We start from the raw sequence: 57,477 nt of genomic DNA, 5'->3' as shown, positions 1-57,477 counted from the left end.
ATTCGGCGAAGGTGGCCGCCTTGACCTCCTCGTCCGTGAGTTCGCGCGAGGGGTCGGTGCCGGCCTGGCACTTGGCCACCTTGTCGACGGCAATGTCGAAGCCGATCGTGCGGCTCTGCTTGCCGAACTCGATCACCAGAGGCAAGCCCACATATCCCAAACCAACGACGGCAATCACGCTCACGATCAATCTCCAAAAAAGCAGTTCAAGGTTGGCCCGGCTCAGCCGCGGCCGTAGCTGTCTTCATATCGGACGATATCGTCCTCGCCCAGATAGGAGCCCGACTGGACCTCGATGATTTCCAGCGGTACTTTTCCCGGATTTGCCAGGCGATGCACCTGGCCCAGGGGAATGTAGGTGCTTTGATTCTCGCTCAGCAAGAGGACCTGCTCGCCGTTGGTGATCTCGGCCGTGCCGGATACCACGATCCAATGCTCGGCGCGATGGTGGTGCTTCTGCAGGCTCAGCGAGGCGCCCGGCTTGACCATGATGCGCTTGACCTGGAAGCGCGCACCCATGTCGATGCTGTCGTACCAGCCCCAGGGGCGGTGCACCTTGCGGTGCAGGGTCTGCTCGCCGCGCTTTTCCTTGTTGAGCCGGGCCACGATGTTCTTCACGTCCTGGCTCTTGCTGCGCTCGGCCACCAGCACCGCATCGGGGGTCTCGACGATGACGATGTTGTCCAGCCCCACCGCGGCCACCAGCCGGCTGGTGGCATGCACCAGGGTGTTGTGGCTGTCGGAGATGATGGTGTCGCCGCGGCTGGCATTGCCCTGGGTGTCCTTCTCGGCCACCTGCCACACCGCCTCCCAGGCGCCCAGGTCGTTCCAGCCGGCATCCAGCTCCACCATGCGCAGCACGAAGTCGCTGCCGGGGCAGCGCTCCATCACCGCATAGTCGACCGACTCGGCCGGCACCTGCGTGAACAGCGCCTTGTCGGGGCGCACGAACAGGCCGTCGAGCTGGCGTGCCGCGTACGCGGCACGGGTGGCCGCGGCGATGTCGGGGCGAAAGCCCTCCAGCGCCTTCATCCAGGCGCTGGCGCGCAGCACGAACATGCCGCTGTTCCAGTAGTAGCCGCCGGCGGCCAGATAGCCCGCCGCGGTGGCGGCGTCGGGCTTCTCGACAAAGGCCTCGACGTTGAGTCCGCACGCGTCGCTGCTGCTGCGGATGTAGCCGTAGCCGGTCTCGGGGCGGTCGGGGGTGATGCCCAGGATCACGATGGCGCCGTCGGCCGCGGCGCGCACGGCGGCCTGCAGCGCGGCGGTGAAGGCCGGGTCGTTGGTGACGGTCTGGTCGGCGGGCGTCACCACCAGCACCGGGTCCGCGCCGCCGTCCGCACCTTCTTCCAGCGCCTGCAGGGCCGCCAGGGTCAGCGCCGGTGCGGTGTTGCGGCCGGCCGGCTCAAGCAGCACGGCGCCCGGCGTGGCCGAGGTCTCGCGCAACTGGTCCAGCACCATGAAGCGGTGCTCCTCGTTGCCCACCACCAGGGTGGGCGCGACGGCGATGTCCGCCGCAGCCAGGCCCGCGAGGCGCTCGGCGGCCTGCTGGAACAGGCTGCTATTGCCGGCCAGCACCAGGAATTGCTTGGGATAGCCGGCGCGCGACAGCGGCCACAGCCGCGTGCCGCTGCCGCCGGCCATGATGACGGGCTGCACCTGGATGACGCTCATGCTTCAAATCCCTGCGGGTTCATGCGCTGCCAGCGCCAGCTGTCTTCGCACATGCGCTGCAGATCGTGCCGGGTCACCCAGCCCAGGCGCTCGCGCGCGAGGCTGGGGTCGGCGTAGTTGGCAGCGGCGTCGCCGGGGCGGCGCGCCACGATGGCATAGGGGATAGGCCTGCCGCTGGCCTGTTCGTAGGCGCGCACCAGTTCCAGCACGCTGTAGCCGCGCCCGGTGCCGAGGTTGACGGTGATGGATTCGCGCCCGCCCAGCAGGAAGCGCAGCGCCGCCACATGGCCCTCGGCCAGGTCGACCACATGGATGTAGTCGCGCACGCCGGTGCCGTCGGGGGTGGCGTAATCGCCGCCGAACACCTGCACGCGTTCGCGCCGGCCCACCGCCACCTGGGCCACATAAGGCATCAGGTTGTTGGGGATGCCGCGCGGGTCTTCGCCGATCAGGCCGCTTTCGTGCGCGCCCACCGGGTTGAAGTAGCGCAGGGCGGCGGTCTGCCACTGCGGATCGGCGGCGCCCAGGTCGCGCAGGATGGTCTCGCCCATCAGCTTGGTGGCGCCGTAGGGGTTGAGGGCCGAGAGCGGCGCGTCCTCGCGCAGCGGCAGGCGCTCGGGCATGCCGTAGACGGTGGCGCTGGAGCTGAACACGATGCGGCTGCAGCCATGGCGACGCATCGCCTCGAGGGTGCCGAGCAGGCCGCCGACGTTGTTGCGGTAATAGGCCAGCGGCTGCTCGGCGGACTCGCCCACCGCCTTGAAGGCGGCGAAATGCACCACCGCGTCGGGCCGGTGGCGGGCGAACACCGCCTCGAGCGCGGCGGCGTCGTTGACATCGGCGCGTTCGAACAGCGGCGCCTGGCCGCTCAGGCGCGCCAGGCGCTCCAACACCTTGGGCGAGCTGTTGCTGAAATTGTCGAGGCCGACCACGCGGTAGCCGGCGGCCAGCAGGGCCAGCCAGGTGTGCGAGGCGATGTAACCGGTGGCGCCGGTGAGCAGGACGGTGGCTGGCATGGCTGGCTTACCTGATCACGGCCTGGCCGTAGCAGCCGTAGGTGTTGGCGCTGTAGGCGTACTGGGCCACCGTGCTGCTGCGACCCGAGTGACTGATCTGGCAGCCAAGCTCCAGGCCGCGCGAGTAGAGCCAGCGTGCGCCCAGACTGAAGGCGCGGTCGTGGTCGTTGCTGCCAGTCTGGAATAGGCTGTCGGTCCGATCCGTTCTGTTAAAGCTCAGGCTGGCATCCAGGATCAGCTTGGCGCTGAGTTCGTAACCGCTGTTCAGCTGTAACGTCTCGGCGAGGCGACTGAAGTCCGAGTTCAAGTTGGCAAAGCCGAGGTAGTAATTGTCCAGCCCCGAGTCACGCAACAGCTTGGCGCTGAGGTTCCACTTGGCCGTGGGCTGCCAATCCCAGACCAATACGCCGGTCAAGCCGGAGAAGTCACGAAGGTTGGAGAAGCTGTGGGCGGCGTGGCTTGAACTCAGGCGTCCGTACAACTTGCTGGCGGCAGTGGCCTGCCAGTCGGCCGTGAGATCGACATCATTGCGCGTGAACTCGTCCGGCGTGACGACGTCGCCCTGCACCAGGTAGCGCGGGTTCTTGCCCTTGGTGTGGCGTGCCGCCAGGCCCAGCCGTACCGGGCTGCTCGGCCGCCACACCAGACCCAGCGACGCGGCATCTTCACGGTAATTCAGACGCGTGTACTCGATTGCACTGAACTCGCGCTGGCGGTGCGTCAGCACCGCCTCCAGCGTCAGCTTGGTCACCAGGCCCAGGCGCGCGATGCCCTGCAGCTGGCTGTTGTCTTCGGTGTTCTTCTTGAAGATGGGCGTGATGCCGCTGCCGATGTTGTAGTCGGCCAGCGAGCGTTTCTTGCTGGCGCTGAGGGTGCCCGAGAGCCGCTCGATGCTGGCCCAGTCCAGGCCCAGCTTGGCGGCGTAGGCAATGTTGTTGAGCTCGCTGTTGTGGCGGTAGCGGTTGGCCTGCACCGACACATCGCCGAACAGGCGCTGGCGGCCCAGGCGCTGGTCCAGCCCGGCCAGCAGGCTGGCATTGCCGACCTCGTCGCTGTTGGCGGCATTGCTCTGCCGGTAGATATTGGAGACGTGGTAAAGCCCCAGCGAACCGCCGAGGTAATAGGGGCTGGTCTCGGCCTGCGCCGCGCCGGCCATCGTCAGCAGCAGTGCAAGGCACGGGGTCAGGTTTTGCCGCAGCGCGATCTTGGTGGTCATGGCGGGGTCGTCAGTATGCATTTCGGTCGAACAGCATGAGCTTGGCGGTACGCACGATGATTTGCAGGTCCAGGCCCAGCGACCAGTTGCGCAGGTATTCCAGATCGTATTCGACGCGCGCCTTCATCTTGTCGATGGTGTCGGTCTCGCCGCGCAGGCCGTTCACCTGGGCCCAGCCGGTGATGCCGGGCTTGACCTTGTGGCGCACCATATAGGCCTTGATGAGCTTGCGGTATTCCTCGTTGTGCGCCACCGCATGCGGGCGCGGCCCGACGATGCTCATGCGCCCCTGCAGCACATTGATGAACTGCGGCAGCTCGTCCAGCGAGGTGCGGCGGATGAAGGCGCCGAAGCGGGTGATGCGCGGATCGTCCTTGGTGGCCTGCCGGACCACCGGGCCGTTGTCCTGGCTGCGCATGGAGCGGAACTTGTAGACGATGATCTCCTCGCCATCCAGGCCGTTGCGGCGCTGCTTGAAGATCACCGGCCCGGGCGAGCTGAGCTTCACGCCGATCGCGATGGCCAGCAGGATGGGCGAGATCAGCACCAGGATCAGGCCGGCCAGCACCACGTCGCTGGCGCGCTTGACGAGTTCGTTGATGCCGGTGAAGGGGGTTTCGCAAATGCCCACCACGGGCACGCCGTTCACGTCCTGCAGGCGGCCCTGGATGATGCTGATACCGAACACGTCGGGCACGAAGAACAGCGAGGCGGTGGTGCCCTGGATCTGCTCGAGCAGCTGCACGATGCGCGGCTGCGAGCCCAGCGGCAGGGTGATGTAGACCTCGCGCACATTGTTTTTGCGCACATAGTCGCTCAGCTCGCTGAGCATGCCCACCAGCTGCGGGCTGGCGTCGGGGTGCAGACGCTCGTCCTGGCGGTCATCGAAGAAGCCCAGCAGCTCGACGCCGCCATGCGGCCCCGCGGCCAGGGCCTTGGCCACCTTGGCGCCCAACGGCCCGGCACCCACGATCACCGCGCTGCGCCGCGAGCTCGGGTGCGAGGCCTGCCAGAGCAGCAGGCGGCGGCCGATCAGGATGGCCAGCAGCTGCGCCAGCGGCGTGATGGCGGCCCACCACATCAGCACCTTGTCCTCGAAGTAGTGCAGGCTGTTGGTGGCGTAGCCGAACATGCCGAGGATCAGCAGCAGGGTGATCCAGGAGCCCAGCACGTCCAGGGTGGCGCTGACCGGGTGCTCGGCGAAGCGGTTGCGGCCCGGGAAGGTGAGGGCGAACACCAGCAGGCACAGCGTGTAGGTGGAACGCAGCACCGGCTCGTCGAAATAGTCGTTCACCAGGAAGAAGCACAGCACGATCAGGCTGGGCTCCAGGAAGGCGGCGATCAATGACTGGACCGATTGCGGTGCGCTGTAGAAGGTTCTCTTGTAGCTGCGGTCCTCGAACATCTCGGCGTGGCCCCCGGTGCCTTTTGTTTGCTTCTGTCGTCGATGGTGGTGCTGCGCGACACGCAATGGGTGCCGTCAGTCCAGCCCCCTTGTCTGGACATGAGCGCGGATTCTCTCTCAATTAACCGGCGCTCCCGGGCGGGGTCCCCCCCTAAGTCGAGGCGGGGTGAGGCCCTGTCTACAATCCGCGCATGCTGAACGATTGGTCAAGACTCTGGGCACCGGCGGTGCAGGATCGCATCACCTTGTTGCTCAACCATGTCATTTCGCGGGAAAGCCACGCGATGGCGCGGCTGCAGCCGCAGGCCGGCAAGTCGGTGCTGGTGCATCTGCGCGGCTGGCCCGGGCTGTTGCCGGCCGCCCCCGACCTGGCCCTGCAGGTCACGCCCGCCGGCCTGTGGGAGCGGCTCGACGCCGCGCCGGCCGACGCGCTGCGCATCGAGATCGACGCCGCCAACCCTGCCGCGCTGGCCTTCGGTGCGCTCACCGGCGCCAAGCCCGACGTGCAAATCCAGGGGGACGCCGCCTTTGCCGCCGAGATGAATTGGCTGATGGAAAACCTGCGCTGGGACCTCGAGGATGAGCTCGCCCAGCTGGTCGGCCCGGCGCCCGCGCATCAGCTGGCGCGCTGGGGCGGGGCGATCGCCCAGGCCTTTGCCAAGTTCGCCAAGTTCGCCGATGGGGCCCGCAACGCGGCCATGTCAGGTGGCCGCGGGCCGGCATGAGGTACTTCGCCCGCCTGCTGGTCATCGGCTGGACCATCTTCCGTTTCGGTCTGGACGAAATGGCCCTCTCGGGCCTGAGCGGGCGGCGCTTCCGCTGGCTGCGCCGGCTGATCTCGGTGGGCCGCAGCTGGCAGCAGCCGCGCGGCGTGCGCCTGCGCCTGGCGCTGGAGCGGCTGGGGCCGATCTTCGTCAAGTTCGGCCAGGTGCTCTCCACCCGCCGCGACCTGGTGCCCGGCGACATCGTCGAGGAACTGGCCCGCTTGCAGGACGATGTGCCGCCGTTCCCGGCCGAGACCTCGCGCGCCCTGGTGGAAAAGGCCTTCGGGCGCAGGATTGAAGAGCTGTTCGGCAGCTTCGAGGCCGAGCCGGTGGCCAGCGCCTCGATCGCCCAGGTGCATTTCGCCACCCTGAAGGACGGCCGCGAGGTCGCGGTGAAGGTGCTGCGCCCCGGCATGCTGGACGTGATCGAGGACGACCTGGCCCTGCTGCGCACCATCGCCGGCTGGGTCGAGCGCCTCAGCGCCGATGGCCGGCGTCTCAAGCCGCGCGAGGTGGTGGCCGAGTTCGACACCTATCTGCACGACGAGCTCGACCTGGTGCGCGAGGCCGCCAACGCGGCCCAGCTGCGCCGCAATATGGATGGCCTGAATCTGGTGATGGTGCCCGTGATGATGTGGGACCTGTGCACCAGCGAGGTGATCGTGATGGAGCGCATGAGCGGCGTGCCCATCAGCCAGGTGCAGCGCCTCAGGGACGCCGGGGTGGACATCCCCAAGCTGGCGCGCGACGGCGTCACCATCTTCTTCACCCAGGTGTTCCGCGACGGCTTCTTCCACGCCGACATGCACCCCGGCAACATCCAGGTGAGCCTGGCGCCCGCCACCTTCGGCCGCTATATCGCGCTGGACTTCGGCATCATCGGCACGCTCACCGAGGTGGACAAGGAATACCTGGCGCAGAACTTCATCGCCTTTTTCCAGCGCGACTACAAGCGCGTGGCCGAGCTGCACATCGAGTCCGGCTGGGTGCCCGCCGGCACCCGCGTGGACGAGCTCGAGAGCGCGGTGCGCGCGGTCTGCGAGCCGCATTTCGACCGGCCGCTGAAGGACATCTCGCTGGGCCAGGTGCTGATGCGCCTGTTCCAGACCTCGCGCCGCTTCAATGTCGAGATCCAGCCGCAGCTGGTGCTGCTGCAGAAGACCCTGCTGAACGTGGAGGGCCTGGGCCGCCAGCTCGACCCCGAGCTGGACCTCTGGGCCACCGCCAAGCCCTTCCTGGAGCGCTGGATGAACGAGCAGGTGGGCTGGCGCGCCCTGGTGCACCAACTCAAGAAGGAGGCGCCGCGCTATGCCCAGCTCTTCCCTGAGCTGCCGCGCCTGCTGCACGACGCGCTCAAGCGCCAGGCCTCGCCGCACGATGGCCGCGCCATCCAGGCGCTGATCCAGGAGCAGCGCCGCACCAACCGGCTGCTGCAGGCGCTGCTCTATGGTGCGGTGGGCTTCACCCTGGGGCTGCTGGCGGCCAATGTGCTGATGCGCGTGCATTGGTTCTGATTGGAGAGGGCTCCCAGAGCGTGTTTGTGATCCCGTCATGGTGCCCGCAAGGCAACCCAGGGGCGCAATCTAGGCGCGCGCCGCAGGCCAGGCTCGCCGCCTGGCCAAGGTGGGCAACGACGAGTGCGCCCCTGGGCTGCCTTGCCCTTCGGGTTGCCCCGCAAAGACAGCGTCTGCGGCGTTGCAAATCCTCGCCGGGTGTCCAACCCGGCTGCGGTTTGCGCCTTGCATCCGCTGCCTTTGCGGGGCAACGGGCACTATGACGGGGTCGCAAACACGCTCTCAGACAAGCCCGCATGGCCCACGGCTTGCGTTGCGCTGATAATCCGGCGCGCTTTCCTTTGCCGGGCCCTGCCCGAGACGCTTGCCATGAACACCACGCTGATCGTCTTTGTCGTGCTCTACCTGCTGGGGACCCTGAGCCTGGGGGTCTGGGCCGGCACCCGCATCAAGAACACCAGTGACTTCGCCATCGCCGGCCGCAGCCTGCCGCTGATCATGGTGATCACCACCACCTTCGCCACCTGGTTCGGTGCCGAGACGGTGATGGGCATCCCGGCCAAGTTCGTGCAGGGCGGCCTGAATTCCATCGTCGAGGACCCCTTCGGCGCCGGCACCTGCCTGATCCTGGTCGGCGCCTTCTTCGCCACCAAGCTGTACCGCCAGAACCTGCTGACCATCGGCGACTTCTACCGCCAGCGCTTCGGCAAGGGCGTCGAGGTGTTCTGCTCCAGCGCCATCATCCTCAGCTATCTGGGCTGGGTGGCGGCGCAGATCACCGCCCTCGGCCTGGTGTTCTCGGTGCTGACCAATGGCGCGATGAGCGAGACCGCCGGCATGATCGTCGGTACCCTGGCGGTGCTGATCTATGTGGTGATCGGCGGCTTCCTGGCGGTGGCCTGGACCGACTTTATCCAGATGATCGTGCTGGTGATCGGCCTGTCGGTGATCGCGGTGTTCTCGGCCGACTTGGCCGGTGGTGCCGACAAGGTGTTCGCGATGGCGCAGAGCAAGGAGCTGTTCAGGTTCCTGCCCGAGCCCAGCTTCACCGAGATCGCCATGTTCGTCGGCGCCGGCGTCACCATGATGCTGGGCAGCATTCCGCAGCAGGACGTGTTCCAGCGCGTCATGTCGGCCAAGGATGAGAAGACCGCCCGCAACGGCGCCATGATCGGCGGCATCAGCTACATCCTGTTCGCCGCCGTGCCCATGTTCATCGTCGCCAGTGCGGTGGTGGTGATGGGCCAGCAGGCCCTGGACGTGGCGCGCGACGATTACCAGAAGCTGCTGCCCCTGTTCGTGCTGAGCAAGATGCCGCTGATCATGCAGATCCTGTTCTTCGGCGCGCTGCTCTCGGCCATCAAGAGCACCTCCTCGGCCACGCTGCTGGCGCCCTCGACCAGCTTCGTCGAGAACATTCTGAAGAATCTGCGCCCGCACATGGGCGACCGCCAGCAGCTGCTGGCGATGCGCCTGACCATCATCGTGTTCGCCGCCCTGGTGCTGGCCTATGCGATCGCGATGCAGGGCACCTCGATCTATGAGCTGGTGTCCTCGGCCTACCAGGTCACCCTGGTGGGGGCCTTCGTGCCGCTGGTGATGGGCTTGTACTGGCAGCGCGCCACCACCCAGGGCGCGATTTTCTCGCTGGTGGGCGGCATTGCGGTCTGGATCGCCTTCCTGCCCCAGGTCAGCAGCCTGGGCGAGGGCTTCCCGGGGCAGCTGGCCGGCCTGCTGGTGGCGATCGTCGCGATGGTGCTGGGCTCGCTGGCCCCGCAGTGGCTGAAGAACCGCCGCGAGCACAAGCACCATGTCGCGGGGCTGGCCAACGAGGCCTCGCCCCTATAATTCGCGTTTCCTATCAATAGCTTAGACCCCTCATGCCGATCTACGCCTACCGCTGCAGTACCTGCGGTCACGCCAAAGACGTGCTGCAAAAGCTGTCTGATGCCCCGCTGAGCACCTGCCCCGCCTGCGGGGCCGAGAGCTTCAGCAAGCAAGTCACCGCCGCCGGCTTCCAGCTCAAGGGCTCGGGCTGGTACGCCACCGATTTCAAGGGTGGCAGCGCCGGCACGGCCGCACCGGCCACCGCGGCAGGCGGCGCCGCTGCCGCCGCTGCGCCCGCGGCCGACGCCGCGCCGGCCGCGGCCTCGTCCACGCCTTGCGGGGGCTCCTGCGCCTGCCATTGACATGACCCGCCGCGGGCCGCGAGGCCGGGCCGCACAAGGAACCCAGTGAGAAAGTACATCATCGCCGGCCTGCTCGTCTGGCTACCGCTTGCCATCACCATCTGGGTGTTGCATCAGGTGCTGGGCGTCGTCAACGGCGTGTTCGACTCGCTGCTGGGTGCCCTCAAGGTGGTCTCGCCCAGTTCGCTGCACGACGGCATCTCCAGCCTTAGCGACGTGCCGGGCCTGGGCCTGGTGATCCTGGTGGGCGGCCTGCTGCTCACCGGCATGTTCGTGGCGAACATCTTTGGCCAGTGGTGGCTCAGGCAATGGGACAAGCTGATGTCCAGCATCCCCATCGTCAAGAGCATCTACAGCTCGGTCAAGCAGGTCTCGGACACCCTGTTCTCCAGCAGCGGCAACGCCTTTCGCGAGGCGGTGCTGGTGCAGTACCCGCGCGAGGGCAGCTGGACCATCGCCTTCGTCACCGGCTCGCCCAGCGGCGAGGTGGCGCAGCATTTCCCTGAGGAGCATGTGAGCCTGTACGTGCCCACCACGCCGAACCCGACCTCGGGCTTCTTCCTGATGATGCCGCGCACCAGCATCCGCTCGCTGGACATGAGCGTGGACGAGGCGCTCAAGTACATCATCTCGATGGGGGTGGTGGCGCCGAACACCGGCCATGCGGCAGCCGCCCCGACCGAACGAAATCTACCGGGTTGATCGCCCCGGCCGGCGTTCAACCCTGAGGGCAGCCTGCCCGACCAGAGCCACCAGACAAGACCTGACCCCGCTGCGCAAGAGGCGCAGCGCACCCAAGAATTCGGAGAAAACGATATGCGTACCTGTTATGCCGGCCAAGTCAGCGAGAAGCTGCTCGACCAGACCGTGACCCTGATGGGCTGGGCCCATCGCCGCCGCGACCATGGCGGCGTGATCTTCATCGACCTGCGCGACCGCGAGGGCCTGGTGCAGGTGGTCTGCGACCCCGACCGCGCCGAGATGTTCAAGGTGGCGGAAGACGTGCGCAACGAGTTCTGCCTGAAGATCGTCGGCAAGGTGCGCGCGCGCCCGGCCGGCACCGAGAACGCCAACCTCACCAGCGGCAAGATCGAGATCCTCTGCCATGAGCTGGAAGTGCTGAACCCCTCGGTGACGCCCCCGTTCCAGCTGGACGACGAGAACCTCTCCGAGACCACGCGCCTCACGCACCGCGTGCTGGACCTGCGCCGCCCCTACATGCAGAACAACCTGATGCTGCGCTACCGCGTGGCGATGGAGGCGCGCAAGTTCCTGGACGAGCATGGCTTCATCGACATCGAGACGCCCATGCTCACCAAGAGCACGCCCGAGGGCGCGCGCGATTACCTGGTGCCCAGCCGTGTGCACGACGGCACCTTCTTCGCGCTGCCGCAATCGCCCCAGCTCTTCAAGCAGCTGCTGATGGTGGCCGGCTACGACCGCTATTACCAGATCACCAAGTGCTTCCGCGACGAAGACCTGCGCGCCGACCGCCAGCCCGAATTCACCCAGATCGATATCGAAACGAGCTTCCTCACCGAGCAGGAAATCCGTGACATGTTCGAGGGCATGATCCGCCACGTCTTCATGAAGGCGCTGAACGTGGACCTGGGCGCCTACCCGGTGATGAAGTACGCGGACGCGATGCACCGCTTCGGCTCCGACAAGCCGGACCTGCGCGTCAAGCTCGAGTTCACCGAACTCACCGACGCGATGGGCGATGTCGACTTCAAGGTCTTCTCCACCCCCGCCACCACCCCCGGTGGCCGCGTGGTTGCCCTGCGCGTGCCGGGCGGCGCGGCCATGAGCCGCGGCGAGATCGACAGCTACACCGAGTTCGTGAAGATCTACGGTGCCAAGGGCCTGGCCTGGATCAAGGTCAACGAAGTGGCCAAGGGCCGCGAAGGCCTGCAGTCGCCCATCGTCAAGAACCTGCACGACAAGGCCGTGGCCGACATCCTGGCGCGCACCGGCGCGCAGGACGGCGACCTGCTGTTCTTCGGTGCCGACAAGGCCAAGGTGGTGAACGATGCCATCGGCGCGCTGCGCCTGAAGGTGGGCCACAGCGAATTCGGCAAGAGCCATGGCCTGTTCGAAGACCGTTGGGCACCGCTGTGGGTGGTGGACTTCCCGATGTTCGAGCACGACGAAGAGAACGACCGCTGGGCGGCCGTGCACCATCCCTTCACCGCGCCCAAGGACGGCCATGAGGACCTGATGGTCACCGACCCGGGCAAGTGCATCGCCAAGGCCTACGACATGGTGCTGAACGGCTGGGAGCTGGGTGGCGGCTCGATCCGTATCCACCGCGCCGAGGTGCAGAGCAAGGTGTTCGACGCGCTCAAGATCAGCAAGGAAGACGCCCAGGTCAAGTTCGGCTTCCTGCTGGACGCGCTGCAGTACGGCGCACCCCCGCACGGCGGCCTGGCCTTCGGCCTGGATCGCCTGGTGACGCTGATGACCAAGGCCGACTCGATCCGCGACGTGATTGCCTTCCCCAAGACCCAGCGCGCGCAATGCCTGCTGACCGGCGCACCCTCGTATGTGGACGAGAAGCAGCTGCGCGAGCTGCACATCCGCCTGCGCAATGCGGGTGCCGCAGCGGCCTGATCGCGAGCGGATTGTCAGCAACAGAAAGGGCCGCAGCAGCGGCCCTTTTTCGTTTGGTGCTCCATCCAGCCAGGCCAACCAAAAAGGGGGGCTTACTGAGGGCTTGCGAATCGAAGACACTCCAGGACGCATAAAGAAAGCGTTATTCCAGGGGGTGGGCGTGAGGGCGTCAATTTCAGCAAAGGGGCCGTGCCGATGGCTTTGCGCCGTGTGGCTATGTGCTGCACTGTTCTTGACCGGCTGTGGCGGTGGTGGGGCGGCTGCACCGGACCCAGGCACAACACATTTGCAGATCACGGGACAGCCGGCCGATGCCACGGTGCTCGAGGGCAGCTCCGCGGGCTTTGCGGTGAAGGCGCTGAACGCCCGTCGCTACCAGTGGCAGCGCCTGGTCTCGGGCGCCTGGCAGGACCTGGCGGCGCAGCAGGCCGATGTGCTGCAGCTGCCCGCCGTTGGCATGAGTGACTCGGGCACGCAGTTTCGCGTGCAGGTGCGTGGCGATACCGAGACGCTGATCAGTGCGGCAGCGACCCTGACGGTCACCCGCAAGCCGCAGGCTGCGGCCATCGCCGTGCCACCGGCCTCGCTGCTGCTGGCCGACGGGGACAGCCTGAGCTGGTCGGTCACGGCCACGGGCACGGACTTGAGTTACCAATGGCAGCGCAGCCGTGACGGCCTGGCTTGGTCCGACGTAGCCGGTGCCACGGCCTCACAGTGGAGCCCTGGTCAGGCCAGCTTGGCAGACAACGGCCTGCGCGTGCGGGTGGTGGTGGCCAACACCCTGGGCAGCGTGACCAGCGCGGTGGCGAGCCTGGAGGTTTATCCCGCGCCGGCGCTGCCGACCTTCACGGTGCAGCCGGTGGACGTGCGCGTGCAGAGCGGCCAGACCGCGAGCTTCGAGGCCCAGGTGCTGGGCCAACCCGCACCCACCCTGCAGTGGCAGCGCTCCAGCAACGGCACGCAATGGGAGGACGTGCCGCAGGCGCAGTCAGCGCGCTTGCAAGTGGCCCCCGTGTCGGCCAAGGATGATGGTGGCCTGTTCCGGCTGAGTGCCAGCAACCGCGCCGGTCAGGTGTTCAGCCAGGTGGCGCGCCTGACGATTCAAGCCGCAGCGCCGGCACTGAGCTGGCAGAGCGAGCCGCAATCCCTGCAAGTGGGTATCGGCCAGGATGCGGTGTTCACGGCCCAAGTGGCTGCAGGGGCAGCGGCCACGCTGCAGTGGCAGTTCAGCCGTGACGCGGGCAAGACCTGGCAGTCACTGACGGGCGCGAGCGACGCCCGGCTGGTGATTGCCTCGGCTTCCAGCCGCGAAGCCGGCAACTGGTACCGCGCGCAGGCCAGCAACGAGGTCGGGCAGATCATCAGCCGCGCGGCCCAGTTGCAGCTGGATGCCCGGCTGCAGATGCGCCTGTTGCTGGGCGACGGCCGCGGGCGCGGGCACCGTGACGGGCCGCTGCTGGACGCCAAGATGGACGAGATCGGCGCGCTGGCACAGGATGCACAGGGCCATCTCTACTTCACGGATTCGGTGAGTCATGTGGTCCGAAAGATCGACTTCGGGTCCGGGCGTGTGGTGACGCTGGCCGGCTCGCCTTACGAGCCAGGCACGGCCGATGGCGCGGGCGCTGCGGCGCGGTTCAACCGGCCCGTGGATCTGGCCGTGAACCAAAAGGGTCAGGTTTTTGTGGTGGACGTGCGCAGCCAGCGCATCCGGTCCGTCGGTCCTTCGGGGCAGGTCACCACGGTGGTGTCGCTGCCGGATCCCTTGCATGGCCAGCAACTGACCGAGTACTCCCGGATCACCGTGCACCCGGTGAGCGGAGAGCTGTACTACGGCGTGGGCTGTTCCATCTACCGGGTGCCGGGCAATGGGCCGGCCGAGCTTTGGGCTGGTGCTCCGGCCTGCGCCATTCAGGCCGACGGCGATCGCAGCTCGGCGGTCTGGTGGCGGGTGGGCGAAATCGGCTTCGATGCGGACGGCACTCTGCTGGCGGAAGACGGCGGCAAGCTGCGCCGTGTCCTGCCCAGCGGCAAGGTGGAAACGCTGGGCGATTGGCGCGACTGGCGCAGGGCCCTGGACTTCAAGCGCCCTCGGCGTGCCAGCGATGGCGCGCTCTACGCCGTCGCCAACAACTGGCTGTTCCAGACCATCGTGTACGCCTATGTGCCGAAGGCGGATGGTTCGGCGCCCGTGTTGGAGTGGGATGCCGTGAACGGGCGCATCCCCGGGGCCGAGGTGGTGGCCGGCGCCCTGAACATGGAAGCCTTGCCATTCGGATCCAAGGCACTACGAGGTGTCAACTACATCGCCGCCGTGTCCGTCACGGCCGGTGGCATCACCTGGGTGAGCCATTCGTCCAACCCGGTCCTGTGGCCGCTTGACCGGGACGGGCAGGCGGTTGCGCCCAACTGGCCCACCGGCAACACCAGCATGGACGGCATGCTGATGTTGCCTGACCAGGCCCTGGTCTGTCACCGCACACGCAATGGCAGTTACGGCAATGAACTGGTGTCCATTGCGCGTGACGGCAGCCAGCGCGTGCTCGCGACCTGGCCCAATGACGATGCCTCAGCCGACATGGGCGCAGGCTATTGCGATCGGCTGCTATGGGACGTAGCGCGCGGCCGTGTGTTCGAATCTGCTCGTGGTTCGTCCGCGGTCTATGACCTGAAGAGCCAGAAGCTGCTCCAGGCCAGTGACCTTGGCTACGCGTTCAGCCAAGGCTCGGAGTTGCTGGCCATCTTCCCGAACGGCGACCTGCTGACGAAGGACTATGCGGGCACGCTGCGGCGCCTGATGGCCGATGGCAAGGGGCAGGTGCTGGCGGAGCAACTGCCCTTCGTGGCCGCTGCCGGGGCTATCGACCAGGCCGGCACCGTCTTCCTGCTCGACCGCTATGCCGGACGCGTCTTCCGCCTCAAGGCGGGTGGCGCGTTGGAGTGGGTGGCCGGCTCCGCCACCTTCAACAGCACGGAAGCTGGCAGCACGCCGAGCTGGCGCGATGCCAAAGATCTGTACATCTGGGGGCCGGACCAACTGCTGATTCGAACCCCGACCGAGCTGACCGTGCTGGACGTGCCCTCCGGTGTGGACTGCGGCTGCACGCCACCGGCCAAGGCGGCGCTGGCGCGCAAGGTGCAGATGCTTCGACATCGTTGAGTCGGCCGCCGGGCCAGGGTCTCGGAGTCGCTATGCTTGCGCCTCCAAATATCGAGACCCGATGAGCATGAGCAAGCAAGGCCGAGGCACAGCAGAACGCGTCCGCTGGGAGCGCATCCTGATGCGCCATCCGCGCCTGGCCCTGCCGCGCCTGCGTGCCGGCATGAAGGCGGCCGATCCGGCCCGGGCGCGTGCCGCCCTGCTGGGCGCCTTCTTCGTGCTGGAGCGCTGGGGCCGGGCCGCCGAGCTGCAGGGCGAGCTGCAGGCCGAGCTGCAGACCCTCAGGCGCGAGGTGGAGCGCCAGCGCTCGCTCAGCGAGGCGGCCGAACTCAGCGAGGCCCTGGGCCGCCTGCATTACCAGCGCGGCGACTATGTGCAGGCCTGCCAGGCCTGGAGCGAAACGCTCGACTGGGCCGAGGACGATTCGCGCCCCGCCTGCCTGGCGCGGATCGGCCTGGCGCACCTGTGCTATGCGCTGGGCGACTGGGCGCGCGGCGGCCGCGTGCTGGACCAGGCCGAGCTGCACTACGCCAGGCTGGCGCAAGACCCCTATCTGCGCGCCAAGATTGCGCTCAACCGTGCCGCCTCGCTGCGCGCCACCCAGGGCCCGCAGGCCGCACGCGTGGTGCTGGACGAGGCCCTGGCCGCCGCCCGCGAGGCCGGCCATGCCGACTACCAGGCCGAGGCGATCTGGCACCAAGCGCGCTGCGCGCGCGACAGCGGCGATGCCGCGCAGGCGCTCAGGCTCGCCGACCAGGCCCTGGTCTCGGCGCAGCGCTGCGGTTACCGCTGGCTGCATGCCCAGGCCGCGCTGCTGCTATGCGAACTCACCAGCGGCGAAACGGCGCTGGGCTGGGCCGGCCAGGCCCTGAGCCTGGCCGAGGCCCTGCAGTCGCGCCATCTGCAGGCGGCGGCCCATGGGCGGCTGGCCGACCTGATGCGCGAGCAGGGCGAGCTGGGCCCCAGCTGGCACCACCAGCAGCAGCGCCAGCGCCTCGAATCCACCCTCGACCAGGGCCAGCTGCCGACCCAGCTGGAGGCGCTGGCCCGCTTCGATACCGATCCGCATGGCGCCGATGCGCTGCTGCTCTCGCTGGCCGGCCAGAGCTGGCCGCTCGATGATCTGGCTGAGTTCGAGCGCCAGTGGCGGGCGCTGCTGCCGCGCCTGGTGGAGGCGCTGGGGCTGAGCGGGATCGACCTGCAGTGGGAGCGCCTGAATGAACGGCTGAGTGAGCGGCCGGGTCAGCGCGCCGCCGCGCCGGCCGCGCCGGACGCCGCCCGGCTTGAGCTGAGCCTGCGCCTGGCGACCAAGCAGATCGGCCGCCTGCTGCTGTGGCGGCCCGCGGGCGCCAGCTGGTCGCGTGCCGACAGCAACCGGGCCAACCGGCTGGCGAGCTGGTTGGAGGGGCTGCTGGGGCGCCTGGAGCAGAGCCTGCAGCGCGCCGAGACCCAGGCTGCCGAGCATGCCGAACTGCTGGGCCTGGACCGCCTGCTGGCCGCGCAGCTCGATGCCTGGGGTCGGCAGCTGCGCCAGGCCGACGCGCCCCTGCAACTGATCGCGCCGCCGCTGGTGCAACAAATGGCGGCGCTGGCGCAATACCGGCGTGACGCGCAGGACCAGCAGGTCTGCGACTTCCTGCTGGCGAGCGAATTGGCCCAGCTGCAGGCCGTCTACGCGCCGCTGCTGCAGACCCAGGGCTGCGAGCTGCGCTGCGAGGTGGCGCCGGGCCTGAGCCTCAAGCACCCGCGCGCGCAATGCCTGCGCCTGCTGAGCGAGCTGATCGCGCTGGCGCTGGCGCGCGGTGCGCGCCGGCTCAGCCTGGAGGCAGAACTCCATGGCAGCGACCAGCTCTTGCGCCTGCGCTATTGCGACGGCCTGGCCGCGCCCAGGGCCGGGCTGGAACTGTTGCAACTGCAGGCGCGCCGCCTGGGCGGTACATGCCAGACACGCCCCTGGGGCCTGGAAATTTCGTTGCCAGCGCAGGGCCTCAGTGCGCCCGTACCTGCACCGGCGCGGAGGGGGCGCAAGCGGGATCGCTAGGTATTTGTCCGGTACGACAGTCGATGGCCCATGACACCCTTGGTGCCGGGTTCACCGATCACCGTCCGAAGCCCGCGAATGTCTCGTGCATCAAGAGCAGGTCGACGGCCGCGGTCCAGGCAAACGCCTTGTTGCAAAGCGGTGCACCCGAAAGCGCATCGTAGTTCTCATAGAAGCCACCGGCTCGTTCGATCATGCCGATAAAGCGCCGGGCGATGTCGCGCGCCAGTTCGGGACGGCCACCGCGACGCAGTCCGTCGATGAGCAGATAGGTGGTGGGTGCCCAGATCGGACCGCGCCAGTAGCCATCGGATGCATATCGGGGGCTCGCGGGCGCTTCGGTGGCCAGCCCATAGGGCGTGAGGAAGCGCCGCGCCAGCTCATCCGCCAGCTGTTCGAACACAGGCTTGTCCAGCCGCTCGCCCAGCACCAGGGGCATGAAGGGCAGCAGACTGTCGCTGGTGGTGGTGGCCTGCGTGTCCTCCACTCTCAGCACGAAGCGATCGCCGTGCCAGAGTTGGCGCATCAACCGGGCTTGGTGCTCATCGGCGCGACGGATCCAAGCCTGCGCCTCATCTGCACGCCCCAGTTGCTCGGCGATACGCGCCAAGGCGCGCATCTGCAGCACCAGATAGGCCTGCAGATCGGGCGACTCATAACGAAGCTTCGGGTCGCCCAAGGCGGTGGCGTTGTCCCAGCCACTTTCCCAGCCGCTGTTTTCGCCGCCATAGGCCGGAAGGCCATTGCGGTTGGCATCGCGCTGCGCAAACCAGAACTCTGTCCAGCGCACCAGCGGCGCATACACGCGCTCCAGCTGCGGCCGGCTGAAGCGATGGCGCTCCATCAGCTTCAGCAAGGCCCAGCCATGAATCGGCGGCTTGGTGGCGCCACGGTAGATCTCGTCGGGCAGCATGCGGTCAGGCAACTGGCCCCGCGCGTCCATATTGGCAAACGGGATCATGAATTCGTCCAGCGCCGCGTCCAGCTGCGTGAGCCCGAGCGCCAGGGCGACGAAGGCATGGTCCCAGGGCCATTCCGAATTCATGTAGGCCTTGGACTCCAGCACGGCCTGCGTAACGAACACATCGTCTTGCGGCGCGTGCAAGTTCCACAATGTCCACCACGCCGCTTCGGCCGTTCGTTGGTTGGCCGGGCTGACAGCGGGCATGCGCGCACGCCAGTCCGCCCAGTCGCGTGCAACGGCAGCCATATCAGCGGCAGGGCGCACGTCGAGAGGGGCGGGCACCACGCCACGAGCCATGCGGATCGCTACGCGCAGCCGGCCCTGCACGGGGCGGACGCGCCAATGCCCATCCACCTGCACCAGCGTGCCGGACAGCACCTGTACCCGGCAGGCCCATCCTTCCGAATCAACGACAAGCTCGTCGCCGTTATCGCCGTGCACCGTATGCAGGGCGAGATCGGTGCGCGCCGGTGCCAGCTGAAGCTCGAAGCCGCGGCCGTCGATCACCGAGTCCAGCGGGCCCAGCAAGTAGACCTGGGCGGATGCGTCACCACCGGCGCCTGCCTGCACACTCAGGTGGCTGGGTTGCGCCGTGAAGGCCACCGGACGCGCCAAGCCGGCGGGCAGGAAGCCCAGATCCAGCCAGTCACCCCGCAGGTTGTACATGCGTGCGAAGTAGTAGCGCAGCGTGCCCTGCGTGGCGGTCGGGAACAGGGTCACCCAGGAGCCGCGGCGGCTGAAGTAGTTGTGCCGCAGATCGATCTTGAGAGGCTCGTCCTCCGGAACGGCGGCCGCTGTCTTGGCGGCTGTGTTCAGCGCAATGGCGGGGCTTGGGTGCACCAGCAGCAATGCGGCCGCCAGCAGCGCAGCGTGGATGAGTCGGCTCGTGAACATGGGGTTCTGCTTCCGGAGGGCAGCGGCCGGGACGGCCATCACGGGCGGCATGATAGATAGGCCAGGGGCCAGCAAGTTCGGCGCTCGCTATGAAAATACTCGGACTTGCTATCTCCAAATGGCAAGCCTCGCCGCCTGCCTTTGTCCCGGCGCGACCAGGGTTGGAAGACAAGGCGTGGATCCGCCGCGGGTCGAGTCCGGCGGTGCCGGCAAGGAAGTTGGGAGCGCCACTAGCCCTTGCGCCTGGCCGCGCTGGGCGTCAGCCCGGTCCAGCGCTTGAAGGCGGCGCGGAAGTTGGCAGCCTCGCTATAGCCCAGGGAGGCGGCGATCTCATCGTTGCTGAGCTGGGTCTGGCGCAGATAGTCCAGCGCCAGCTGGCAGCGCACCTTGTCCAGCACCTGCTGGAAGGCATTGCCCTCCTCGGCGAGCTGGCGCCGCAGCGTGCGCGAGCTGATCTGCCATGCCGCCGCCACGTCCTCGATGCCGGGAAAACGCCCCGGCGCCTGCAGCAGCAGGGCGATCAGGCGGCTGGTGACGCCGCGCGCCTGCTGGAATTCGGCCAGCAGGCGCTCGCAGGTCTCGCGCGCCACCAGGGCGGTGGCCGGGTTGCCCTGGGCCGGCACATGCTCGAGCCAGCTGGCGTCGAACAGCAGCTCGCAGCGGCCGTTTGTGCCGAATTCGGCCGGGCAGCCCAGCAGCTCGGCATAACGGGCCGCATGGGCGGGTGCCGGGTAGGGCAGGCAGACGACGCGCGGCCGCAAGTCGGTGCCCAGCACATCGCGGTGCAGGGCCAGCTGGGTGCCCAGCTGCCACTCCAGCACGAAGCGGTAGAGCGGCGAGCCTTCCCCGAGCCGGTAGGCATCGCTGAACTGCCAGGCCACCTGCGCGCCGCGCTCGGCGAATTCCATGCCTACCAGCGGGGCGGTGAGGGCGCGGTACTTCATCGCCATCGCCACCGCCTCGCGCGCCGTCGGGCTGCTCAAGAGCGCATAGCCATAAAGGCCGAACTGGGTGATGCGCGCCGCCAGGCCGGCGCGCAGCGCCACATCGGCCTGCGGCGAGAGGCGCAGCGCATTGGCGCACACGCTCAGCAGCTGCTGGGCGCTGACGCGCAGCTCGGCGCGCTGGAAATCGGCGCGCTGCAGGCCGGTGCCGGCCAGCGCGGCCTCCGCCGGCACGCCCAGGCCCAGCAGGATGTCCACCAGGGCCTGCAGCTTGTGCGGCCGGTGGATGCGCTCGTCGAGCAAGGGAAAGTCTGGATGCTGCATGTGGGGCAAAGTGTAGCCAGCTGTCCGGATTTCACCCGTTTGTGGCGTTTGCAACCTCGGCAAAGCGGGCGCCAGCCCCAACAATCGCCGCTCTACAGGCCCCGCAGAGGGCCTGCATCCGAACCCGGAGACAAAAAGCATGCTCGCTGCCAACCCGCAAGCCATTGATCTGGTGCGGCTGAACTTCAACCCGCAGGCCCAGCTGGCCCTCAGCCTGGTGCTGGCGTTGGTGATGTTCGGCATCGCGCTGGACCTGCATCTGGACGACTTCAAGCAGGCGCTGGCCAGGCCGCGCGCGCTCGCCATCGGCATGCTCAGCCACCACCTGCTGTTCCCGGCGGCCACCTTCGCGATGATCCAGCTGCTGGAGCCGGCGCCCTCGATCGGCCTGGGCATGCTGCTGGTCTCGTCCTGCCCGGCCGGCCATATCTCCAACTTCTTCACCCACCGGGCGCATGGCAATGCGGCGCTGTCGGTCTCGATCAGCACGCTCTCGACCCTGGGCGCGATCGTGATGACGCCGCTCAACGTGACGTTCTGGGCCTCCCGGGACCCGGCGCTGGCGGCGCTGCTGCGCAGCTTCTCGCTGGAGCCGCTGCGCATGCTGCTGGAGGTGGGCCTGCTGCTGGGCCTGCCGCTGGCCGCCGGCCTCGCGGTGCAGGCGCGCTCGCCCGCGCTGGCGCAGCGCCTGCATGGGCCGATGAAGCGCTTCTCGATGCTGGTGTTCCTGGCCTTCGTGGTGGGTGCGCTGGCGCTCAACTGGGCCATCTTCATGGAATGGGGCCGCTATGTGGTGCTGCTGGTGCTGGCCCACAACGCCATGGCCCTGGCCGGCGGCTATGGCTTCGGCCGGCTGGCGCGCCTGCCCGAGCGCGATTGCCGCGCCGTGGCCTTCGAGACCGGCATCCAGAACTCCGGCCTGGGCCTGGTGCTGATCTTCAACTTCTTCGGCGGCCTGGGTGGCATGGCCATCATCACCGCCTGGTGGGGCATCTGGCATATCGCCGCGGGCATGGGGCTGTCGAGCTTCTGGCTCTGGCGCGATGGCCGCAAGGAGGTGGCAGCATGACGTCGAGAGTGCTTGTCACCGGCAGCGGTGGCTATCTGGGCCGGCAGCTGGTGGAGGCGCTGGCGGCCTCCAGCGAGCGGCCCGAGCTGATCGTGGCCATGGACCTGCGCGAGCCGCCGCCCGCGCAGCGCCTGCCCGGCGTGGTCTATGCCCAGGGGGACATCCGCAGCGCCGATCTGCAGGCGCTGATGCAGCAGCACCGGATCGATCAGGTGGTGCATCTGGCCGCCATCGTCACGCCGCCCAAGGGCAGCGATCGGCAGCTCGAGTACGAGGTCGATGTGCTCGGCACCCGGCGCCTGCTGGAGGCCTGCGTGGCCAGCGGCGTGACCCAGGTGGTGATCTCCTCCTCGGGCGCGGCCTATGGCTATCACGCCGACAACCCGGCCTGGCTGAAGGAAAGCGACCCGGTGCGCGGCAACGAGGAATTCGCCTATGCCTGGCACAAGCGCCTGGTGGAGGAGATGCTGGCCGACTACCGGCAGCGCCATCCGGCGCTCCAGCAGACCGTGCTGCGCGTCGGCACCATCCTGGGCGAGCGCGTCAACAACCAGATCACCGCGCTGTTCGAGAAGCCGCGCATCCTGGTGCTGCGCGGCGCCGCCAGTCCCTTCGTCTTCATCTGGGACCAGGACGTGGTGGGCATCATCCAGCATGCGCTGCGCACCGGCCGGGCTGGCATCTTCAACGTGGCCGGCGATGGCGCGCTGGGCCTGCGCGAGCTGGCCGCGCGCATGGGCAAGCCCTGCCTGGTGCTGCCGCCGCTGCTGCTGCAGATCGGGCTGGCGATCGGCCACAAGCTGAGCCTGACGCGCTACGGCCCCGAGCAATTGCGCTTCCTGCGCTACCGCCCGGTGCTGGACAACCAGCGCCTCAAGACCGAGCTGGGCTATCGGCCGCGCAAGAGCTCGGCCGAGGTGTTCGAACTCTGGTGGGCGAGCCGCCAGCGCGCGCCCGCGGCCGGGCCCGAGGCTACGCCATGAGGGCGGACTGGCACGAGCAGGTGGCCGTGGTCACCGGCGCGGCGGGCGGCCTGGGCGCCGCGCTCGCCCGGCGCATGGCCGCGGCCGGCGCGCGCGTGGCCCTGCTGGACCGCGACGGCGCCGCCGCCGAGCAGCTGGCGGCCGAGCTGCGCCGCGCCGGCCTGCAGGCCCAGGCCTGGGCCTGCGACATCAGCGAGCAGCCCCAGGTGCAGCAGGTCTTCGCCCAGGTGGAAGGGCAGTGGGGCGGGGTGACGCTGCTGATCAACAACGCCGGCATCGCCGCCCGCGCGCTGGCGCGCGATTGCCGCGCCGAGGTGGTGCGGCGCGTCATGGCGGTGAACTATTTCGGCGCCGTGCATTGCACCGAGGCGGCGCTGCCCGCGCTGCTGGCCGCGCGCGGCCGCATCGTCGTGATCAGCAGCGTGGCGGGCTTCTCGCCACTGATCGGCCGCAGCGCCTATGCCGCCAGCAAGCATGCGCTGCATGGCTTCTTCGACAGCCTGCGCAGCGAGCTGCAGGGCACGGGCGTCGCGGTGACCCTGGTCTGCCCCAGCTTCATCGCCACCGGCATCGAGGCCGCGGCGCTGGGCGGCGACGGCAGGCCGCTGGCGCGCCGGCGCGATGTCAGCGGCGGCCTGGCCAGCGCCGACGCGGTGGCCGCAAGCATCCTGCACGCCGCCGCCCGGCGCCAGCGCCTGCTGCTGCCGAGCGCGACGGCGCGTGCCGCCTACCTGCTGAGCCGGCTCGCGCCGGCGCTTTACGAAACCCTGATGCGCCGCCGCGTCGGCGCCGAGTTCTCCTGAGGAGCTGCGATGAAGAACTCCCTCCGCGCGCTGACCCTGCTGCTGGCCTTGCCGGCGACGGCCGCCACGCTGCAAGTGCAGGACGAAAAAACCGGCCAGCCCCTGGCCACGGTGATGCTGCGCGTCTTTCCGCTCAAGGCCCCGGCCCTGCCCAGCAGCGACGGCGGCTACCCGCCGCCCGGTCAGCCCTTCCAGGTCTGGCGCGAGCACACCGTGTTCAGCGATGCCCAGGGCCGTGCCGAGTTGCCCGATGAGCAGGCCGGCGCGCCCCAGCAGCTGCACCTGCGCAAGCCCGGCTATCAAGACCTGACCCTGCCGCTCGCGCAAGTGAAGAATGGCGTGCTGCGCCTGCAGCGCGAGACCGACCCGCTGCGCCTGGCCGAGGCCCGGCCGGCGAATGCCTGGCTGGCCGCGCTCGATCTGGGCGACCAAGCGCGCCGCCTGCACTTCCAGACCCAGTGCACCTTCTGCCATCAGCAGGGCAATGCCTTCCTGCGCCGCGAGCGCAGCGAGCAGGAATGGAGCGAAGCGATCCAGCGCATGATGCGCTACGGCTCGCGCCTGTCCAGCGAGGACCAGAAGGCCCTGCCGGCCATCCTGGCCAAGGGCTACCAGGCGCTGCGCGAGCATCCCGAGCGCGTCGGCGCCACCGCGCCCTGGGCCCCCGAGCTGGCCCAGGCCCGCATCAGCGAATGGCCGGTGGGCGACGCGATGTCGCAGGCCCACGACGTGCTGCTGGCGCGCGACGGCACCCTCTATGTGGCCGACAACATCCAGGACCGGCTCTGGGCGCTCGACCCCAGGAGCGGCCGCATGACGGTCTACAAGATCCCGCACCTGCCCGGCGACGAGCCCGGCGGCCTGCTGAGCGCGCGCCTGCGCGAGTTCCCGCGCCACGATTCGACCTCCAACGCGCATTCGCTGGCCGAGTCGCCGCGCGACGGCCATCTCTTCATCACCCCCTCGGCGCAGCGCCGCATCGTCGAATTCGACCCCGCCAAGGGCGATTTCCGCCTGCACGAGATCGGCGGCGGCTTCTACCCGCACACCATCCGCATCGATGCGCAGGACCGCGTCTGGTTCACCCTGGCCCTGTCCAACCAGGTGGGCATGCTGGACCGCAGCAGCGGCCAGTTCAAGCGCTACGACCTGCCGGCGCGCGGTTTCGGCGAGCGCATGACCACCCGCTACATCGGCGCGCTCTACTGGCTGATGCGCCATGGCCTGCCGCTCACCAACTGGCTCAAGGTGGACCGCGCCGGCACCGGCACGCCCTTGCCCTATGGCATCGAGGTGACGCCCGACGGCCGCGTCTGGTTCGCGCGCCTGCACACCGACGAGATCGGCGTGATCGATCCCCGCACCGACGAGGTGCGCATGATCGCCACCCCCTTCAAGGGCCCGCGCCGGCTGCGCGCCGATGCCCAGGGCCGGCTCTGGATCGCCGCCTTCCCCGAGTCGGCGGTGGTCTGCTACGACCCCGCCAGCGGCCGCTTCACGCGCTATGACTTGCCGGTGCTGCCCAAGGGCAGCGACACGCCCTATTCGCTGAACGTGGACAGGGCGCGCGGCGTGGTGTGGGTGAACGGCAACCAGTCCGATTCGCTCTATGCGCTGGAGATCGCCAGCGGCCGCTGGACGCAGTACCCGCTGCCGCGCCGCGTGGCCTTCACCCGCGATGTGGAGATCGCCGCGGACGGCAGCGTCTACACCTCGACCTCCAGCTTCCCGAGCTGGCATGTGGAAGATGGCCAGCCCACGCTGATCCATCTGCAGCCGCGATGAACGAAAACAGCAAGGCCCGGCCCTGGTTCCTGGCCTCCTGCCTCTGCGCCTTCACGGCCGGGCACATGATCAACTACAGCGTGATCCTGTTCGCGCAGGACATGCTGGGCTCGGCCTGGCTCTCCGGCCTGGGCCTGGGCCTGTGCTTCGGCCCGCCCTTGCTGCTGGGCTGGTTTGCCGGCGTGCTGTGCGACCGGCTCGCGCCCGGGCGCGTGATCCAGGCCGCGCAGGGCGTGTTCGCGCTGGCGGCGGCGGCGCTCTGGTTCACCCAGCAGCGCGGCACGGCGGGTGCGCCCACCTTGCTGCTGGCCGCCGCCTGCGCCGGCGTGGCCTGGAGCTTTGCCTCGCCGGCGCGCATGGCGGCGCTGGCGCAGATCGTGCCGGCGGCGCAGCTCAAGGGCAGTTCGGTGCTGTTCAATGTGTTCGTGATGCTGGGCTTCGGCCTCGGGCCCCTGATGATTGCCCTGCTCAAGCGCGCCGGCGGCTGGCCGCTGGTGGTGCAGGGCATCGTCGTGCTGGTGGCGCTGGCCTCGGTGCTGCTGCTGCCGGTACGCACGCGGCGCGGCAGTCAGCACCGGCAGTCGGTCGCGGCCGAGGTGCGCGAGGGCCTGGCGGCGGTGCGCGGCCGGCCGCTCTTGCTGCAGGTGATGCTGGTGGCGATGGCGGGCTACCTGGCGATGGGGCCGATGCAGGTGCTGCTGCCCAAGCTGGCCACCGCCCAGCTGGGCCTGGCGGAGTTGCAGCGCGGCCTGCTGCTGGGCAGCCTGGCGCTCTCGCTGATCCTGGGCGGCGTGCTGGCCATGGTGCTCGGCCCGCGCGTGCGGCATGGCGCGGCCATCTTCGCGGCCACGCTGGGCGCGGGCGCCGCCCTGGCCCTGCTGGGCAGCGCCCATGACGTGGGCCCGGCCCTGGCTCTGCTGGCCGCGGTGGGCATGCTGGGCGGCATGGGCTTGAGCCTGATTGTGGCCGGCATCCAGGCCGAGGCGCCGCTGGCGGTGCGCGGCCGCGTGCTGAGCATGTACACCATCATCTCCCAGGTGGTGCCGGCCGCCTCGGGCGTGCTGGCCGGCGCGCTGGTGCAGGGCTTTGGCGTGAGCGTGGCGCTGTGGGTGTGCGGCGGCACCCTGGTGGCGCTGATGCTGATCAATCTCATGTGGATGCGGGCGCTGCGAACGCAGCGCAGTTGAAGCTCGCTATGCTTGGGGGCATGCAAGCCGCCGAGACCTTTTCCAAGCCCTTCAAGATCCCCGAATCGGTGCTGGTGGTGATCCATACGCCCGATCTGCAGGTGCTGATGATGGAGCGCGCCGACCGGCCCGGTTACTGGCAATGCGTGACCGGCTCGCTCGACACGCCCGACGAGCCGCTGGCCCAGACCGCGCGCCGCGAGGTGGCCGAGGAGACCGGCATCGCCGGCGGCGTCTTGCGCGACTGGGGCCTGGCCAATGTCTACGAGATCTACCCGGTCTGGCGGCATCGCTATGCGCCGGGGGTGACGCACAACACCGAGCATGTGTTCGGCCTCACCGTGCCGGCCGGCACCAAGGTGCGCCTGGCCCCGCGCGAGCATCTGCAATACCGCTGGCTGCCCTGGCGCGAGGCGGCGGATCTGTGCTTTTCGCCCTCCAACGCCGAGGCGGTGCTGCAGCTGCCGCGCTTCCTGGCGCAGCTACACGAGGAGGAGGGCACATGAGAGCGGGCTTTCGCGCCTCCTCGCTGGGGCTGCATAGCAGCCATAGCGCCTTCGCCAGCCAGCGCCTGCGCATCGCCACCTACAACATCCACAAGGGCGTGCGCGGCGTCGGCCCCGGCAAGCGCCTGGAGATCCACAACCTGGGCCTGGGCATCGAGGCGCTGGACGCCGATCTGGTGTTCCTGCAGGAGGTGCGCCATTTCCACCACCGCGAGGCGCGCCAGTTCGAGCGCACCTGGTTCGGCTGGCCCGAGCAGGGCCAGGCCGAGTTCCTCGCGCCCGAGGGCTATGAGGTGGCCTACCGCACCAATGCCGTCACCAAGCATGGCGAGCATGGCAATGCCCTGCTGTCGCGCTGGCCGATCGGCGACGTGGGCCACCACGACGTCTCGGACCATCGCTTCGAGCAGCGCGGCCTGCTGCATGTGCCGGTGACCTGGCAGGGCCATGAGATCCACACCGTGGTGGCGCATCTGGGGCTGATGCACAGCAGCCGGGTGCGCCAGGTGCAGCGCCTGGCCGAGTTCATCGCCGCCCATGTGCCGGCCGGCGCACGCCTGGCGGTGGCGGGCGACTTCAACGACTGGGGCGAGCGCCTGGATGCGCCGATGCGCGACTGCGGCCTGGCGCGCGCCGCACCGCCCAGCGGCAAGGCAAGACCTGCCACCTTCCCCTCGCGCGTGCCGGTGTTCTCGCTCGACCGCATCTACACCCGCGGGCTGGAATGCCTCAGCATGCAGGTGCCGCGCGGCAATGCCTGGGCGCGCATGTCCGACCATCTGCCCCTGGTGGCGGAGTTCGAACTTGGCTGAGGCCGAGAACCTGCCGCACCTGCTTTCCTGGCACAGCGTGCCCAGGCCCGATTACGTGGGCGGCAACGAGGTGCGCCTGCTGCGCGGCGGCGACGAGTTGTTCCCGGCCCAGGCCGCGGCGATCGCCGCCGCCCACCACGAGGTCTGGCTGGGCACCTATATCTTTCACCACGACAGCGCCGGCCAGGCCCTGCTGGCGCAGCTGAAGGCGGTGGCCGCGCGCGGCGTGCGCGTGCGCGTGGTGGTGGACGGCTTCGGCTCCAAGGCCAGCCTGCCCTGGCTGCAGCGCGAGCTGGCCGGCTCGCATGTGGCGCTGGCGATCTTTCGCCCCATCGACCGCTGGTGGCGCTGGTTCCAGCCCGGGCAGCTGCGCCGCCTGCACCAGAAGCTCTGCGTGGTGGATGGCGAGGTCGGCTTCGTCGGCGGCATCAACATCATCGACGACCGCATGGACCTCAACCATGGCGCCACCGAGCTGCCGCGGCTGGACTATGCGGTGGGCCTGCGCGGCCCGCTGGTGCAGCCGATGGAGCAGGCGCTGCGCGCGGTCTGGACGCGCGCCTGGCTGGGGCGCGATTTCGGCGAGGAGCTGCTGGCCCTGGTGCGCAGCCCGATGCCGGTGGCGCGCCTGCGCCGCCTGGTGAACCGGCTGCGCATGCCGCGGCTGCGACGTGGCGAGCAGACCCTGCAAGACCTGCCCCCGGTGTGCGCCGCCTTCGTGCTGCGCGACAACCTGCGCCAGCGCCGCACCATCGAGCGCGCCTATGTGGAGGCGATCCGCGCCGCCAACGAGAGCGTGGACCTGATCACGCCCTACTTCTACCCCGGCCATGCCTTCCGCCGCGCGCTGCGCGATGCGGCGCGCCGCGGCGTGCGCGTGCGCCTGCTGCTGCAGGGCAAGGTGGACTACCGCATCGCCGCGATGGCCGCGCATGCCCTCTACGCCGAGCTGCTGGGGCAGGGCGTGCAGGTGTTCGAGTACCTGCCGGCCTTTCTGCATGCCAAGGTGGGCGTGGTGGACGAACATTGGGCCACCGTCGGCAGCTCCAACATCGACCCGCTTTCGCTGCTGCTGAACCTGGAGGCGAACGTGATCGTCGCCGACGCCGATTTCGCGCGCAGCGTGGCGCAGGAGTTCGAGGCCGCGCTGGCGGTCTCGCGCCAGGTCGCCGCCGCCGACGACACCGGCCTGCGCGGCGTGCTGCGGCGCGGGCTGGTGGCCTGGGTCGCGTATGTGTATTTGCGCGTGGCGGGGTCGACCGGCCGCTACTAGAGCGGGCGGTCGGGCCGCTACTGAGGCTTGATGTCGATCAATGCCGCCGAGGCGGGCAGGCGCGAGGCTAGCAGGCATGAGCGAAACAGCGACCCAGGCCAGCCCGGTGTTCGAGGCCCGGGCCCTCAGCAAGACCTATGGCGAGGGCGAAACCGCCGTGCACGCGCTGCGCGGCGTGGATCTGGCGGTGCGGCGCGGCGAGTTCATCGTGCTGCTGGGCGCCTCGGGCAGCGGCAAGAGCACGCTCTTGAACATCCTCGGCGGCCTGGACATCCCCAGCAGCGGCACGCTGCGCTTTGCCGAGCACCAGCTCAGCGGCGCCAGCGAGGCCGAGCTGACGCGCTACCGGCGCGAGCATGTGGGCTTCGTGTTCCAGTTCTACAACCTCATTCCCAGCCTGACGGTGCGCGAGAACGTGGCCCTGGTCACCGACATCGCTAGCGCGCCGATGGCGGTGGACGAGGCCATTGGCCTGGTGGGCCTGCTGCCGCGCGCCGATCACTTCCCGGCCCAGCTCTCGGGCGGCGAGCAGCAGCGCGTGGCGATCGCGCGCGCCATCGTCAAGCGCCCGGACGTGCTGCTGTGCGACGAGCCCACCGGCGCGCTCGACTACCAGACCGGCAAGTTGGTGTTGGAGGTGATCGCGCGCATCAACCAGGAGCTCGGCACCACCGCCGTCGTGATCACCCACAACGCCGCCATCGCCGGCATGGCAGACCGGGTGATCTATCTGAGCGACGGGGCGATCCAGCGCATCGAGACGAATGCGCACAAGCTCACGCCCTCGGAGCTGCAGTGGTGATGAGACCCCAGCCATGAGAGCGCTCGACCGCAAGCTGCTGCGCGACCTGCGCAGCCTCTGGAGCCAGGTGCTCACCATCGCCCTGGTGGTGGCCAGCGGCATGGGCGGCTTCATCGCCTGCCTCTCGGCGGTGGACTCGCTGGCGCTGGCGCGCGACGACTTCTATGCCGAGGGCCGCTTTGCCGATGTATTTGCCAGCGTCAAGCGCGCGCCGCTGGCGCTGCAGGAACGCCTGGCGGCGCTGCCCGGCGTGGCCCAGGTCGACACGCGCGTGGACCAGCTGGTGCGGCTGGAGCTGCCCGGCGTGGTGGACCCGGTGCTGGGCCAGCTGATCGGCCTGGACGCGCGCAAGCCGGCGCGGCTCAACCGCGTGTTCGTCAAGAGCGGCCGCCTGCCCTCCGCCGACGCCACCGGCAGCCCGCTCGTCGAGGTGGCGCTCTCGGCCGCCTTTGCCGAGGCGCGCGGCCTGGCCCCCGGCGCGCGCCTGTCGGCGCTGGTGAACGGCCGGCGGCGCGAGCTGCTGGTGGTGGGCACGGCGCTCAGCCCCGAGTTCATCTTCGCCGGCCTGGGCGGCATGCCCGACATGCGCGGCTTCGGCATCGTCTGGATGGACCACGAGCTGCTGGCCTCGGCCTACGACATGCGCGGCGCCTTCAACCGCGTGGCGCTCAAGCTCGCGCCCGGCGCCGAGCCGGCGGTGGCGATGGCGGCGCTGCAGCCGGTGCTGGCCCCCTATGGCGGGCGCGAGGCCTATGGCCGCGAGGACCAGAGCTCGCATGCCATGCTGAGCAACGAGATCAAGGAGCAGCGCGTGCTCGGCACGGTGGCGCCGGTGATCTTCCTGGGCGTGGCGGCCTTTCTGCTGAACGTGGTGGTGTCGCGCCTGGTGACCACGCAGCGCGAGCAGGTGGCCGCGCTCAAGGCCCTGGGCTACCCCAACCGCAGCATCGCCGCGCATTACCTCAAGCTGGTGCTGGTGATCATGCTGCTGGGGCTGACGCTGGGCGTGCTGCTGGGCGACTGGCTGGGCAGCATGCTCACCGGGCTCTATGTCGAGTTCTTCAAGTTCCGCCATTTCCAGCATGTGCTGGATGTGCGGCTGCTGCTGTGGAGCGGCGGCTTCTCGCTGCTGATGGCGGTGCTGGGCACGCTCAACGCGATTGCCGCCACGGTGCGGCTGGCGCCGGCCGAGGCGATGCGGCCGGCCGCGCCGGGGCGCTACCGGCCCGCCATCGTCGAGCGCCTGCCCTGGCTGCGCGCGGGCGTGTCGCTGCGCATGATCCTGCGCCAGATGGAGCGCCGCCCCTGGCGCACCCTGCTGTCCATCGTCGGCGTGGCGGTGGCGGTGGGCATCGTGGTGCTGGGCAACTTCTTCCGCGATGCGATCGATTTCGTCGTCGACTCGCAGTTCAACGCCAGCATGCGCAGCGACGTGATCGTCTGGATGAGTGAGGCCGGCCCCGACAGCGCGCGCCTGGAGCTGCAGCGCCTGCCGGGCGTGCTGGCGGTGGAATCGGGGCGCGACGTGGCGGTGCGCTTCCCGCACGGCGCGCGCAGCGAGCGCGGCGCCCTGCAGGGCCTGGCCGCCGCACCGCAGGCGCGCCGCATCGTCGACGTGGACGGCCGTGCCAGCCTGCCCAGCGCGAGCGGCTTGGTGATGACCGACCGCCTGGCCGACAAGCTGGGCCTGCGCCCCGGCGACCCGGTGCTGGTGGAGCTGCTGGAGGGGCGGCCGCGCCGCCTGGAGCTGCCGCTGGAGACGACGGTGCGCGAGATGATGGGGCTGAACGCCTATATCGAGCGGCGCGCGCTCAACCACCTGCTCGACGAGGGCGATGTGAGCTCGCAGTTCGCCCTCATCGTCGAGCGTGGCCGCGAGGCCGAGACCCTGCGGGCGCTGCGCGCCCTGCCCAGGGTGGTGGGCGCCTTCAGCAAGGCCACGGTGCTGCGCAATATGCAGGACGTGAGCGCGCGCAATGTTCGCATCATGAGCACCATACTGACCGCCTTTGCCAGCGTCATCGCGGTGGGCGTGGTCTACAACAATGCCCGCATCGCGCTGGCCGAGCGCGCCTGGGAGCTGGCCTCGCTGCGCGTGCTGGGCTTCACGCGCGCCGAGGTCTCAGGCCTCTTGCTGGGCGAGATGGCGATCAGCATGGCGCTGGCCCTGCCCCTGGGCATGGGCCTGGGCTGGCTGCTCACGCATGGCCTGGTGGAGGCGCTGAAGAACGACCAGTTCCTGTTTCCGGTGGTGATACAGCCGCGCACCTATGCGCTGGCCTGCCTGGCGGTGCTGCTGGCGGGCGTGGCCAGCGCGCTGGTGGTGCGCCGCCGCATCGACCGCCTCGACATGGTGGCGGCTTTGAAGACAAGGGAATGAGCGAGATGCAAACCAAGAACAAATGGCTGATGGGTGGCGCGGTGTCGGCCCTGCTGCTGGTGCTGGCCTGGGCCTTTGCGCCGCGGCCGCAGGCGGTGGAGATCGCCAGCGCGCAGGCCGGGCGCTTCGAGCTCGGCATCGAGGAGGACGCCAAGACACGCGTGCAGGAGCGCTACCTGGTGTCGGCGCCGTTGGCCGGCCGCTGGCTGCGCCCGCAGCTGAAGGAGGGCGACGCGGTGCAGGCCGGCGCGGTGCTGGGCGTGCTGCAGCCGACGCTGGCCGCGCTCACCGACGCGCGCAGCCGCGCCGAGCTGGCGGCGCGCGCCGAGGCCGCCAGCGATGCGGTGCAGGCCGCCACCGCGCGCCTGGCCGCCGTCGGCATCGCCCAGGCCCAGGCGCAGCAGGAGTTGTCGCGCAGCGAGGCACTGGCGCGCCAGGGCTATCTAAGCGCCGCCCGGCGCGACAGCGATGCGCTGGCCCTGCAGGCCGCGCAGCAGAACCTCAAGGCGGCGCAGTCCGAGCTGAAGATCGCCCAGCACGAGGCGGCGCAGGCGCGCGCCGCGCTGGGCGTCTATGGCGGCGCCGGTGGCGCCGGCGCTGCCGGCAACGGCTTTGTGCTGCGCGCCCCGGTGGCGGGCCAGGTCCTGCGCGTGCAGCAGCCCAGCGAGGGCGTGGTGGCGCTGGGCGCGCCGCTGCTGGAGCTGGGCGACACGGCCCAACTGGAGGTGGTGGCCGAGCTGCTCAGCACCGACGCGCTGGCGGTGCGGCCGGGCCAGCCGGTGCAGATCGAGCGCTGGGGCGGCCCCGCCGTGCTCAAGGGCCAGGTCTTGCGGGTCGAGCCGGGCGCCTTCACCAAGGTCTCGGCCCTGGGCGTGGAGGAACAGCGCGTGCGCGTGCTGGTCAAGCTGCTGAGCCCGCCGGCCGAGCGCCAGCAGCTCGGCGACGGCTACCGCGTGGGCGTGCGCATCCTCACGCGCAGCGCCGAGGGCGCCCTGCTGGTGCCGGTGAGCGCGGTGTTCCCGCTGCCGCGCGCCGCGGCCGGCCGCCATGCGGTGTTCCGCGTCGAGGGCGGTCGCGCCCGGCTCACCGAGGTCAAGCTGGAGGCGCGCAATGGCGCGGTGGCCTGGGTGGCCGGCGGCCTCGATGCGGGCAGCCAGGTGGTCAGTTATCCGCCGCAGGACCTGCAGGACGGGGCCAGGGTCAAACCGCGTTAGGCGTGTTTGAGGGCCGGATTTCCCGGCTTGGTCGCAGCGCCGGCGACAGCGGCTGTGCGCTTTCCTAGACTCGCGCCCAGCCTTCACCCCAGGAGATGCTCTTGAACGCACTGACGCGCTGCTGCTGGCTGGTCCTCATGACCTGCCAGCTCGCCTTCTTTTCCACCACCGCCACTGCCGCGCCGCGCGACGGCGAACTGGCCGGGCTGGCCGCCGCCGTGGATGCGCAGTGGAATGCCCGCGACGCCGCCGCGTTGAGCGCCTTCTACGCCGCCGACGCCACCCTGAGCCTGGGCCGCGATGGGCCGCGCCTGGCGGGGCGCGCGCAGATCCAGGCCTACTTCGAGCAATCGCTGGCGCGTGTGGCCAAGGACCTGAGCCACCGCACCGTGCTGCGCCGGGTCGAGCCACTGGACGGCCAGACCTATCTGACCGACAACGCGATCTATGTGGAGCGGCCCGGCGCCAACGGCGCGACCGAGGTGGTGGGCGAGTTCTTCACCCTCACCATCGTGCGGCCGGCCGCCAGCGGCTGGGAGATCGTGGCGGTGCGCGCGGTGCCGCTGAGTCGCACGCCGGCGCGCGCCGCGGCGGGCTGACTCAGCGCAGCAGCACATCGACCCCGAACTGGTATTGCGCGAGTTTGGGGTTGAGATGCTTGCTGTGGGGCCGGAAATCCAGGCCCCGGATGCTCTTGCCGAAGCGCGCCAGATAGCGCTCGGCGCTGCGCGCGTCGAAGAGCATGAACATGGACTGCTCCAGCTCCAGGCCCTCGTCGGCGAAGTCGCGGCCGTGGTGGTGGTCGTAAAGCATCAGCAAGGCCCAGGCGCCGCACATGAAATGGCCGCCGGCCAGCGCGCTGAGGCGGCCGTCGATGCGGGCCTGCATGGCCTCGGCCGAGGTGTTGATGCCCGAGTACAGCAAGTCGCGGCCCGGCATGCGGCCCTCCTGCTGGGCCAGCTCCATGGCGCCAAAGGCCATCTGGTCGCTGCCGGCCCAGACCAGGCGGGCCTGCGGGCGCCGCTGCAGCAGGCCGCGCATCAGCTCGGCCGCCTGCTCGCGCTTCCAGTCGGCGAAGGCCAGTTCGTCCAGCACCGCCTGGGGGCCTCGGCCACCGCGCGGCGCATGCCCTCGTTGCGCGCGATCGAGACCGGGGTGGAGCGGTCGCCGGCGATGGCCAGCAGGTGCACGCGGCCGTCCTCGGCGCGCAGGCCCTGCTTGAGGCCCTGCACGATCAGGGCCTTGGCGGTCAGATAGCCGGCCTCGACGGCGTGCGGCTCCAGGCTGCCCAGCAACAGCGGCAGGCCCTGGCGCGGCGCCCATTGCGCGCGCTCCTGCGGTAGCAGGCCGCTGAAGGCGGCAAAGCTCTTGATGCCCACGCCGCCCAGGGTTTGCGCGTTGGCGACCAGGGTGCCCTTCTCGTTCACCAGGATCACGTAGTCGGGGCGCTGCAGGGCCGGGCGCGCCGCGATCTCGCGCGCCAGCTGCAGGGCACGCGCCGGCTCGCGCTCGGCGTACAGGACCTCCAGCTGCAGCTGCAGGCTTTGCGCCGCCGCCTGCATGGCCTGGGTGGCCGCCACCCAGAAGGCCTCGTCGCTGCGGCCCGGGTTGATGAAGGCGATGCTGAGCGCCGCGGCGTGTTGGGCGCAGCAGAGCAGGAGCAGGGCGAGCAGGCGCGGCATGGTCAGCCCATTGTCCGCCTCAACTCAGAGCATGGCCGCCGCCAGCACCTCGCTGCGCAAAGCCTCGGTGAGTTCGCGCTTGAGGGCCGAGAAGGCCGCGCTGGTCTTGACGGCGTAGTGGCGCGGGTGCGGCAGGTCCGCCGGCAGCTCCAGCTTGATGCGGCCCGGCCGCGCGCTCATCACCGCGACGCGCGAGCCCATGAAGATGGCCTCGTCGATGTCGTGGGTCACGAACAGCACGGTCTTCTTCTCGCGCTCCCAGATGCCGAGCAGCAGCTCCTGCATCAGCTCGCGGGTCTGGTGGTCGAGGGCGCCGAAGGGCTCGTCCATCAGGAGCATGCGCGGCTCGTTGGCGAGCGCGCGCGCCAGCGCGGTGCGCTGCTGCATGCCGCCGCTGAGCTGCTTGGGGTAATGCTGGCTGAACTTCTGCAGCCCCACCTTGGCCAGCCAGGCCTGGGCCTGCTCGACCTGCTGCTTGCGCGGCAGGCCGCGCTCGCGCAGGCCGAAGGCGACGTTGTCCAGCACCGTCAGCCAGGGGAACAGGGTGTAGCTCTGGAACACCATGCCGCGGTCGGCTCCGGGGCCGTTGACCGGCTGGCCGTCCAGCAAGACCTGACCCTGGCTGGCCTGGTCCAGGCCGGCGACGATGCGCAAGAGCGTGCTCTTGCCGCAGCCCGAGGGGCCCAGGATGGTGAGGAAGTCGTTCTCCGCCACGGCCAGGTCGGTGGCCTGCAGGGCCAGGGTGTGCTGGCTGCCGCTGGTGAAGGTGCGCGCAACGCCGCGTATGGAAAGCATGGAAGAACTCATCGCCGCACCTACCTGCCGAGCTGGGCCCAGGGGAACAGGGCGCGGTTCATGGCCTTGAAGGCGAAATCGCTGACCAGGCCGATCAGGCCGATCACGATGATGCCGAAGATGATCTGGTCGGTGGCCAGCAGGGCCTGGCTGTCGGTGATCATGTGGCCGATGCCGCTGGAAGCGCCGATCAGCTCGGCCACGATCACATAGGTCCAGGCCCAGCCCAGCACCATGCGCAGGGTTTCGGCAATCTCGGGCGCGGCGCCGGGGATCAGCACGCGGCGTATCAGGCCGGCATCGCCCACGCCCAGGGTGTAGGCGGCCTCCACCAGATCGCGCCGGGTGTTGCCCACCGTCACCGCGATCATCAGGGTGAGCTGGAAGAAGCTGCCGATGAAGATCACCGCCAGTTTCTGCGCCTCGCCGATGCCGGCCCAGAGGATCAGCAGCGGGATGAAGGCCGAGGCCGGCAGGTAGCGGGCAAAGGAGACAAAGGGCTCGAAGAAGGCCTCCACCGGCTTGTAGGTGCCCATCAGCACGCCCAGCGGCAGCGCCAGCGCGGCGGCAATCAGGAAACCGCCCAGCACACGCCACACCGTCATGCCGATGTCGGTGGCGAAACCCATCTGCGTCAGCAGGGTCCAGCCCGATACCAGCATGGTCAGCGGGTCGGCCAGAAAGGTCTTGGAGACCAGTCCGCCGAAGGTGGCGGCGGCCCAGACCGCGGTGAAGAGCACGAAGAAGGCCAGCCCCAGCGCCAGCTTGGCGCCCGGGCCGACCGGCACCAGCGGCTTCATTTGGCGCCGATGAAGCGCGTGTCCGCCAGCCGGGCGAGGTCGGGCATGGCCTTGATGATGCCCAGCTCCATCAGCAGCACGGCCGCCTCCTTGCTGAAGCGCAGATGCTCCTCGGCAAAGAATTTCTGGTTCGCCGCCTTGTCCTGCCAGCGCAGGTAGGCGGCGCTCTTCTCGAAGGCCTCGCCGGCCTGCTTGACGTCGGCGCCCATGATCTCGAAGCTCTTCCTGGGCTCGGCCTTGATCAGCGCGAGGGCCTCGAAATAGCCGTCGGCCAGGGCCTGCGCGGCCTTGGGGTGCTCGGCAAGGAACTTGGGCGTGCAGCCGAAGGTGTCCATCACCACCGGGTAGTCCAGCGTGGTGGCGATGATCTTGCCGGCCTCGGGCTTGGCGCGCACGCCGCTCAGGTAGGGCTCGTAGGTCATGCCGGCGTCGATGTCGGCATTGCCGGCGATGAAGGCATTGGCGGCGGCCTGCGGCTCCAGGTTCACCACCTTGACGTCCTTCACCGACAGGCCGTTCTGTTTGAGCATCCAGGCCAGCGTGAAGTAGGGCGCGGTGCCGGGCGCGCTGGCGGCCACGGTCTTGCCCTTCAGGTCGGCGATCCTGGCGATGCCGGGTTTCACCACCATACCGTCGGCGCCATAGCTCTTGTCGAGCTGGAAGATCTGCGTGGTGGCCACGCCGTTGGCGTTCCAGACCACCCAGGTCTCCACCGTGGTGGCGGCGCATTGCACATCGCCGGAGGCGATCGCCAGGTGGCGGTCCTTCTGCGGGATCTTCTTGATGCTCACGTCCAGGCCCAGCTTCTTGTAGATGCCGGCCTCCTTGGCCAGGGTCAGCGGGGCGAAGCCGGTCCAGCCCGAGATGCCCACGGCCACCTTGGTTTCCTGGGCCTGGGCCAGCATGCAGCAGGCGCCGGCCATCAGGGCCAGCAGCAGTTTCTTGTTGGGCATGACGAATTCCTCCGGGTCGAAAGCCACATGATGGCGGCTGTCACCACAACAGGTGTCAGGTTTTGCCCTGACCCCGGGATAGCCCGGCGCCCGTACCGCCGGCCCGGGCCTAGACTCGGGCCTCAATCGTCGCGACCGGAGTGCCGTCCACGATGTCCGCAGCCCTGCCAGCCAGCGCCCGCAGCAAGCCCGCCCGGCCCAGCCGTCGCGGCGCGGCCGTGCCGGCAGGATGGAACAGTGCCGCCGAGCTGGCCTGGAGCGGGCGCCATGAGGAGGCACGCGCCGCCTGCGGCGAGGCGCTGGCGGACGCCCGGCTGCCGCTGGCGCAGCGCGTGGCCCTGCTGGCGCTGCGCAGCGAATCCGCGGTGGCGCTGGGGCGCTTCGATGCGGCGCTCAGCGATGCCGAGACCCTGCTGACCCTGGTGCCTGGCGCCGAGCATGCGGCCGCACAGGCGCAGGGCTATGCCGCGATGGCGATGGCGCTGATGCGGCGCGGCCGCCTGCAGGAGGCGCTGGCGGTGGCCACGCTGGCGCTCGAGCGCGCCGAGCGCTGCGGCCAGCCGGCGCTGCGCGCGCTGGCGCTCACGCGCCTGGGCGAGGCGCAGTTCCGCGTGCGCCAGGGCCGCATGGGCGTGCCCAGCGGGGAGCAGGCGGCGGCGCTCTATGCGCGCCTGGGCGATGCCTCGGGCCAGGCGCGCGCGCTCTGGATCGTCGCCAACGCGCAGATGAATCTGGGCCACCCGGCCCAGGCGCGCGCGGCGGCCGAGCAGGCGCTGGCGCTGGCGCGCCAGAGCGGCGACGAGTTCGCGCTCGGCAATGCGCTCAATCTGCTCGCCTTCATGCAGGCCGATCTCTCGGCGGTGCTGCAGGGCTTCCGGCAGGCCGAGGCGGCCTTCCAGCGCGCCGGCTATGTGGAGCGCTGCGCGCTGGTGCGCTCCAACATCGCCAACGCCTATGTGGAGCTGGGCCTGTACCGCCATGCCCTGCAGCTGCGCCAGGCGAATGCGCGCCTGCAGCGCGAGCTGGGTGCGCTGGCCGGCCTGGCCAACACCCTGGCCTCGCTGGCCGATATCGCCATCCAGCTGGGCGACTACGCCGCCGCCGAGGCCGCGCGCGCCGACTATGTGGCGCTGCTGCAGCTCTATGCCGACCCGATCGGCGGCTATATGGCGGCCAGCCTGGGCGGCGAGCTGGCGCTGGCGCAGGGCCACAGCGCGCTGGCGGTGCGCGAGTTCCGCGCCGCCCAGCGGGCCGCCCTGGCGGGCAGCGATCCGGCCATGCAGATGGCGGCGCACGACGGCCTGGCCAAGGCCTTGCTGGCCGATGGCCAGGCGGCTGCGGCGCTGCGTGCCAGCAGCCGCGGCATCGCCCTGCACCGCGGCCAGGGTCTGAGCAAGCTCGATTTCGTGCAGCGCCAGCATCTGTGGTGGCATCACAGTCAGGCGCTGGCCGCGCTGGGCCGCGGCGAGCAGGCCTGGGCCGCGCTGCAGCAGGCCTATGTGTTCCTGCTCGACGGCGTGCGCGAGCTGCGCGACGAGGGCCTGCGCCGCAGCTACCTCAACAAGGTGTTGGGCAACCGCGAGCTGGTGCGCGCCTGGCTGGCCGAGGCGGCGCAGCGTGGCCTGGCCGAGGCCGAGCGCGAGGGTTATCTGCACCTGCCCAGCCTGCCGGTGGAGCCCTTCAAGCGCCTGGTGGACAGCGGCCTGCGCCTCAACGAGCTGCGCAGCGCGGCCGAGCTGCAGGAGTTCCTCATCAACGAGCTCACCCAGCTGACCGGCGCCGAGCGCGTGATGCTGGTGCTGGAGGGCGGCGGCGCGCTGGAGATCGCCGGCGCCATGCTGCCGCGCGGCGAGTCGGCGGCGGCCCTGCTGCAGGCGGTGACGCCCTGGCTGCAGGAGGCGCGCCGCAGCCGCAGCGTCAGCCTGCGCCACGGCCCGCCCGGTGCCGCGCCGCTGGCGCAGCGCAGCTGCCTGGTGGCGCCGCTGGTGGCGCAGCGCCGCGTGCTGGGCCATGTCTATGCCGACATCGAGGGCGTCTTCGGGCGCTTTGCCGATGCCGATCGCGACCTGCTGGCCCTGCTCGCCGCCCAGGCCGCGGTGGCGCTGGACAACGCGCGCTGGGGCGAGGGCCTGGAGGCCAAGGTGGCCGAGCGCACCGCGGCGCTGGCGGCCGCCAAGGCCCAGGCCGAGCAGCGCGCCCATGAGTTGGCCATCATCAACGCGATCCAGCAGGGCATCGCCGATTCGCAGGATTTCCAGGCCAGCGTCGACCTGGTGGGCGACCAGCTGCGCGAGGTGCTGCGCTCGGGCGATATCGGCATCCATTGGTACGACGCCGCCGCCGGCCTGATGCGCCCGCTCTATGTCTACGAGCATGGCGAGCGCCTGCAGTCCAGCGCCTATGTGCCCAACCCCGGCGGGGCCTGGGAGCAGATCCGGCGCACCCGCAAGCCGCTCATCTATCACAGCCGGCGCGACTACGCCTACGCCGCCCTGCTGGATGGCAGCGATGCCGAGCTCAGTGGCGCCTTCATCCCCATCATTGCCGGCGAGCATCTGCTGGGCGTGATCGTGCTGATGGACTTCCAGCGCGAGCATGCCTTCGGCACCGACGAGATCCGCCTCGTCGAGACCATCTCGGCCAGCCTGGGGGTGGCGCTGGAGAACGCGCGCCTGTTCGACGAGACCCAGCGTCTCTTCAAGGAAAGCGAGCAGCGCGCCGCCGAGCTGGCCATCATCAACAGCGTGCAGGCGGCGCTGGCGGCCGAGCTGAACATACAGGGCATCTACGACGCCGTGGGCGACAAGGTGCGCGAGATCTTCGACGGCCGCGATGTCGGCATCCGCGTCTTCGATGCCAGCACCGGCCTGGAGCATTACCCCTACACCTACGAGGACGGACGGCGGCTCGTGATCGCCTCCGAGCCCATGGAGGAACGCGGCTTCAGCGCCGAGATACGGCGCAGTCGCAGCAGCCTGGTGATCAACGAGCAGATGGACATGGCGCGAGCGCGCTACGGCAGCTATGTGCTGCCGGGCACGCGCAGCACCAAGTCGGCCGTCTATGTGCCGCTGGTGTCGGGCGAGCAGGTGCGCGGCGTCATCACCCTGGTCGACCTGGAGCGCGAGCAGGCCTTCAGCGAATCGGATGTGCGCCTGCTGCAGACCCTGGCCAACAGCATGAGCGTGGCGCTGGAGAACGCGCGCCTGTTCGACGAGACCCAGCGCCTCTTGAAGGAGACCGAGCAGCGCAATGCCGAGCTGGCGGTGATCAACAGCATCCAGCAGGGCATGGCGGGCTCGCTGGACTTCCAGGCCATTGTCGAGCTGGTGGGCGACAAGCTGCGCGAGGTGCTGCACAGCGAGGACATCGGCATCCGCTGGCTGGACCATGCCACGCGCAGCGTGCACTTCCTCTACGAGATCGAGCATGGCCAGCGCCTGGAGATTCCGACGCGCACGCACGAACCGGGCGCCCGCTGGGACGAGCTCAGCACGCGGCGCGAGCCCAAGATCCTCAACAGCGTGGCCGAGCAGGTGGCGGCCGGCGTCAAGGCGATCCCTGGCACCGACCAGGCACTCAGCATGCTGCAGGTGCCCATCGTCGGCAGCGACCGCGTGCTGGGCCGCATCGTGATGGAGAACCACGAGCGCGAGCAGGCCTTTGGCATGCCCGAGGTGCGCCTGCTCACCACCGTGGCCGCCACCATGGGCGTGGCGCTGGAGAATGCGCGCCTGTTCGACGAGACCCAGCGCCTCTTGAAGGAGACCGAGCAGCGCAATGCCGAGCTGGCGGTGATCAACAGCATCCAGCGCGGCATTGCCGGCTCGCTGGACTTCCAGGGCATCGTCGAGCTGGTGGGCGTCAAGCTCGGCGAGATCCTGGCCTGCCCCAGCGTCGGCGTACGCTGGTTCGACCATGAGCGGCGTGCCGTGCTGCACCTGTACGAGACCGAGCATGGCCAACGCCTGACGCTGCCGCCGCGCGAACTGGCCCATGAACCCGAGCTGTGGCGCAAGCAGGTCGAGCAGCGTGAACCGGTGGTCTACGGCTCGGTGCCGGAGCAAGTCGTGGCAGGCACCGGTGCGATACCGGGCACCGATCAGGCCAAGTCCATCGCCAAGGTGCCCATCGTCAGCGGCGAGCTGGCGCTGGGCTCCATCGTGGCGGAGGATCATGAGCGCGAGCATGCCTATGGCGCGGCCGAGGTGCGGCTGTTGCAGACCATTGCCGCCGCCCTGGGCATGGCCTTGCAGAGCGCACAGCGCTTCGACCAGACCCAGCGCCTGCTCAAGGAGACCGAGCAGCGCAATGCCGAGCTGGCGGTGATCAACAGCATCCAGCAGGGCATGGCGGGCTCGCTGGACTTCCAGGGCATCGTCGAGATGGTCGGCGACAAGCTGCGCGAGGTGCTCAAGACCGAGGACATCGGCATCCGCTGGCTCGATCACGCCGGCCAGACCGTGCACCATCTCTACGAGTACGAGCATGGTGTGCGCCTGCAGATCCCGCCGCAGCCGCTGGCGAGCGGGCCGGTGATGAGCCGGCTGATGAGCACGCGGCTGCCGGTGGTCACCAACAGCCCGGCCGAGAAGCTGGCGCTGGGCATACGCGCGCTGCCGGGCACCGACTCCAGCCTCTCGTCCATCCACCTGCCCATCGTCGGCGGCGATGTGCTGCTGGGCTCGATGGTGCTGGAGGATTTTTCGCGCGAGCAGGCCTATGGCGAATCGGAGCTGCGCCTGCTGCAGACGGTGGCCTCGGCGATGGGCGTGGCGCTGCAGAGTGCGCGCCTGTTCGACGAGACCCAGCGCCTGCTCAAGGAGACCGAGCAGCGCAATGCCGAGCTGGCGGTGATCAACAGCATCCAGCAGGGCATGGCGGGCTCGCTGGACTTCCAGGGCATCGTCGACCTGGTGGGCGACAAGTTGCGCGAGGTGCTGCACACGGAAAACCTGGGCATCGTCTGGTACGACGCGGCCAGCGATCACCTGCACAGCCTCTATGTCTACGAGCACAACCAGCGCCTGCATGTGCCGCCGGCCGCGCCCAACCCTCAGGGGAGCTGGGCCAGGCTGGTCGCCACGCGCCAACCGGTGGTGCTCAACACCGCCGCCGAGATGGAGGCTGCCGGCATCACGCTGATGCCCGGCACCGACCAGGCGCTGTCGGTGCTGAAGGTGCCGGTGATCGTGGGCGACCAGGTGCTGGGCATCATCGACACCGAGGACCACCAGCGCGAGCATGCCTATGGCGCGGCCGAGGTGCGCCTGCTGCAGACGATTGCCTCATCGATGGGGGTGGCACTGGAGAACGCGCGCTTGTTCGACGAAACGCAGCGCCTGCTGAAGGAGACCGACGATCGCGCCGCCGAGCTGGCGGTGATCAACGGCGTGCAGCAGGGCCTGGCCAACAAGCTCGATGCCGACTCGATCTACGAGCTGGTGGGCGAGAAGCTGCGCGAGCTGTTCGATTCGCAGAGCATCAGCATCGCCAGCCTGGACATGCAGGCGAACCGGCGCCACTACCACTACATGCTGGAGCGCGGCCGGCGTTTCGAGGTGCCCGACGGGCCGATCTCGGCGCTGGGCCTGCACCTGGTGGCGAGCGGCCGCCCGCTGCTGATCAATGACGACAAGACCGCGCGCCTGGCCGCGCTGGGCATCGTCAGCAGCACCCTGCCGGGCACGGCCGAGACGCTCAGCCTGGTGCGCGTGCCGATCCTTTCCGGCGAGCGCGTGGTGGGCGTGATCGGGCTCGACAACGTCGATCGCGAGAACGCCTTCAGCGCCGCCGATGTGCGCCTGCTCACCACCCTGGCCGGCAGCATGAGCGTGGCGCTGGAGAGCGCACGCCTGTTCGAACAGACCCAGCAGCGCGCCGACGAGCTCGCCACCGTCAATGCGCTGGGCCAGGCGCTCACCAGCACCATCGACCTGGATGAACTGATTCACACCGTGGGTGAAAAGATGCGCGTCACCTTCGCCGCGGACATCGCCTACATCGCCTTGCTCGACCAGGCCGCCGGCCTGATCCGCTTCCCCTATATGCATGGCGAGCAACTGGATCAGCAGGCGATGGGCGAGGGCCTGACCGGCAAGATCATCGAGTCCGGCCAGCCGCTGCTGCTGAACGAGGACGTCGATGCCGCCGCCGACGCCCTGGGCGCCGAGCAACTCGGCGAGCAGGCCGCCAGCTATCTGGGCGTGCCGATCCGCGTGGGTGAGCGCGCGATCGGCGTGCTGAGCGTGCAGAGCACCGCCCGCGAGGGCCGCTTCACCGCGGCCGACCAGAACCTGCTCAGCACCTTGGCGTCCGGCGTCGGCGTGGCGATCCGCAATGCCCAGCTGTTTGCCGAGGCCAGGGAGGCGCGCGCCGCGGCCGAGGGCGCCAACGAGGCCAAGAGCGCCTTCCTGGCGACCATGAGCCACGAGATCCGCACGCCCATGAACGCGGTCATCGGCATGAGCGGCCTGCTGCTGGACACGCCGCTGAACGCCGAGCAGCGCGACTACGCGGCCACCATTCGCGACAGCGGCGACGCCCTGCTGACCATCATCAACGACATCCTGGACTTCTCCAAGATCGAGGCCGGGCGCATGGACATCGAGGCCCATCCCTTCGATCTGCGCGACTGCGTGGAATCGGCGCTGGACCTGGTGGGCGCGCGCGCGGCCGAGAAGCAGCTCGACCTGGCCTATGTGTTCGAGGACGACCTGCCGTCCGTCGTGAACGGCGACGTGACGCGGCTGCGCCAGGTGCTGCTGAACCTGCTCAGCAATGCGGTCAAGTTCACCGACAACCAGGACGGCCGCGGCGAGGTGGTGCTGAGCCTGGCCATGCAGGCGCAGGGGCAGCTGCACTTCTGCGTGCGCGACACCGGCATCGGCCTGAGCCCGCAGGGCATGAGCCGCCTGTTCCAGAGCTTCAGCCAGGCCGACAGTTCGACCACGCGCAAGTACGGCGGCACCGGCCTGGGCCTGGCGATCAGCCGGCGCCTGGTGGAGCTGATGGGCGGCCGCATGTGGGCCGAGAGCGCCGGCGTGGGCGCGGGGGCGAGCTTCCACTTCACGCTCGCGCTGCCGGCGGTGGCGGCGCCGGCGGCGCGCAGCGCGCTGGCGGGCCCGCAGCCGGCGCTGCACGGCAAGCGCCTGCTGGTGGTGGACGACAACGCCACCAACCGCCGCGTGCTGGCGCTGCAGACGGCGCGCTGGGGCATGCTGCCGCAGGACTGCGCCAGCGCCGAGCAGGCCCTGGCCTGGATGGCCGCGGGCGGGGTTTGCGACCTGGCCCTGCTGGACATGCACATGCCGGGCATGGACGGCGTGACACTGGCGCGCCTGCTGCGCAAGACCCGACCCCAGCTGCCCCTGGTGCTGTTCAGCTCGCTGGGGCGCAAGGAGGCGGGGGTGGAGGAGGGCGTGTTCGCCGCCTATCTGCACAAGCCGCTGCGGCAGAGCCAGCTGTTCGACACCTTGATGAATCTGCTGGGCGAGCGCAGCGCGGCGCGCGTGCTGGCGCCGGTGGGCCCCAGCCAGCATGCCGGCCTGGCCGAGCGCCACCCGCTGCGCATCCTGCTGGCCGAGGACAACGCCGTGAACCAGAAGCTGGCGCTGCGCCTGCTGAGCCAGATGGGCTACCGCGCCGACCTGGCCAGCAACGGCCTGGAGGCGGTGGAGAGCGTCGAGCGCCAGCCCTACGACCTGGTGCTGATGGACGTGCAGATGCCCGAGATGGACGGCCTGGAGGCGAGCCGGCGCATCACCGCGCGCTGGCCGGCCGGGGCGCGGCCGCGCATCGTCGCGATGACCGCCAACGCCATGCAGGGTGACCGCGAGGACTGCCTGGCCGCCGGCATGGACGACTACCTGGCCAAGCCGATACGCGTGGAGGCGCTGGTGCAGGCGCTGCTGAATGCGGAGGCGCGCCATGACGGCTGAGGCGGCGCCGGGCGCGGGCATGGCGCAGGAGCTGGTCATGGCCCGCTTCGAATACCTGTTTCGCAATGCCGGGCTGGGCATGACGGTCGCCCCGATCGGCGTGCTGCTGTTTGCCTGGGCGCTGACGCAGACGGGGGCGAGCGAGGGCCTGGCCTGGTGGCTGCTGGCCCAGGCTGGCTTGACCTTGGCCTATTTCCTCGTCTTGGCCCCATGGGCGCGGCGCTTGCTGGCGAGCGCCCAGCTACGCCGTGCGGAGTGGCTTTTGCAGGCCTTTCATCTGGCCCTGGGTGCCAGCTGGGGTTGGGCCGTCGTTTACTACTTCGAGGCGTCCCTGCTGCGTATCCTGGTCGTGATGCTGGCGGTGCTTGGCAATGTGGTGGCGGTGGCTTCGGCCGCGGCGGTGCATCGCGCCAGTGTGCTGGCCTTCTGCCTGCCGCTGATGCTGCCGGTCTTGCTGCGCGGCGTGCTGGATGGCAGCACCCCGGCGCTGCTTGGCGCCCTGACCATGTTCTGGCTCTCGCTGGTGGTGCTGGTGTTTGCCCATCAGCATGGCGCGGCCCTGCTCGAAGCCATGCGCATGCGCTTCGAGAACGCGCGCCTCAACGAGGCGCTCACCGAGCAGAAGGTGCGCGAGCGCACGCGCGCGCTGGAGGCCGCCAGCCAGCACAAGTCGGAATTCCTGGCCACGGTCAGCCATGAGATCCGCACGCCGCTGAACGCCATCATCGGCATGAGCGGGCTGATGCTGGACACGCCGCTGGATGCCGAACAGCGCGATTACGCGGGCACCATCCGCGACTCCGGCGAGACCCTGCTGACCATCATCAACGACATCCTGGACTTCTCCAAGATCGAGGCCGGGCGCATGGACATCGAGCACCACCCCTTCGAGCTGCGCGACTGCGTGGAGTCGGCGCTGGAGCTGGTGGCGGCGCGCGCGGCCGAGAAGGGGCTGGACCTGGCCTATCTGTTCGAGGGCGAGCTGCCGGTGGCGTTGAACGGCGACGTCACGCGGCTGCGCCAGATCCTGCTGAACCTGCTCTCCAACGCCGTCAAGTTCACCGAGCGCGGCGAGGTGGTGCTGAGCGTCAGGGCGCTGGGCGACGACGCGTGGCAGTTCAGCGTGCGCGACACCGGCATCGGCCTCAGCGAGGCCGGCATGAGCCGGCTGTTCCAGAGCTTCAGCCAGGCCGACAGCTCGACCACGCGCAAGTACGGCGGCACCGGCCTGGGCCTGGCGATCAGCAAGAAGTTATCCGAGCTGATGGGCGGGCGCATGTGGGCCGAGAGCGCCGGCCCGGGCTGCGGCAGCAGCTTCCATGTCTGCATCCGCGCCGAGCCCGCCGAGCCGCCCGCCAACGCGCGGCGCGAGTTCATCGGCCAGCAGCCGGCGCTGCGCGCCAAGCAGTTGCTGGTGGTCGACGACAACGCCACCAACCGCCGCGTGCTGGCGCTGCAGACCGCCAAATGGGGCATGCTGCCGCGCGACTGCGCCTCGGGCGAGGAGGCGCTGCAGCTGCTCGAGCAGGGCGGGCGCTTCGACCTGGCGGTGCTGGACATGCACATGCCGGGCATGGATGGCCTGACGCTGGCGCGCCGCATCCGCAAGACCTGGCCCCAGCTGCCGCTGGTGATGTTCAGCTCGCTGGGGCGCAAGGAGGCCGGTGCCGAGGACGGGCTGTTCCAGGCCTATCTGCACAAGCCGCTGCGCCAGAGCCAGCTCTTCGACGCCCTGGTGGGCCTCTCGGGCGAGGCGCTGGCGCCGCGCCCGCCGGCGCAGGACAGGCCCGGCATCGACGCCGGCCTGGCCGCGCGCCACCCGCTGCGCATCCTGCTGGCCGAGGACAACGCGGTGAACCAGAAGCTGGCCTTGCGCCTGCTGGCGCAGATGGGCTACCGTGCCGACGTGGCCAGCAACGGCATCGAGGCGGTGGAGAGCGTGCAGCGCCAGCCCTACGACCTGGTGCTGATGGATGTGCAGATGCCCGAGATGGATGGGCTGGAGGCGGCGCGCGAGATCTGCCGCCGCTGGCCGGCCGGCCGCCGGCCGCGCCTGGTGGCGATGACCGCCAACGCCATGCAGGGCGATCGCGAGGCCTGTCTGGCCGCGGGCATGGACGATTACGTGACCAAACCGATACGCACCGAGGCCCTGGTACAGGCCCTTATGCGCGGCCAGGGAGGCTGAGAGATGAATGTCATCGATGCACAGATCTTCACCGAGCTGCAGGACAGTGCCGGCGCCGACTTCGTGGCCGAGCTGGTGCAGACCTTTCTGGAGGATGCGCCGGGCCTGCTGCAGACGCTGCGCCAGGCGCATATGAGCGGCGATGCGGCGGGCTTCCGGCGCGCCGCCCACACGCTCAAGTCCAATGGCAACACCTTCGGCGCGCTGCACCTGGCCGAGCTGGCGCGCGAGCTGGAGCAGCGCGGCCAGCAGCCGCTAAGCACGGGAGAGGCCGACGATGCCGAGCTGGCGGCGCGCCTGCAGAACCTGGAGCAGGCCTACGCGCATTGCGCCGCGGCGCTGCGGAGCCTCGGCCATGCGTGACGATGCCGCCCGGCTGCTGCTGGTGGATGACAACCGCGTCAATCGCCTGTTGCTGGCGCGCCAGCTGGGCCAGCTGGGCCACCAGACCGAGCTGGCCGAGAACGGCCGCGAGGCCCTGCGCATGCTGCGCGAGCGCCGCTACGACCTGCTGGTGCTGGACATCGAGATGCCCGAGATGGATGGCTTCGAGGTGCTCAGCCGCATGCTGGAGGACCCCGAGCTGCGCGAGCTGCCCGTGATCGTGACCTCGGCCCTGGAGGGGCTGGCGAACGTGGTGCGCTGCATCGAGCTGGGCGCCGAGGACTATCTGTCCAAGCCGGTCAATCCGGTGCTGCTGAAGGCGCGCATCGGCGCCAGCCTGGAGAAGAAGCGCCTGCGCGACGCCCAGCGCGAGCTGGTGAGCCGCTTTGCCACCCTGGAGGTGGCGCAGGACCTGGAGCGCTCGGGCTTCAGCCTGGGCGGGCGGCGCGTGCATGGGGCGGTGCTGTTCTGCGACATCCGCGGCTTCACTGGCCTGGTGGAGACGCTCGCGCCCGAGCAGGTGATCGAGCTGCTCAACACCTACTACACCCTGATGTTCGACGCCATCAGCGGCATGGGCGGGGTGGTGAACCAGATCATCGGCGACGGCCTGATGGCGATCTTCGGCGCGCCCCTGCCTCTGGAGCAGCCGGCGGCCGCGGCGGTGGCGGCGGCGCTGGAGATGGTGGCGATGATGGAGCAGTTCAGCCGCGAGCAGCTGGCCGCCGGCCTGCCGCCGCTGCGCATCGGCATCGGCATTGCCAGCGGCGACATGGTGGCCGGCTACACCGGCACGCAGCAGCGCGCCACCTACACCTGCGTGGGCGACACGGTGAACCTGGCGGCGCGCCTGGAGGCCCATACCAAGGAGGCGGGGCGCGCCATCCTCATCGATGCAGCCACCCAACTGGCGTTGCAGGGGCAGGTCCCGACGGAGGCACTCGGCCCGGTGCTGCTCAAGGGCAAAGCCGCCGCTGTCGAGGTGTATGCAGTGCTGGGTGATCGATGATGTGGCAGACGCTGCTGGCGGCGATACAGAGCAGCTTCTTGGACAGCCTGGCCACGCCGCTGCAGATCCTCGCTCTGGGCTGCGCCGTGCTGGGCGTGGGGCTGCAGGTCGGCGGCTCGCTGGTGCGCACCATGCTGCCCTTGCGCTGGCTGACGGTGGCCAGCAGCCTGGCCCTGATGGTCTATGGGGCCTTGAGCCCCTCCATGAGCACGCTGGCGGCGTCGCTGCTGCTGTTGCCCATCAATGTCTTCCGCGCCGTGGAAGTGACGCGGCTGACGCATGCCGTCAAGGGCGCGGCGGCGGCGGCCGATCATGTCGGGCATTGGCTCAAGCCGCATATGAAGGTGCGCAAGCTCAAGGCCGGCCAGGTGCTCTTCCGCAAGGGCGATCGGGCCGAGCATCTCTACCTGCTGGTGCAGGGCGAGATGCGGCTGGCCGACATCGGCCAGCAGCTGCCGCTGGGCCGCATCTTCGGCGAGATCGCCCTGTTCGCGCCCGACCACCGGCGCACCCACACCGTGCAGGCGCTGAGTGCCTGCACGGTGCTTCAGATCCACGAGAGCACGGTGCGCCAGCTCTACTACCAGCATCCGGCCTTCGGCTTTCACCTCATCGACCTGCTGGCCGAGGGGCTGGCGCACGACGTCGCGCGCGCCGAGGCGGCGGCGCAGGCGACCCCCAGTCAGGGGGGGGCGATTCCCGAGGCCTAAGTGCTTTCCCCAGCACGCTGCCGGCGCGGCCGGCGTAACTTGATCAAGCTCAGTCCGGGCGCGGCCCGGCTCGTCAACGTCTTCCACTGGAGCGCAGCACCATGACATCGATCACCGGAACCAGTTTGCTGGCCTTGGCCCTCGGCCTCTCGGGCGCCGCGATGGCGGACGCCGACAAGGAAACCGTGCCGAACAAGATCTCGCACCGCCTCAACCCCGGCCATCCCACCATCGAGGCGGCGTCCACCGGCGGCACCGGCACGCTCAGCGCGATCAGCTGGCGCGGCGGGCCGGTCATGACCGGCGCTCCCAATGTCCACCTGATCTGGTACGGCAACTGGGCACAGAGCAATGGCAGCGATACCGCGGCGGGCCAGCAGATCGTGCGCGACTTCATGTCCGGCGTGAGCAACTCGCCCTACCTGGCCATCAACAGCACTTACACGGGCTCCAATGGCACGGTGAGCGGCCTGATCGGCACGGTCAGCGAAGCCAGCGTCGGCTATACCAATGGCACCCGCCTGCGCGATGCCGACATCTCCAAGATCGTCTCCAACTACATCAGCAGCAGCGGCAAGAAGGACAGCAACGCGGTCTACTTCGTGCTGACCTCCTCGGACGTGGCCGAGACCAGCGGCTTCTGCAACAAGTACTGCGGCTGGCATACCAGCGCCAACATCCAGAGCACCAATATCAAGTACAGCTTCGTCGGCAATGCGAACCGCTGCCTCGCCAGTTGCGCGGCACAGTCGACCAGCCCGAACGGCAACGCGGGGGTGGACGGCATGCTGTCGGTGGTGGCGCATGAGCTGGAGGAGACGCTCACCGATCCGAACCCGAGCAGCGGTTGGGTCGACGCCAGCGGCGCCGAGAATGCCGACAAATGCGCCTGGACCTTCGGGCATTTCCAGCAGACTGCCGCCAATGGTGCTTCCTACAACATGACCCTGAACACGGTCAGCGGCAGCAAGAACTATCTGATCCAGCGCAACCTGTCCAATGTGGACAACAAGTGCTACATGAACGGCGCGCGCACCATCTACTGATGGGCTTGATGCCATGCGGCCTGCGCCGCCGTCAGCTGCTCGCCCTGGCCCTGGTGCCGGCCCTGCCGGCGCCGGCCTGGTCGCAGCAGCATGTGACGCGCGCCGTGCAGGCCTTTTTGCAGCTCGAAGAGGCCCTGCTGCGGGCGCTGCGCGAGGCCGACACCGCCCAGCTCGATGCCTTGCTGGGGGCGGAGTTCGAACTGCTGGTGCAGCAACAGCCGTCCACCAGCACGCCGCGCGAGACCTGGCTGCAGCGCATGCGCCAGCCCGGCGCGACGGACTATCAGCCCGCCGACATGGCGGTGCGCGAACTCGGCGCGGTGGCCATCGTCAGCTTTGTGCTGCGCCCCCAGGGTAGGGAGGGCCGGGCCGGCCGTCCGCCCATCGCGGTGGTGGATGTGTGGGAGCGGGACGGCAGCCGCTGGGTGCTGACATCCCGCCATGCCTCGGCGCTGGCCGGGCCGCGCCGCCTGCTACCCGGCGAGGCGCCGGGCGAGGGCTTGCGCAAGCAGATCTGAGCCGCCGGGCCGGCTGAGCCTCAGCCGAACACCTTCAGGCCGGTCTCGGCCACCAGCAGCACGCTCAGCTGGCCGTCTTCCACCAGGGCGCTGGCATGCTCGATATCGGGCGCCAGGTAATGGTCGGTGGGCATAGGCGGGCAGTTCTGGCGCACCAGGGCGTGCACCCCTTCCAGGGCCTTGGAGCTCGCCAGCGGGCGCAGGAACTCGATGCCCTGCGCGGCCGCCAGCAGCTCGATGCCGATGATGTGGCCGGTGTTGTCCAGCATCTGGCCGAGGCGGCGCGCGCCGTAGGTGGCCATCGACACATGGTCTTCCTGGTTGGCGCTGGTGGGCAGGCTGTCGACGCTGGCGGGATGGGCCAGGCTCTTGTTCTCGCTGGCCAGGGCCGCGGCGGTCACATGGGCGATCATGAAGCCCGAGTTGAGGCCGGCGTTGGCGGTCAGGAAGGGCGGCAGGCGCGACACGCTGGCGTCGATCAGCATGGCAATGCGGCGCTCGGCGATCGCGCCCACCTCGGCGATGGCGCAGGCCAGCGCGTCGGCGGCCAGGGCCACCGGCTCGGCGTGGAAATTGCCGCCGGAAACCATATAGCTCGTGCCGTCCTGGTTGGCGAACACCAGCGGGTTGTCGGTCACCGCATTGGCCTCGCGCAGCAGCACGTCGCGCACATAGCGGGCCTGGTCGAGGCAGGCGCCCATCACCTGGGGCTGGCAGCGCAGGCAGTAAGGATCTTGCACGCGCTCATCGCCCTCCTGGTGCGATTGACGGATGGCGCTGCCGGCGAGGATCTGGCGGTAGGCGGCGGCCGCCTCGATCTGGCCGGGCTGGCCACGCACCGCATGGATGCGCGGGTCGAAGGGGCCGTCGCTGCCGCGTGCGGCATCCAGGCTCAGCGCACCGCTGACGATGGCCGAGGCATAGACCTGCTCGAAGCGCAGCAGGCCCTCCAGCGCCAGCGCGGTGCTGGTCTGGGTGCCGTTGATCAGGGCCAGGCCTTCCTTGGCCTGCAGCACCAGGGGTGCGATGGCATGCTTGTTCAGCTCGGGCAGGGCGGGCACGCGCCGGCCGTCCACCAGCATCTCGCCCTCGCCCAAGAGGGCCAGGGTCATGTGCGAGAGCGGGGCCAGGTCGCCCGAGGCGCCCACCGAGCCCTTGGCCGGCACATAGGGCACCAGGCCGGCGTTGAACACGTCCAGCAGGCTTTGCACCACCGCCTCGCGCACGCCGGAATGGCCGCGCGCCAGCGAGGCCGCCTTGGTGGCCAGCATCAGGCGCACCACGCTGGGCTGCAGGGGTTCGCCCACGCCCACGCAATGCGAGCGGATCAGGTTGAACTGCAGTGTGGCCAGCTCTTCCTTGCTGATGCGCTTGGAGGCCAGCTTGCCGAAGCCGGTGTTGACGCCGTAGACCGGCGCATCGCCGGCGGCCGCGCCCTGCACCACGGCGGCGCTGCGGCGGATGCTGTCGGCGGCGCTGGCATGCAGGCCCAGCTTGACGCCGCCGTTGCGGATGCTGCGCAACTGGTCCAGGGTCAGCTGGCCGGGGGTGATTTCGATATGGGTCATCTGGTTCTCTTTCTGAAGATCAGCCGGTGATCATGGGGAGGTTCAGGCCGCGCTCCTTGGCGCACTTGACGGCGATGTCATAGCCGGCGTCCGCATGACGCATCACGCCGGTGCCGGGGTCGTTCACCAGCACGCGGGCGATGCGCTTGTCGGCGGCCTCGCTGCCGTCGCAGACGATCACCACGCCGCTGTGCTGGCTGAAGCCCATGCCCACGCCGCCGCCATGGTGCAGCGAGACCCAGGTGGCGCCGCCGGCGGTGTTCAGCAAGGCGTTCAGCAGCGGCCAGTCGGAGACGGCGTCCGAGCCGTCCTTCATGCTCTCGGTCTCGCGATTCGGGCTGGCCACCGAGCCGCTGTCCAGATGGTCGCGGCCAATCACGATCGGGGCCTTGAGTTCGCCCTTGCGCACCATTTCATTGAAGGCCAGGCCGGCCAGATGGCGCTCGCCCAGGCCCAGCCAGCAGATGCGTGCCGGCAGACCCTGGAAGCTGATGCGCTCCTTGGCCATGTCCAGCCAGCGGTGCACGCCGGCATGGTGGGGGAAGAGCTCCTTGATCTTGGCGTCGGTCTTGTAGATGTCCTCGGGGTCGCCCGAGAGCGCCACCCAGCGGAAGGGGCCGCGGCCCTCGCAGAACTGCGGGCGCACATAGGCGGGCACGAAGCCGGGGAAGTCGAAGGCGTTCTTCACGCCCTGGTCCAGCGCCACCTGGCGGATGTTGTTGCCATAGTCGACGGTGGGGATGCCCATGGCCTGGAAGTCCAGCATGGCTTGCACATGCACGGCGCAGCCCTTGGCGGCGGCGGCCTTGAGCTCGGCATGCTGGGCCGGGTCGGCGGCGGCGGCCTTCCACTGAGCCACGCGCCAGCCCACCGGCAGATAGCCGTTGATGAGGTCGTGTGCCGAGGTCTGGTCGGTCACCAGATCGGGCTTGATGGCGCTGCCTTGCTTGCAGCGCTCGGCCAGCGCCGGCAGGATCTCGGCCGCGTTGCCCAGCAGCGCGATCGAGACGGCCTTGCCCTCGGCGGTGTACTTGGCGATGCGGGCCAGCGCGTCGTCCAGGTCGGCGGCCTGTTCGTCCACATAGCGGGTCTTGAGGCGGAAGTCGATGCGCGATTGCTGGCACTCGATGTTGAGCGAGCAGGCGCCGGCAAAGGTGGCCGCCAGGGGCTGGGCACCGCCCATGCCGCCCAGGCCGGCGGTGAGGATCCAGCGGCCCTTCAGGCTGCCGCCGTAATGCTGGCGGCCGGCCTCGGCAAAGGTTTCATACGTGCCCTGCACGATGCCTTGCGAGCCGATGTAGATCCAGCTGCCGGCCGTCATCTGGCCGTACATCATCAGGCCCTTGCGGTCCAGCTCGTTGAAGTGCTCCCAGTTGGCCCAATGCGGCACCAGATTGCTGTTGGCGATCAGCACGCGCGGTGCGTCGGCATGGGTCTTGAACACGCCCACCGGCTTGCCGGATTGCACCAAGAGGGTCTCGTCATCGTTGAGCTTCTTCAGCGATTCCAGGATGGCGTCGAAGCATTCCCAGTTGCGCGCGGCCTTGCCGATGCCGCCGTAGACCACCAGCTCGGCCGGGTTCTCGGCCACCACCGGGTCCAGGTTGTTCTGGATCATGCGGTAGGCGGCTTCAGTGAGCCAGTTCTTGCAGCTGAGGGTGGTGCCGGTGGGGGCGCGGACGACACGGGACGATGCAGACATGGGGAGCTCCTGGCGGTTGCAGAGAGAGGAAGAAATGAAGGAATGAGGCGAACTCTAGTTGTCTATACAAGTAAAGTCAACTACCATTCGCTCATGTCCAGAAAAGTCCCGGCCGGCCCCGAGCCGCAGTACCTCAAGGTCAAGAACTTCCTGCGCGAAGGCATCAGCAGCGGCCGCTGGGTGGCGGGCGACCTGCTGCCCTCGGAGGCCGAACTGGGCGGGCAGTTCGAGCTCAGCCGCATGACGGTGAACCGCGCGCTGCGCGAGCTGACGCAGGAAGGCCTGGTCGAGCGGGTGCAGGGCGTGGGCACCTTCGTGGCCCAGCTGCATCGCATCTCCTCCACGCTGACGGTGCGCGACGTGCACGACGAGATCGCCGAGCGCGGCCACCAGCATGAGGCCAGGGTGCAGCTGCTGGAAAAGACCAAGGCCACGGCCGAGCAGGCGGCCGAGTTCGGCTTGCGGGCCGGCGCGGTGCTGTTCCACAGCGTGATCGTGCATCTGGAGAATGGCGTGGCGATCCAGTGCGAGGACCGGCTGGTCAATCCGGCCTGCGCGCCCGACTATCTGGCGCTGGATTTCGCCAGCACCACCCCCACGAATTACCTGCTGCAGGTGGCGCCCCTGTCGGAGGCGCGCTATACGATTGAATCGACGCTGCCGAGCGATGCCGAGGCCAAGCTGCTGGGCATCGCGCGGCGTGATCCCTGCCTGGTGGTCAAGCGCACCACCTACAGCCATGGGCAGACCGTGACCACGGTGCGGCTCACGCACCCTGGTTCCAGATACCTCTTGCAAGGAAGTTTTCAGGCATGAGTTGGAGCATCATCAGCGCGGACGAGGTCACCCCTCAGCCCTGGCGCAACGGCGGTGGCCAGACGCGCGAACTGCTGGCCTGGCCGCACAGCAACGACTGGGCGCTGCGCATCAGCGTGGCGGACATCGCGGCCAGCGGCCCGTTCTCGAAATTCGAGGGCGTGGACCGCTGGTTCGCGGTGCTGCAGGGCGAGGGCGTGCGGCTGTATGAATACGAGCTGCGCGTGGGCGACGAGCTGCTGCACTTCGATGGCGCGCTGGCGCCCGACTGCGAGCTGATCGGCGGCATGACGCGCGATTTCAATCTGATGCACCGGCGCGGCCGTGGCGTGATGAAGGTGCAGCCGGCCGCCCATGCCCTGCTGCCCGAGGCCGGCGCGGCGCGTTGGGTCGGCCTGTTCAGCGCCCAGGGCGGCCTGCTCGAGCATGGCGCCCGCGCCATGCCGCTGCGGCCCCTCAGCCTGGCCTGGTGCGAGACGCCGGCGGCGCAGTCCTGCGTGTTCAGCGGCGAGGGCGCAGCCTGGTGGATGAGCTGGAGCGAGGCATGAACAGCAGCGGCAGCAAACGTACGCTCTGGCACAACGCGCGTCTGGCCACCCTGGCCGGCGACCAACCCTGGGGCTGGCTGCCGCAGGGCGCGCTGATCACCGAGGGCGAGCAGATCGTCTGGGTGGGCGAGGCATCGCAGCTCTCGCCCGAGCTGAGCGCCAGCATCGCGCAGCAGCGCGACCTGGGCGGCGCGGTGGTGACGCCGGGCCTGATCGATTGCCACACCCATCTGGTCTATGGCGGCTCGCGTGCGCATGAGTTCGAGCTGCGCCTGCAGGGCGCCAGCTACGAGGAGATCGCGCGCGCCGGTGGCGGCATCCGCTCCTCGGTGGCGGCCACGCGCGAGGCCGGCGAGCATGAGCTCTATGCGCTGGCGGCCCAGCGCCTGCAGGCGCTGCTGGCCGAGGGCGTGACCACCATCGAGGTGAAGTCGGGCTATGGCCTCTCGCAGGCCGCCGAGGCCAAGATGCTGCGCGTGGCGCGGCGCCTGGCCGGCTTGGGGCTAGAGGTGCGCACCACCTATCTGGGCGCCCATGCCCTGCCGCCCGAGTACCAGGGCCGGCCGGATGCCTATGTGAAGGCGCTTTGCGACTGGCTGCCCGAGCTCAAGCGCGAGGGCCTGGTGGACGCGGTGGATGCCTTCTGCGAGGGCATCGGTTTCACGCCGGCACAGACGCGCCAGGTCTTCGAGGCCGCCAGGGCCCTGGAGCTGCCCGTGAAGCTGCACGCCGAGCAGCTCAGCGACCAGGGCGGCACCCAGCTGGCCTGCGAGTTCGGCGCGCTCTCCTGCGATCACCTCGAGTACCTCGGCGAGGCGGGCATCCGCGCGCTGCAGGCCAGCGGCACGGTGGCGGTGCTGCTGCCGGGCGCCTACTACTTCCTGCGCGAGACCAAACTGCCGCCGGTGCAGGCGCTGCGCGAGGCCGGCGTGCCGATCGCGATCGCCACCGACCACAACCCCGGCACCTCGCCCACGCTCTCGCTGCTCCTGATGCTGAACATGGCTTGCACGCTGTTCCGCCTCACGCCCGAGGAGGCCCTGCGCGGCGTGACCCAGCATGCGGCACGCGCGCTGGGTCTGGCCGACCGCGGCCAGCTGGTGGCGGGGCAGCGCGCCGATTTCTGCATCTGGGACATCGCCCACCCCAACGAACTGGCCTATTACTTCGGCCGCAACCCGCTGCGCCACACGGTGCGCGGCGGACAGCTACGGAACTGAGCACGATGAGCAACTCCGTCTTTCGATTGAAGCAGGGGCGCACGCCGCTGCTGATCAGCATGCCCCATG

General features: G+C 69.4%; 45 protein-coding genes (2 of these 45 running past the window's edge). 31 read left to right on the top strand and 14 right to left on the bottom strand.

The annotated features are described in order from the left end of the window. The 5 genes in view from AC3WQY_RS02620 to AC3WQY_RS02600 are tightly spaced (at most 38 nt apart) and all read right to left on the bottom strand, a layout consistent with a single transcriptional unit that may run on beyond the window. A protein-coding gene (locus tag AC3WQY_RS02620) for a nucleotide sugar dehydrogenase (protein ID WP_285231137.1) crosses the window boundary here: on the bottom strand, positions 1-184 show its beginning. The gene continues 1,097 nt to the left of window position 1, outside the view; 184 of the gene's 1,281 nt are visible here — the first part of the coding sequence; the start codon lies at positions 182-184; the stop codon falls past the left edge of the window. 38 nt (positions 185-222) lie between these two features. Further along, entirely contained in the window at positions 223-1,674 is a 1,452-nt protein-coding gene (locus AC3WQY_RS02615) for a mannose-1-phosphate guanylyltransferase/mannose-6-phosphate isomerase (protein WP_492705542.1), read from the bottom strand. After that, the gene (gene galE, locus AC3WQY_RS02610) at positions 1,671-2,690 is read right to left on the bottom strand and encodes a UDP-glucose 4-epimerase GalE (protein WP_492705540.1); all 1,020 of its coding nucleotides are present in this window, start codon (positions 2,688-2,690) and stop codon (positions 1,671-1,673) included. The genes AC3WQY_RS02615 and galE overlap by 4 nt, the downstream gene beginning before the upstream one ends. A gap of 7 nt (positions 2,691-2,697) precedes the next feature. Next, positions 2,698-3,906: a hypothetical protein gene (locus tag AC3WQY_RS02605; RefSeq protein ID WP_492705538.1), complete on the bottom strand. Its 1,209-nt coding sequence runs from the start codon at positions 3,904-3,906 to the stop codon at positions 2,698-2,700. Between the two features lie 10 nt (positions 3,907-3,916). After that, positions 3,917-5,311 (bottom strand): undecaprenyl-phosphate glucose phosphotransferase, encoded by a 1,395-nt coding sequence (locus AC3WQY_RS02600; RefSeq protein ID WP_492705536.1) that lies wholly within the window; start codon positions 5,309-5,311, stop codon positions 3,917-3,919. A gap of 191 nt (positions 5,312-5,502) precedes the next feature. Here AC3WQY_RS02600 and AC3WQY_RS02595 point away from each other — a divergent pair, with 191 nt between their 5' ends. From AC3WQY_RS02595 to AC3WQY_RS02560, 8 genes are all read left to right on the top strand, one after another. After that, on the top strand, positions 5,503-6,036 hold the full coding sequence (locus AC3WQY_RS02595; protein WP_492705534.1) for a hypothetical protein: 534 nt from the start codon (positions 5,503-5,505) through the stop codon (positions 6,034-6,036). Next, positions 6,033-7,589 carry a ubiquinone biosynthesis regulatory protein kinase UbiB gene (ubiB, locus tag AC3WQY_RS02590; RefSeq protein WP_285231143.1) on the top strand — a complete coding sequence of 519 codons (1,557 nt, stop codon included), beginning with the start codon at positions 6,033-6,035 and terminating at the stop codon, positions 7,587-7,589. The genes AC3WQY_RS02595 and ubiB overlap by 4 nt, the downstream gene beginning before the upstream one ends. A gap of 369 nt (positions 7,590-7,958) precedes the next feature. Beyond that, positions 7,959-9,437: a high affinity choline transporter 1 gene (locus AC3WQY_RS02585; RefSeq protein WP_492705531.1), complete on the top strand. Its 1,479-nt coding sequence runs from the start codon at positions 7,959-7,961 to the stop codon at positions 9,435-9,437. Positions 9,438-9,469: 32 nt separating this feature from the next. Continuing rightward, on the top strand, positions 9,470-9,778 hold the full coding sequence (locus AC3WQY_RS02580) for an FmdB family zinc ribbon protein (protein ID WP_285231145.1): 309 nt from the start codon (positions 9,470-9,472) through the stop codon (positions 9,776-9,778). 45 nt (positions 9,779-9,823) lie between these two features. Beyond that, positions 9,824-10,480, top strand: a complete 657-nt coding sequence (locus tag AC3WQY_RS02575) for a DUF502 domain-containing protein (protein WP_285231146.1) — start codon at positions 9,824-9,826, stop codon at positions 10,478-10,480. A gap of 114 nt (positions 10,481-10,594) precedes the next feature. Beyond that, positions 10,595-12,388, top strand: a complete 1,794-nt coding sequence (gene aspS, locus AC3WQY_RS02570; RefSeq protein WP_285231147.1) for an aspartate--tRNA ligase — start codon at positions 10,595-10,597, stop codon at positions 12,386-12,388. Between the two features lie 286 nt (positions 12,389-12,674). Further along, positions 12,675-15,548, top strand: coding sequence for a DUF8696 domain-containing protein (locus AC3WQY_RS02565; protein WP_492705528.1), 2,874 nt, complete (start codon positions 12,675-12,677; stop codon positions 15,546-15,548). A gap of 67 nt (positions 15,549-15,615) precedes the next feature. Further along, on the top strand, positions 15,616-17,589 hold the full coding sequence (locus AC3WQY_RS02560; protein ID WP_492705526.1) for a hypothetical protein: 1,974 nt from the start codon (positions 15,616-15,618) through the stop codon (positions 17,587-17,589). Positions 17,590-17,647: 58 nt separating this feature from the next. Here AC3WQY_RS02560 and AC3WQY_RS02555 read toward each other — a convergent pair whose 3' ends face one another. Further along, complete coding sequence (locus tag AC3WQY_RS02555; protein ID WP_492705524.1) at positions 17,648-19,447, bottom strand: amylo-alpha-1,6-glucosidase; 1,800 nt, start codon at positions 19,445-19,447, stop codon at positions 17,648-17,650. Between the two features lie 230 nt (positions 19,448-19,677). Next, positions 19,678-20,715, bottom strand: a complete 1,038-nt coding sequence (locus AC3WQY_RS02550) for an AraC family transcriptional regulator (protein WP_492705522.1) — start codon at positions 20,713-20,715, stop codon at positions 19,678-19,680. 139 nt (positions 20,716-20,854) lie between these two features. Between AC3WQY_RS02550 and AC3WQY_RS02545 the strand changes: the two genes are divergently transcribed. The 12 genes from AC3WQY_RS02545 (at position 20,855) to AC3WQY_RS02490 (ending at position 34,128) form a co-directional block, all read left to right on the top strand. After that, positions 20,855-21,784 (top strand): bile acid:sodium symporter family protein, encoded by a 930-nt coding sequence (locus AC3WQY_RS02545; protein WP_285231151.1) that lies wholly within the window; start codon positions 20,855-20,857, stop codon positions 21,782-21,784. Next, positions 21,781-22,767, top strand: coding sequence for an SDR family oxidoreductase (locus tag AC3WQY_RS02540; RefSeq protein WP_492705520.1), 987 nt, complete (start codon positions 21,781-21,783; stop codon positions 22,765-22,767). The genes AC3WQY_RS02545 and AC3WQY_RS02540 overlap by 4 nt, the downstream gene beginning before the upstream one ends. Continuing rightward, entirely contained in the window at positions 22,764-23,570 is an 807-nt protein-coding gene (locus tag AC3WQY_RS02535) for an SDR family oxidoreductase (RefSeq protein ID WP_492705516.1), read from the top strand. Before AC3WQY_RS02540 ends, AC3WQY_RS02535 begins: the two co-directional genes overlap by 4 nt. A 9-nt stretch (positions 23,571-23,579) precedes the next feature. Continuing rightward, entirely contained in the window at positions 23,580-25,355 is a 1,776-nt protein-coding gene (locus tag AC3WQY_RS02530; RefSeq protein ID WP_492705514.1) for a Vgb family protein, read from the top strand. Then, complete coding sequence (locus AC3WQY_RS02525; RefSeq protein ID WP_492705512.1) at positions 25,352-26,542, top strand: MFS transporter; 1,191 nt, start codon at positions 25,352-25,354, stop codon at positions 26,540-26,542. The genes AC3WQY_RS02530 and AC3WQY_RS02525 overlap by 4 nt, the downstream gene beginning before the upstream one ends. A 20-nt stretch (positions 26,543-26,562) precedes the next feature. Next, complete coding sequence (nudB, locus tag AC3WQY_RS02520; protein WP_492705510.1) at positions 26,563-27,048, top strand: dihydroneopterin triphosphate diphosphatase; 486 nt, start codon at positions 26,563-26,565, stop codon at positions 27,046-27,048. After that, the gene (locus tag AC3WQY_RS02515) at positions 27,045-27,860 is read left to right on the top strand and encodes an endonuclease/exonuclease/phosphatase family protein (protein WP_285231157.1); all 816 of its coding nucleotides are present in this window, start codon (positions 27,045-27,047) and stop codon (positions 27,858-27,860) included. Before nudB ends, AC3WQY_RS02515 begins: the two co-directional genes overlap by 4 nt. After that, positions 27,853-29,133: a cardiolipin synthase ClsB gene (gene clsB / locus AC3WQY_RS02510; protein ID WP_285231158.1), complete on the top strand. Its 1,281-nt coding sequence runs from the start codon at positions 27,853-27,855 to the stop codon at positions 29,131-29,133. Before AC3WQY_RS02515 ends, clsB begins: the two co-directional genes overlap by 8 nt. A gap of 76 nt (positions 29,134-29,209) precedes the next feature. Further along, on the top strand, positions 29,210-29,935 hold the full coding sequence (locus AC3WQY_RS02505; protein ID WP_492705507.1) for an ABC transporter ATP-binding protein: 726 nt from the start codon (positions 29,210-29,212) through the stop codon (positions 29,933-29,935). A 13-nt stretch (positions 29,936-29,948) separates the two neighbouring features. Then, positions 29,949-32,315 carry an ABC transporter permease gene (locus AC3WQY_RS02500; protein WP_492705503.1) on the top strand — a complete coding sequence of 789 codons (2,367 nt, stop codon included), beginning with the start codon at positions 29,949-29,951 and terminating at the stop codon, positions 32,313-32,315. 5 nt (positions 32,316-32,320) lie between these two features. Further along, positions 32,321-33,529, top strand: a complete 1,209-nt coding sequence (locus AC3WQY_RS02495) for an efflux RND transporter periplasmic adaptor subunit (protein ID WP_492705501.1) — start codon at positions 32,321-32,323, stop codon at positions 33,527-33,529. Positions 33,530-33,630: 101 nt separating this feature from the next. Then, positions 33,631-34,128, top strand: a complete 498-nt coding sequence (locus AC3WQY_RS02490; protein ID WP_492705499.1) for a nuclear transport factor 2 family protein — start codon at positions 33,631-33,633, stop codon at positions 34,126-34,128. Between the two features lies 1 nt (position 34,129). Here AC3WQY_RS02490 and AC3WQY_RS02485 read toward each other — a convergent pair whose 3' ends face one another. Genes AC3WQY_RS02485 through AC3WQY_RS02465 form a run of 5 tightly spaced genes read right to left on the bottom strand, consistent with a single transcriptional unit; the run spans position 34,130 to position 37,759 of the window. Continuing rightward, the gene (locus AC3WQY_RS02485; protein ID WP_492705497.1) at positions 34,130-34,624 is read right to left on the bottom strand and encodes a type 1 periplasmic-binding domain-containing protein; all 495 of its coding nucleotides are present in this window, start codon (positions 34,622-34,624) and stop codon (positions 34,130-34,132) included. Beyond that, complete coding sequence (locus AC3WQY_RS02480) at positions 34,570-35,211, bottom strand: type 1 periplasmic-binding domain-containing protein (RefSeq protein ID WP_492705495.1); 642 nt, start codon at positions 35,209-35,211, stop codon at positions 34,570-34,572. Before AC3WQY_RS02480 ends, AC3WQY_RS02485 begins: the two co-directional genes overlap by 55 nt. Positions 35,212-35,235: 24 nt before the next feature. Beyond that, positions 35,236-36,018 carry an ABC transporter ATP-binding protein gene (locus tag AC3WQY_RS02475; RefSeq protein WP_492705493.1) on the bottom strand — a complete coding sequence of 261 codons (783 nt, stop codon included), beginning with the start codon at positions 36,016-36,018 and terminating at the stop codon, positions 35,236-35,238. 8 nt (positions 36,019-36,026) lie between these two features. Then, positions 36,027-36,806: an ABC transporter permease gene (locus AC3WQY_RS02470; protein ID WP_425334606.1), complete on the bottom strand. Its 780-nt coding sequence runs from the start codon at positions 36,804-36,806 to the stop codon at positions 36,027-36,029. Continuing rightward, positions 36,803-37,759 carry an ABC transporter substrate-binding protein gene (locus AC3WQY_RS02465; protein ID WP_492705490.1) on the bottom strand — a complete coding sequence of 319 codons (957 nt, stop codon included), beginning with the start codon at positions 37,757-37,759 and terminating at the stop codon, positions 36,803-36,805. The genes AC3WQY_RS02470 and AC3WQY_RS02465 overlap by 4 nt, the downstream gene beginning before the upstream one ends. A 152-nt stretch (positions 37,760-37,911) precedes the next feature. Here AC3WQY_RS02465 and AC3WQY_RS02460 point away from each other — a divergent pair, with 152 nt between their 5' ends. From AC3WQY_RS02460 to AC3WQY_RS02430, 7 genes are all read left to right on the top strand, one after another. Continuing rightward, positions 37,912-45,699, top strand: a complete 7,788-nt coding sequence (locus AC3WQY_RS02460; RefSeq protein ID WP_492705488.1) for a GAF domain-containing protein — start codon at positions 37,912-37,914, stop codon at positions 45,697-45,699. Then, positions 45,689-47,887 (top strand): response regulator, encoded by a 2,199-nt coding sequence (locus AC3WQY_RS02455; RefSeq protein ID WP_492705486.1) that lies wholly within the window; start codon positions 45,689-45,691, stop codon positions 47,885-47,887. The genes AC3WQY_RS02460 and AC3WQY_RS02455 overlap by 11 nt, the downstream gene beginning before the upstream one ends. Before the next feature lie 3 nt (positions 47,888-47,890). Next, a complete protein-coding gene (locus AC3WQY_RS02450) occupies positions 47,891-48,250 on the top strand; it encodes an Hpt domain-containing protein (protein ID WP_285231168.1) in 360 nt (119 codons plus the stop codon). Next, positions 48,243-49,280, top strand: coding sequence for an adenylate/guanylate cyclase domain-containing protein (locus AC3WQY_RS02445; protein ID WP_285231169.1), 1,038 nt, complete (start codon positions 48,243-48,245; stop codon positions 49,278-49,280). Before AC3WQY_RS02450 ends, AC3WQY_RS02445 begins: the two co-directional genes overlap by 8 nt. Beyond that, positions 49,277-49,990, top strand: coding sequence for a Crp/Fnr family transcriptional regulator (locus tag AC3WQY_RS02440; protein ID WP_285231170.1), 714 nt, complete (start codon positions 49,277-49,279; stop codon positions 49,988-49,990). The genes AC3WQY_RS02445 and AC3WQY_RS02440 overlap by 4 nt, the downstream gene beginning before the upstream one ends. A gap of 101 nt (positions 49,991-50,091) precedes the next feature. Next, entirely contained in the window at positions 50,092-51,036 is a 945-nt protein-coding gene (locus AC3WQY_RS02435) for a hypothetical protein (protein WP_492705483.1), read from the top strand. Then, the gene (locus AC3WQY_RS02430) at positions 51,036-51,554 is read left to right on the top strand and encodes a nuclear transport factor 2 family protein (protein WP_492705481.1); all 519 of its coding nucleotides are present in this window, start codon (positions 51,036-51,038) and stop codon (positions 51,552-51,554) included. Before AC3WQY_RS02435 ends, AC3WQY_RS02430 begins: the two co-directional genes overlap by 1 nt. Before the next feature lie 20 nt (positions 51,555-51,574). On the opposite strand, the gene hutH is transcribed toward AC3WQY_RS02430, so the two are convergent. Beyond that, positions 51,575-53,122 carry a histidine ammonia-lyase gene (gene hutH / locus AC3WQY_RS02425; protein ID WP_492705479.1) on the bottom strand — a complete coding sequence of 516 codons (1,548 nt, stop codon included), beginning with the start codon at positions 53,120-53,122 and terminating at the stop codon, positions 51,575-51,577. Positions 53,123-53,141: 19 nt separating this feature from the next. Next, positions 53,142-54,824 carry a urocanate hydratase gene (gene hutU, locus AC3WQY_RS02420; protein WP_492705477.1) on the bottom strand — a complete coding sequence of 561 codons (1,683 nt, stop codon included), beginning with the start codon at positions 54,822-54,824 and terminating at the stop codon, positions 53,142-53,144. A 93-nt stretch (positions 54,825-54,917) separates the two neighbouring features. On the opposite strand from hutU, the gene hutC reads away from it, so the two are divergent. The 4 genes in view from hutC to hutG are tightly spaced (at most 5 nt apart) and all read left to right on the top strand, a layout consistent with a single transcriptional unit that may run on beyond the window. Beyond that, positions 54,918-55,640 (top strand): histidine utilization transcriptional repressor HutC, encoded by a 723-nt coding sequence (gene hutC / locus AC3WQY_RS02415; RefSeq protein WP_285231175.1) that lies wholly within the window; start codon positions 54,918-54,920, stop codon positions 55,638-55,640. Next, positions 55,637-56,188 carry a HutD/Ves family protein gene (locus AC3WQY_RS02410; protein ID WP_285231176.1) on the top strand — a complete coding sequence of 184 codons (552 nt, stop codon included), beginning with the start codon at positions 55,637-55,639 and terminating at the stop codon, positions 56,186-56,188. The genes hutC and AC3WQY_RS02410 overlap by 4 nt, the downstream gene beginning before the upstream one ends. Continuing rightward, positions 56,185-57,408, top strand: a complete 1,224-nt coding sequence (hutI, locus tag AC3WQY_RS02405; RefSeq protein ID WP_492705474.1) for an imidazolonepropionase — start codon at positions 56,185-56,187, stop codon at positions 57,406-57,408. The genes AC3WQY_RS02410 and hutI overlap by 4 nt, the downstream gene beginning before the upstream one ends. 5 nt (positions 57,409-57,413) lie before the next feature. Beyond that, positions 57,414-57,477, top strand: partial view of an N-formylglutamate deformylase gene (gene hutG, locus AC3WQY_RS02400; RefSeq protein WP_492705472.1) — the 5' portion only. The gene runs 740 nt beyond the window's last position; the window shows 64 of its 804 coding nt (coding positions 1-64); its start codon is at positions 57,414-57,416; its stop codon lies beyond the right edge, outside the window.

Source organism: Roseateles sp. FW301-B2, from assembly GCF_058788955.1.
Note: the sequence above shows the minus strand (reverse complement) of the source record. Positions and strands in the feature narration are given on the sequence as shown.

Excerpts from the sequence above, each read along its gene's own strand:
- AC3WQY_RS02615 (WP_492705542.1), bottom strand. The coding sequence starts at position 1,674 with ATGAGCGTCATCCAGGTGCAGCCCGTCATCATGGCCGGCGGCAGCGGC.
- galE (WP_492705540.1), bottom strand. The coding sequence starts at position 2,690 with ATGCCAGCCACCGTCCTGCTCACCGGCGCCACCGGTTACATCGCCTCG.
- AC3WQY_RS02605 (WP_492705538.1), bottom strand. The coding sequence starts at position 3,906 with ATGACCACCAAGATCGCGCTGCGGCAAAACCTGACCCCGTGCCTTGCA.
- AC3WQY_RS02600 (WP_492705536.1), bottom strand. The coding sequence starts at position 5,311 with ATGTTCGAGGACCGCAGCTACAAGAGAACCTTCTACAGCGCACCGCAA.
- AC3WQY_RS02595 (WP_492705534.1), top strand. The coding sequence starts at position 5,503 with ATGCTGAACGATTGGTCAAGACTCTGGGCACCGGCGGTGCAGGATCGC.
- ubiB (WP_285231143.1), top strand. The coding sequence starts at position 6,033 with ATGAGGTACTTCGCCCGCCTGCTGGTCATCGGCTGGACCATCTTCCGT.
- AC3WQY_RS02585 (WP_492705531.1), top strand. The coding sequence starts at position 7,959 with ATGAACACCACGCTGATCGTCTTTGTCGTGCTCTACCTGCTGGGGACC.
- AC3WQY_RS02580 (WP_285231145.1), top strand. The coding sequence starts at position 9,470 with ATGCCGATCTACGCCTACCGCTGCAGTACCTGCGGTCACGCCAAAGAC.
- aspS (WP_285231147.1), top strand. The coding sequence starts at position 10,595 with ATGCGTACCTGTTATGCCGGCCAAGTCAGCGAGAAGCTGCTCGACCAG.
- AC3WQY_RS02560 (WP_492705526.1), top strand. The coding sequence starts at position 15,616 with ATGAGCAAGCAAGGCCGAGGCACAGCAGAACGCGTCCGCTGGGAGCGC.
- AC3WQY_RS02555 (WP_492705524.1), bottom strand. The coding sequence starts at position 19,447 with ATGTTCACGAGCCGACTCATCCACGCTGCGCTGCTGGCGGCCGCATTG.
- AC3WQY_RS02550 (WP_492705522.1), bottom strand. The coding sequence starts at position 20,715 with ATGCAGCATCCAGACTTTCCCTTGCTCGACGAGCGCATCCACCGGCCG.
- AC3WQY_RS02545 (WP_285231151.1), top strand. The coding sequence starts at position 20,855 with ATGCTCGCTGCCAACCCGCAAGCCATTGATCTGGTGCGGCTGAACTTC.
- AC3WQY_RS02540 (WP_492705520.1), top strand. The coding sequence starts at position 21,781 with ATGACGTCGAGAGTGCTTGTCACCGGCAGCGGTGGCTATCTGGGCCGG.
- AC3WQY_RS02535 (WP_492705516.1), top strand. The coding sequence starts at position 22,764 with ATGAGGGCGGACTGGCACGAGCAGGTGGCCGTGGTCACCGGCGCGGCG.
- AC3WQY_RS02530 (WP_492705514.1), top strand. The coding sequence starts at position 23,580 with ATGAAGAACTCCCTCCGCGCGCTGACCCTGCTGCTGGCCTTGCCGGCG.
- AC3WQY_RS02525 (WP_492705512.1), top strand. The coding sequence starts at position 25,352 with ATGAACGAAAACAGCAAGGCCCGGCCCTGGTTCCTGGCCTCCTGCCTC.
- nudB (WP_492705510.1), top strand. The coding sequence starts at position 26,563 with ATGCAAGCCGCCGAGACCTTTTCCAAGCCCTTCAAGATCCCCGAATCG.
- AC3WQY_RS02515 (WP_285231157.1), top strand. The coding sequence starts at position 27,045 with ATGAGAGCGGGCTTTCGCGCCTCCTCGCTGGGGCTGCATAGCAGCCAT.
- AC3WQY_RS02505 (WP_492705507.1), top strand. The coding sequence starts at position 29,210 with ATGAGCGAAACAGCGACCCAGGCCAGCCCGGTGTTCGAGGCCCGGGCC.
- AC3WQY_RS02500 (WP_492705503.1), top strand. The coding sequence starts at position 29,949 with ATGAGAGCGCTCGACCGCAAGCTGCTGCGCGACCTGCGCAGCCTCTGG.
- AC3WQY_RS02495 (WP_492705501.1), top strand. The coding sequence starts at position 32,321 with ATGCAAACCAAGAACAAATGGCTGATGGGTGGCGCGGTGTCGGCCCTG.
- AC3WQY_RS02480 (WP_492705495.1), bottom strand. The coding sequence starts at position 35,211 with ATGCCGCGCCTGCTCGCCCTGCTCCTGCTCTGCTGCGCCCAACACGCC.
- AC3WQY_RS02475 (WP_492705493.1), bottom strand. The coding sequence starts at position 36,018 with ATGAGTTCTTCCATGCTTTCCATACGCGGCGTTGCGCGCACCTTCACC.
- AC3WQY_RS02470 (WP_425334606.1), bottom strand. The coding sequence starts at position 36,806 with ATGAAGCCGCTGGTGCCGGTCGGCCCGGGCGCCAAGCTGGCGCTGGGG.
- AC3WQY_RS02465 (WP_492705490.1), bottom strand. The coding sequence starts at position 37,759 with ATGCCCAACAAGAAACTGCTGCTGGCCCTGATGGCCGGCGCCTGCTGC.
- AC3WQY_RS02460 (WP_492705488.1), top strand. The coding sequence starts at position 37,912 with ATGTCCGCAGCCCTGCCAGCCAGCGCCCGCAGCAAGCCCGCCCGGCCC.
- AC3WQY_RS02455 (WP_492705486.1), top strand. The coding sequence starts at position 45,689 with ATGACGGCTGAGGCGGCGCCGGGCGCGGGCATGGCGCAGGAGCTGGTC.
- AC3WQY_RS02450 (WP_285231168.1), top strand. The coding sequence starts at position 47,891 with ATGAATGTCATCGATGCACAGATCTTCACCGAGCTGCAGGACAGTGCC.
- AC3WQY_RS02445 (WP_285231169.1), top strand. The coding sequence starts at position 48,243 with ATGCGTGACGATGCCGCCCGGCTGCTGCTGGTGGATGACAACCGCGTC.
- AC3WQY_RS02440 (WP_285231170.1), top strand. The coding sequence starts at position 49,277 with ATGATGTGGCAGACGCTGCTGGCGGCGATACAGAGCAGCTTCTTGGAC.
- AC3WQY_RS02435 (WP_492705483.1), top strand. The coding sequence starts at position 50,092 with ATGACATCGATCACCGGAACCAGTTTGCTGGCCTTGGCCCTCGGCCTC.
- AC3WQY_RS02430 (WP_492705481.1), top strand. The coding sequence starts at position 51,036 with ATGGGCTTGATGCCATGCGGCCTGCGCCGCCGTCAGCTGCTCGCCCTG.
- hutH (WP_492705479.1), bottom strand. The coding sequence starts at position 53,122 with ATGACCCATATCGAAATCACCCCCGGCCAGCTGACCCTGGACCAGTTG.
- hutU (WP_492705477.1), bottom strand. The coding sequence starts at position 54,824 with ATGTCTGCATCGTCCCGTGTCGTCCGCGCCCCCACCGGCACCACCCTC.
- hutC (WP_285231175.1), top strand. The coding sequence starts at position 54,918 with ATGTCCAGAAAAGTCCCGGCCGGCCCCGAGCCGCAGTACCTCAAGGTC.
- AC3WQY_RS02410 (WP_285231176.1), top strand. The coding sequence starts at position 55,637 with ATGAGTTGGAGCATCATCAGCGCGGACGAGGTCACCCCTCAGCCCTGG.
- hutI (WP_492705474.1), top strand. The coding sequence starts at position 56,185 with ATGAACAGCAGCGGCAGCAAACGTACGCTCTGGCACAACGCGCGTCTG.